General features: G+C 60.6%; 53 protein-coding genes and 5 pseudogenes (1 of these 58 cut by a window edge). 14 read left to right on the top strand and 44 right to left on the bottom strand.

Features of this window, described 5'->3' with window-relative positions; all coding sequences use genetic code 11:
- The 6 genes and pseudogenes from tnpB to ACTJKM_RS32765 form a co-directional block, all read right to left on the bottom strand.
- Positions 1-30, bottom strand: partial view of an IS66 family insertion sequence element accessory protein TnpB gene (gene tnpB, locus ACTJKM_RS32790; RefSeq protein ID WP_047637286.1) — the beginning only. 324 nt of this gene lie to the left of the window's left edge; only the first 30 of its 354 coding nucleotides appear in the window; it begins with the start codon at positions 28-30; its stop codon lies beyond the left edge, outside the window.
- Complete coding sequence (gene tnpA, locus ACTJKM_RS32785; RefSeq protein ID WP_065998904.1) at positions 27-470, bottom strand: IS66-like element accessory protein TnpA; 444 nt, start codon at positions 468-470, stop codon at positions 27-29. Before tnpA ends, tnpB begins: the two co-directional genes overlap by 4 nt.
- 1,315 nt (positions 471-1,785) lie before the next feature.
- Positions 1,786-2,349 carry a ubiquinol-cytochrome c reductase iron-sulfur subunit gene (petA, locus tag ACTJKM_RS32780; RefSeq protein ID WP_113514218.1) on the bottom strand — a complete coding sequence of 188 codons (564 nt, stop codon included), beginning with the start codon at positions 2,347-2,349 and terminating at the stop codon, positions 1,786-1,788.
- Positions 2,350-2,446: 97 nt separating this feature from the next.
- Positions 2,447-2,866, bottom strand: a pseudogene (locus ACTJKM_RS32775) (hypothetical protein).
- Positions 2,867-3,059: 193 nt separating this feature from the next.
- Positions 3,060-4,688: a chaperonin GroEL gene (gene groL / locus ACTJKM_RS32770; RefSeq protein ID WP_113514194.1), complete on the bottom strand. Its 1,629-nt coding sequence runs from the start codon at positions 4,686-4,688 to the stop codon at positions 3,060-3,062.
- 54 nt (positions 4,689-4,742) lie between these two features.
- Complete coding sequence (locus ACTJKM_RS32765; protein ID WP_058328659.1) at positions 4,743-5,057, bottom strand: co-chaperone GroES; 315 nt, start codon at positions 5,055-5,057, stop codon at positions 4,743-4,745.
- Here ACTJKM_RS32765 and ACTJKM_RS32760 point away from each other — a divergent pair.
- From ACTJKM_RS32760 to ACTJKM_RS32750, 3 genes are all read left to right on the top strand, one after another.
- Entirely contained in the window at positions 5,037-5,219 is a 183-nt protein-coding gene (locus tag ACTJKM_RS32760; RefSeq protein ID WP_156436956.1) for a hypothetical protein, read from the top strand. The genes ACTJKM_RS32765 and ACTJKM_RS32760 overlap by 21 nt on opposite strands.
- A 198-nt stretch (positions 5,220-5,417) precedes the next feature.
- The gene (locus ACTJKM_RS32755; RefSeq protein ID WP_058328618.1) at positions 5,418-5,879 is read left to right on the top strand and encodes an Hsp20 family protein; all 462 of its coding nucleotides are present in this window, start codon (positions 5,418-5,420) and stop codon (positions 5,877-5,879) included.
- Positions 5,880-5,978: 99 nt separating this feature from the next.
- On the top strand, positions 5,979-6,488 hold the full coding sequence (locus ACTJKM_RS32750; protein ID WP_440661654.1) for an Hsp20/alpha crystallin family protein: 510 nt from the start codon (positions 5,979-5,981) through the stop codon (positions 6,486-6,488).
- A gap of 246 nt (positions 6,489-6,734) precedes the next feature.
- On the opposite strand, the gene ACTJKM_RS32745 is transcribed toward ACTJKM_RS32750, so the two are convergent.
- Positions 6,735-8,633, bottom strand: coding sequence for an adenylate/guanylate cyclase domain-containing protein (locus ACTJKM_RS32745; RefSeq protein WP_058328620.1), 1,899 nt, complete (start codon positions 8,631-8,633; stop codon positions 6,735-6,737).
- Positions 8,634-8,923: 290 nt separating this feature from the next.
- A complete protein-coding gene (locus ACTJKM_RS32740) occupies positions 8,924-10,249 on the bottom strand; it encodes an NAD(P)/FAD-dependent oxidoreductase (RefSeq protein WP_058328621.1) in 1,326 nt (441 codons plus the stop codon).
- Between the two features lie 233 nt (positions 10,250-10,482).
- Between ACTJKM_RS32740 and ACTJKM_RS32735 the strand changes: the two genes are divergently transcribed.
- The gene (locus ACTJKM_RS32735; protein ID WP_057249969.1) at positions 10,483-10,959 is read left to right on the top strand and encodes an Lrp/AsnC family transcriptional regulator; all 477 of its coding nucleotides are present in this window, start codon (positions 10,483-10,485) and stop codon (positions 10,957-10,959) included.
- Positions 10,960-11,115: 156 nt separating this feature from the next.
- Here the strand turns inward: ACTJKM_RS32735 and ACTJKM_RS32730 are convergent, their stop codons facing one another.
- The 7 genes from ACTJKM_RS32730 to ACTJKM_RS32700 form a co-directional block, all read right to left on the bottom strand.
- Positions 11,116-12,771, bottom strand: coding sequence for an ABC transporter ATP-binding protein (locus ACTJKM_RS32730; protein ID WP_058328622.1), 1,656 nt, complete (start codon positions 12,769-12,771; stop codon positions 11,116-11,118).
- The gene (locus ACTJKM_RS32725; RefSeq protein ID WP_057249972.1) at positions 12,771-13,634 is read right to left on the bottom strand and encodes an ABC transporter permease; all 864 of its coding nucleotides are present in this window, start codon (positions 13,632-13,634) and stop codon (positions 12,771-12,773) included. The genes ACTJKM_RS32730 and ACTJKM_RS32725 overlap by 1 nt, the downstream gene beginning before the upstream one ends.
- Positions 13,631-14,581 carry an ABC transporter permease gene (locus ACTJKM_RS32720; protein ID WP_058328623.1) on the bottom strand — a complete coding sequence of 317 codons (951 nt, stop codon included), beginning with the start codon at positions 14,579-14,581 and terminating at the stop codon, positions 13,631-13,633. The genes ACTJKM_RS32725 and ACTJKM_RS32720 overlap by 4 nt, the downstream gene beginning before the upstream one ends.
- 85 nt (positions 14,582-14,666) lie before the next feature.
- Positions 14,667-16,277 (bottom strand): ABC transporter substrate-binding protein, encoded by a 1,611-nt coding sequence (locus tag ACTJKM_RS32715; RefSeq protein ID WP_113514196.1) that lies wholly within the window; start codon positions 16,275-16,277, stop codon positions 14,667-14,669.
- Between the two features lie 70 nt (positions 16,278-16,347).
- The gene (locus ACTJKM_RS32710) at positions 16,348-17,061 is read right to left on the bottom strand and encodes an HAD-IA family hydrolase (protein ID WP_058328660.1); all 714 of its coding nucleotides are present in this window, start codon (positions 17,059-17,061) and stop codon (positions 16,348-16,350) included.
- 242 nt (positions 17,062-17,303) lie between these two features.
- Positions 17,304-18,680: an aspartate aminotransferase family protein gene (locus tag ACTJKM_RS32705; RefSeq protein ID WP_058328625.1), complete on the bottom strand. Its 1,377-nt coding sequence runs from the start codon at positions 18,678-18,680 to the stop codon at positions 17,304-17,306.
- Between the two features lie 13 nt (positions 18,681-18,693).
- Positions 18,694-19,530 carry a GNAT family N-acetyltransferase gene (locus tag ACTJKM_RS32700; protein ID WP_058328626.1) on the bottom strand — a complete coding sequence of 279 codons (837 nt, stop codon included), beginning with the start codon at positions 19,528-19,530 and terminating at the stop codon, positions 18,694-18,696.
- Between the two features lie 319 nt (positions 19,531-19,849).
- On the opposite strand from ACTJKM_RS32700, the gene ACTJKM_RS32695 reads away from it, so the two are divergent.
- Positions 19,850-20,518: a haloacid dehalogenase type II gene (locus ACTJKM_RS32695; RefSeq protein ID WP_058328661.1), complete on the top strand. Its 669-nt coding sequence runs from the start codon at positions 19,850-19,852 to the stop codon at positions 20,516-20,518.
- A 15-nt stretch (positions 20,519-20,533) separates the two neighbouring features.
- Positions 20,534-21,808, top strand: coding sequence for an NAD(P)/FAD-dependent oxidoreductase (locus ACTJKM_RS32690; RefSeq protein WP_113514198.1), 1,275 nt, complete (start codon positions 20,534-20,536; stop codon positions 21,806-21,808).
- Positions 21,809-22,154: 346 nt separating this feature from the next.
- On the opposite strand, the gene ACTJKM_RS32685 is transcribed toward ACTJKM_RS32690, so the two are convergent.
- The 6 genes from ACTJKM_RS32685 to argE form a co-directional block, all read right to left on the bottom strand.
- Entirely contained in the window at positions 22,155-23,609 is a 1,455-nt protein-coding gene (locus ACTJKM_RS32685; protein WP_113514200.1) for an NAD-dependent succinate-semialdehyde dehydrogenase, read from the bottom strand.
- 19 nt (positions 23,610-23,628) lie between these two features.
- Entirely contained in the window at positions 23,629-24,672 is a 1,044-nt protein-coding gene (locus ACTJKM_RS32680) for a tartrate dehydrogenase (RefSeq protein ID WP_058328629.1), read from the bottom strand.
- A 9-nt stretch (positions 24,673-24,681) separates the two neighbouring features.
- Positions 24,682-26,145, bottom strand: coding sequence for an aldehyde dehydrogenase family protein (locus ACTJKM_RS32675; protein WP_058328630.1), 1,464 nt, complete (start codon positions 26,143-26,145; stop codon positions 24,682-24,684).
- Positions 26,146-26,494: 349 nt separating this feature from the next.
- Entirely contained in the window at positions 26,495-26,848 is a 354-nt protein-coding gene (locus tag ACTJKM_RS32670) for a cupin domain-containing protein (protein ID WP_058328631.1), read from the bottom strand.
- Positions 26,849-26,874: 26 nt separating this feature from the next.
- Positions 26,875-27,798 (bottom strand): 2-hydroxyacid dehydrogenase, encoded by a 924-nt coding sequence (locus tag ACTJKM_RS32665; protein WP_058328632.1) that lies wholly within the window; start codon positions 27,796-27,798, stop codon positions 26,875-26,877.
- 22 nt (positions 27,799-27,820) lie between these two features.
- Entirely contained in the window at positions 27,821-28,945 is a 1,125-nt protein-coding gene (argE, locus tag ACTJKM_RS32660; RefSeq protein ID WP_058328633.1) for an acetylornithine deacetylase, read from the bottom strand.
- Positions 28,946-29,189: 244 nt separating this feature from the next.
- Between argE and ACTJKM_RS32655 the strand changes: the two genes are divergently transcribed.
- Both ACTJKM_RS32655 and ACTJKM_RS32650 read left to right on the top strand, forming a co-directional pair.
- Positions 29,190-30,083 (top strand): GNAT family N-acetyltransferase, encoded by an 894-nt coding sequence (locus ACTJKM_RS32655; protein WP_058328662.1) that lies wholly within the window; start codon positions 29,190-29,192, stop codon positions 30,081-30,083.
- Positions 30,084-30,248: 165 nt separating this feature from the next.
- Positions 30,249-30,926, top strand: coding sequence for a dioxygenase family protein (locus ACTJKM_RS32650; RefSeq protein ID WP_348627363.1), 678 nt, complete (start codon positions 30,249-30,251; stop codon positions 30,924-30,926).
- An 83-nt stretch (positions 30,927-31,009) separates the two neighbouring features.
- On the opposite strand, the gene ACTJKM_RS32645 is transcribed toward ACTJKM_RS32650, so the two are convergent.
- The 4 genes from ACTJKM_RS32645 to ACTJKM_RS32630 form a co-directional block, all read right to left on the bottom strand.
- Entirely contained in the window at positions 31,010-31,420 is a 411-nt protein-coding gene (locus ACTJKM_RS32645) for a hypothetical protein (protein ID WP_058328635.1), read from the bottom strand.
- A 222-nt stretch (positions 31,421-31,642) separates the two neighbouring features.
- Positions 31,643-32,728 carry a YihY/virulence factor BrkB family protein gene (locus ACTJKM_RS32640; protein ID WP_058328636.1) on the bottom strand — a complete coding sequence of 362 codons (1,086 nt, stop codon included), beginning with the start codon at positions 32,726-32,728 and terminating at the stop codon, positions 31,643-31,645.
- Positions 32,729-33,346: 618 nt separating this feature from the next.
- A complete protein-coding gene (locus ACTJKM_RS32635) occupies positions 33,347-34,126 on the bottom strand; it encodes a hypothetical protein (RefSeq protein WP_058328638.1) in 780 nt (259 codons plus the stop codon).
- Positions 34,113-35,420, bottom strand: coding sequence for a hypothetical protein (locus tag ACTJKM_RS32630; protein ID WP_058328639.1), 1,308 nt, complete (start codon positions 35,418-35,420; stop codon positions 34,113-34,115). Before ACTJKM_RS32630 ends, ACTJKM_RS32635 begins: the two co-directional genes overlap by 14 nt.
- 875 nt (positions 35,421-36,295) lie before the next feature.
- Here ACTJKM_RS32630 and ACTJKM_RS32625 point away from each other — a divergent pair.
- Positions 36,296-36,862: a c-type cytochrome gene (locus ACTJKM_RS32625; protein WP_082663644.1), complete on the top strand. Its 567-nt coding sequence runs from the start codon at positions 36,296-36,298 to the stop codon at positions 36,860-36,862.
- Positions 36,814-37,029 (top strand): c-type cytochrome, encoded by a 216-nt coding sequence (locus ACTJKM_RS32620; RefSeq protein WP_082663645.1) that lies wholly within the window; start codon positions 36,814-36,816, stop codon positions 37,027-37,029. The genes ACTJKM_RS32625 and ACTJKM_RS32620 overlap by 49 nt, the downstream gene beginning before the upstream one ends.
- A gap of 111 nt (positions 37,030-37,140) precedes the next feature.
- Here ACTJKM_RS32620 and ACTJKM_RS32615 read toward each other — a convergent pair whose 3' ends face one another.
- Both ACTJKM_RS32615 and ACTJKM_RS32610 read right to left on the bottom strand, forming a co-directional pair.
- The gene (locus ACTJKM_RS32615; protein ID WP_058328642.1) at positions 37,141-37,377 is read right to left on the bottom strand and encodes a hypothetical protein; all 237 of its coding nucleotides are present in this window, start codon (positions 37,375-37,377) and stop codon (positions 37,141-37,143) included.
- A gap of 48 nt (positions 37,378-37,425) precedes the next feature.
- The gene (locus ACTJKM_RS32610) at positions 37,426-38,709 is read right to left on the bottom strand and encodes a GGDEF domain-containing protein (RefSeq protein WP_156436958.1); all 1,284 of its coding nucleotides are present in this window, start codon (positions 38,707-38,709) and stop codon (positions 37,426-37,428) included.
- Positions 38,710-39,634: 925 nt separating this feature from the next.
- Here ACTJKM_RS32610 and ACTJKM_RS32605 point away from each other — a divergent pair.
- Positions 39,635-40,276: a peroxiredoxin-like family protein gene (locus tag ACTJKM_RS32605; RefSeq protein ID WP_058328644.1), complete on the top strand. Its 642-nt coding sequence runs from the start codon at positions 39,635-39,637 to the stop codon at positions 40,274-40,276.
- Between the two features lie 384 nt (positions 40,277-40,660).
- On the opposite strand, the pseudogene ACTJKM_RS32600 reads toward ACTJKM_RS32605, so the two are convergent.
- A pseudogene (locus ACTJKM_RS32600) lies at positions 40,661-41,038 on the bottom strand (type II toxin-antitoxin system VapC family toxin).
- Positions 41,035-41,235 carry a type II toxin-antitoxin system VapB family antitoxin gene (locus ACTJKM_RS32595; protein ID WP_058328645.1) on the bottom strand — a complete coding sequence of 67 codons (201 nt, stop codon included), beginning with the start codon at positions 41,233-41,235 and terminating at the stop codon, positions 41,035-41,037. Before ACTJKM_RS32595 ends, ACTJKM_RS32600 begins: the two are co-directional and overlap by 4 nt.
- A gap of 1,085 nt (positions 41,236-42,320) precedes the next feature.
- Here ACTJKM_RS32595 and ACTJKM_RS32590 point away from each other — a divergent pair.
- Positions 42,321-42,449, top strand: a pseudogene (locus ACTJKM_RS32590) (IS110 family transposase); the annotation flags it as partial.
- Positions 42,450-42,972: 523 nt separating this feature from the next.
- Here ACTJKM_RS32590 and ACTJKM_RS32585 read toward each other — a convergent pair.
- From ACTJKM_RS32585 to ACTJKM_RS32560, 6 genes and pseudogenes are all read right to left on the bottom strand, one after another.
- Complete coding sequence (locus tag ACTJKM_RS32585) at positions 42,973-43,197, bottom strand: hypothetical protein (protein WP_245296200.1); 225 nt, start codon at positions 43,195-43,197, stop codon at positions 42,973-42,975.
- Positions 43,198-44,021: 824 nt separating this feature from the next.
- On the bottom strand, positions 44,022-44,255 hold the full coding sequence (locus ACTJKM_RS32580; protein WP_058328648.1) for a DUF982 domain-containing protein: 234 nt from the start codon (positions 44,253-44,255) through the stop codon (positions 44,022-44,024).
- 82 nt (positions 44,256-44,337) lie between these two features.
- The gene (locus ACTJKM_RS32575; protein ID WP_058328649.1) at positions 44,338-44,517 is read right to left on the bottom strand and encodes a hypothetical protein; all 180 of its coding nucleotides are present in this window, start codon (positions 44,515-44,517) and stop codon (positions 44,338-44,340) included.
- Between the two features lie 87 nt (positions 44,518-44,604).
- Complete coding sequence (locus tag ACTJKM_RS32570; RefSeq protein ID WP_440661657.1) at positions 44,605-44,688, bottom strand: hypothetical protein; 84 nt, start codon at positions 44,686-44,688, stop codon at positions 44,605-44,607.
- Positions 44,685-44,840 (bottom strand): DUF982 domain-containing protein, encoded by a 156-nt coding sequence (locus ACTJKM_RS32565; RefSeq protein ID WP_440661656.1) that lies wholly within the window; start codon positions 44,838-44,840, stop codon positions 44,685-44,687. The genes ACTJKM_RS32570 and ACTJKM_RS32565 overlap by 4 nt, the downstream gene beginning before the upstream one ends.
- Positions 44,841-45,082: 242 nt before the next feature.
- Positions 45,083-45,615 (bottom strand): annotated as a pseudogene (locus ACTJKM_RS32560) (DUF6766 family protein).
- A 515-nt stretch (positions 45,616-46,130) separates the two neighbouring features.
- Here ACTJKM_RS32560 and ACTJKM_RS32555 point away from each other — a divergent pair.
- A complete protein-coding gene (locus tag ACTJKM_RS32555; protein WP_058328650.1) occupies positions 46,131-46,493 on the top strand; it encodes a response regulator in 363 nt (120 codons plus the stop codon).
- A gap of 922 nt (positions 46,494-47,415) precedes the next feature.
- On the opposite strand, the gene ACTJKM_RS32550 is transcribed toward ACTJKM_RS32555, so the two are convergent.
- The 6 genes and pseudogenes from ACTJKM_RS32550 to ACTJKM_RS32525 all read right to left on the bottom strand — a co-directional run.
- Positions 47,416-49,128, bottom strand: coding sequence for a flagellin N-terminal helical domain-containing protein (locus ACTJKM_RS32550; protein WP_058328651.1), 1,713 nt, complete (start codon positions 49,126-49,128; stop codon positions 47,416-47,418).
- Between the two features lie 188 nt (positions 49,129-49,316).
- Entirely contained in the window at positions 49,317-49,607 is a 291-nt protein-coding gene (locus tag ACTJKM_RS32545) for a hypothetical protein (protein WP_058328652.1), read from the bottom strand.
- An 89-nt stretch (positions 49,608-49,696) separates the two neighbouring features.
- On the bottom strand, positions 49,697-49,930 hold the full coding sequence (locus tag ACTJKM_RS32540) for a hypothetical protein (RefSeq protein ID WP_058328653.1): 234 nt from the start codon (positions 49,928-49,930) through the stop codon (positions 49,697-49,699).
- On the bottom strand, positions 49,927-50,193 hold the full coding sequence (locus tag ACTJKM_RS32535) for a hypothetical protein (RefSeq protein ID WP_245296201.1): 267 nt from the start codon (positions 50,191-50,193) through the stop codon (positions 49,927-49,929). Before ACTJKM_RS32535 ends, ACTJKM_RS32540 begins: the two co-directional genes overlap by 4 nt.
- 956 nt (positions 50,194-51,149) lie before the next feature.
- A complete protein-coding gene (locus tag ACTJKM_RS32530; protein ID WP_197423501.1) occupies positions 51,150-52,157 on the bottom strand; it encodes an NAD(P)/FAD-dependent oxidoreductase in 1,008 nt (335 codons plus the stop codon).
- A gap of 61 nt (positions 52,158-52,218) precedes the next feature.
- A pseudogene (locus ACTJKM_RS32525) lies at positions 52,219-52,518 on the bottom strand (FAD-dependent oxidoreductase); the annotation flags it as partial.
- On the opposite strand from ACTJKM_RS32525, the gene ACTJKM_RS32520 reads away from it, so the two are divergent.
- Entirely contained in the window at positions 52,445-53,212 is a 768-nt protein-coding gene (locus ACTJKM_RS32520) for a LysR family transcriptional regulator (RefSeq protein ID WP_440661650.1), read from the top strand. The pseudogene ACTJKM_RS32525 and the gene ACTJKM_RS32520 overlap by 74 nt on opposite strands.
- 276 nt (positions 53,213-53,488) lie before the next feature.
- Here ACTJKM_RS32520 and ACTJKM_RS32515 read toward each other — a convergent pair whose 3' ends face one another.
- From ACTJKM_RS32515 to ACTJKM_RS32505, 3 genes are all read right to left on the bottom strand, one after another.
- Positions 53,489-54,760, bottom strand: coding sequence for an FAD-binding oxidoreductase (locus tag ACTJKM_RS32515; protein WP_245296202.1), 1,272 nt, complete (start codon positions 54,758-54,760; stop codon positions 53,489-53,491).
- Positions 54,761-54,948: 188 nt separating this feature from the next.
- Entirely contained in the window at positions 54,949-55,524 is a 576-nt protein-coding gene (gene gfa / locus ACTJKM_RS32510) for an S-(hydroxymethyl)glutathione synthase (RefSeq protein WP_058328658.1), read from the bottom strand.
- Positions 55,525-55,633: 109 nt separating this feature from the next.
- Positions 55,634-56,617: zinc-binding dehydrogenase (locus tag ACTJKM_RS32505; protein WP_440661649.1), on the bottom strand; the 984-nt coding region annotated here is incomplete at its 5' end.

Raw genomic sequence — 56,617 nt, 5'->3', positions numbered from 1 at the left:
GATCGGCAGTCGTTGGCCCGCGACGATCATGCCGTCCCTCGCATGGCGCGCACCAGAGCGGCCACACGTTCAACTGGCACATCGCCGGGAACCCGCATCACAACGTCCGGGCCGATCTCCAACGTCAAGACCGGACAAACCGCCTCCGACAGCGGCGGCGCCAAAACATTCACAGCCTCGCTCGGCTCTGCCGCAATCGCCAAAGGCACAAATGCTGGCTCGGCATCGCCGCTCTCCGACAGGCCCGGCATAGCCTCAAAAGGCAGCGTCAGAATGCCCTCGCGCACTTGCCGGCGCCACAAGGAAAGCTGGTGCGGAACAACGTCATGACGGCGCGCGACATCAACAACACGAACACCAGGCTCAAGGCTTTCCGCGACGATCCGCGCCTTCACATCATCTGGCCACCGCCGGTTTCCGCGGCGCGGCTCGACAACTTCGTAGCGCCCAACAAATCCATCATCTGCCATGCAAATCTCCAGATAGTCCTGGAAACCTTCTCGCACGCCCGGCCAGCCTCAAAATACAGCCTATCCAATGGGGCGGAGACGGCGCTTACAGGATTATAGGTCTCATAGCGGAGACTGACGTTCACATCGAGGGACTGAGTATACCTCCGGGGTTCTACTCGGCGACGGTGAGAACGTCTCGTTCCTGCCAGCACCGGAAGAAAGCGCCGGAGACCACGTATGAGCTCCATCTGAACGCCCGCGACCTTAAAGCGGTCCGCGGTTTCATCGGAGATGAACGCGGCGCCAGCATGGATGCGACAACAGCCGTCCAAAAGGGATATTTCACCATCGCCTGATGCGAGGTTGCGCCCTTCGGTCAATGCGGATGTTGCCGATCACGCAAGTCAAGTCACTAGCTAGGGAAGTTGCTCTCTTGCTTCCGGTGACGCCCGCTCATCCAGCGCTTTCTCCATCCGAGGTCCCGCTCGCAAGATCGTGGAGGGCTTGGGCCTCCTCTGAGGCATACTCGGCAGACAGAATGATGGTGAGAAACGCAGCTCGGGCAATGTCTTTTTTCGAAGCACTTGGGTGCCTGGCCTTGACGGCCTCAATCAGGGCCTTTGGCTTCATACCCGGGACTGCCAATTCCCTGATCGTTTCGGAAATGGTTTCGGTCTCGCGAAGCTTCGTCTCTCGCATCGGTACCCCATGTGTTGACGTGCAACACTCATATCCCCGGTACATGAGAGATTTGTGATTTCAGCCTGTGGTCGGACATGGCTAAATAAGTGTTGGCCGTCGTCGCGAGATCTCATTGTCGGTGTACGCCGTCCATCTGCCATATCGCTCGTCATCGGTGGTGAACGGAGGCTCGGATGGGCTCCCCGGAAATCGACAAGGACGGACATCTGCTGCCCGTCAAGGTGAGAGCCGACTGTATCGAGCCGTTGACCTCGCAGTCCTAAGCCACGCTTGGTTTTTCAACGTCGATCAATGAGGTACCCCTAAAATTAGATGGAACAAAGATAGTCAGAGTCCAGAACGAAGGCGCAACCATGCCGATAACGACGCCAACTTCGGCCACAACAAAAAGTCGAGTGAACAAGGAAGGAATACCGACGTGAGGCCGGTCGCAAAGGGCAGCCAACCAGCCTTCGTGAAATGGCGTTGCCCTTGGTGGTTCGATCACGTATTAGCCGCCCTTATTGAGTGACCTTCCCGAACCTGTCCGTGATGTGCAGCGATTTCGGGGCAACCGAACCGTCGCGACGTCGCGGATAACCCGATCGGCGACACGGCACGTGGTGCTCGCGATTGTTGCACTTAGCGCGGCTTATCCGATCCGGACAACAGATTCGGATATGAACTCGAAGCGGGGGATCGCGAGGTTCTCCGGTGCGGGCCCCTTGCGGACGCGACCGGCAGTATCATAGTGCGATCCGTGGCACGGGCAGAACCAGCCTCCGAAATCACCCGCCTGCCCTAGAGGCACGCAGCCGAGATGCGTGCAAACCCCGATCATCACGATCCACTTCTCCTTCCCTTCCCCGGCAGAGCGGGCAACATCGGTCGCGTGCTGGTCATCGGCAAGGTTGGCATTCCGAGCCAAGGGGTCCTTGAGATCGTCAAGCGCGGTCGCCCTTGCCGCCTCGATCTCCCTCTGGGTGCGGTTGCGAATGAAAACCGGGCGACCGCGCCATTTGACGGTCAGTGACATACCCTCGACGAGCGAGGATACGTCCACCTCGATAGAGGCCATCGCGCGCGTCGACGCGTCAGGACGCATCTGATCGATGAATGGCCAGGAGGCGGCCCCAACACCCACTACCCCTGCCATGGCTGTCACCAGATAGAGAAAATCGCGTCGGGTGGGTTCTCGCGTCTCATCCATAGTCATCATGCTGCGGCCCTGCCAAGCCTTGCTCGCCCTGGGGGATAGGGGGAGACAAGCGGTTCTCCCGGCAACCTCCGAGGTGCCCAGATGTAAGAATGGCTCACAATTTTACATCGCCATCGTGAGTATTGGAACGTCGGAACTCGTGACCCAGGCGGTCCTTCAAGGTTACCGCAATCTCGCCGGCGTCCGCGACGACGTGATGATTGGTGAGGATATAGCCTCTGTTGGCATCAACAATGAGGCCGGAGCCCGCGCTCAGCCGCTATTGCTGCTCAGGCAGGTCGAAATAGCAACGGAAGAAGGGATCGTTGTAAAGAGGATTGGTTTCGGCGGAAGCGCGAGACCTCACTGCAATGTTGACGACCGCCGGCGTGACGTCCTCCAAGACATCAGCGAGCGAGGGTTGAGTGCCGGTCGACATCGCCGACTGCGGCCGCGCCGCGGGAAGCGGCGCAGGAACCAGTATGAGGACGGAGTGCGGCGAATACGCCAGCATATTCGACGAACGCGTGGTCATTTTTGGGGCCGAACTGTTCCTCCTTCGGTGCACGGGCGAGGCTTGGGTAAAGCCCCCCGGAGTCACGATTTTGGCTCCTGCCAAACCAGCACCAGTTCGACAAACGCCGCGCCGATTCAAGCGCAATGCATCTCTTACTTCGCAAGTTTATCCAACGCCCACGCCCCGTGGGGGCGCGGACCTATCATTGCAGTCAGAAGTCCATGCCGGCTGCCGGCATCGGCGGGAGCGGTACATCCTTCTTCGGCTTCTCGGCGACCATGGCCTCGGTGGTGATCAGCAGGCCGGCGACCGAGGCGGCGTCCTGCAGCGCGGTGCGAACGACCTTGACCGGGTCGATCACGCCCTGATCGTAAAGATCACCGAACTCGTTCGTTTGCGCGTTCCAGCCATAGCCAAATTCGGTCCTCTCGCGCAGCTTGCCGACAATGATCGAGCCTTCGGCACCCGCGTTCTCGGCGATCTGGCGCACCGGCGCCTCGATCGCGCGGCGAACAAGGTCGATGCCGTGCCTCTGGTCGGCATTCTCGGTCTGCGTGTTGTCCAGTGCCTTGACGGCTCTCAGCAAAGCGACGCCTCCGCCGGGCAACACGCCCTCCTCGACGGCCGCCCGCGTGGCATGCATGGCGTCGTCGACGCGGTCCTTGCGTTCCTTCACCTCGACCTCGGTCGAGCCGCCGACGCGGATGACGGCAACGCCGCCAGCAAGCTTGGCCAGCCGCTCCTGCAACTTCTCGCGATCGTAGTCCGATGTGGTTTCCTCGATCTGCGCCTTGATCTGCGAAACGCGGCCCTGAATCTCCGTCTTCGAGCCAGCGCCGTCGACGATCGTCGTATTTTCCTTCTCGACAACAACCTTCTTGGCACGGCCGAGCATATTGAGGGTCACGTTTTCGAGCTTGATGCCCAGATCTTCAGAGACTGCGGTGCCGCCGGTCAGGATTGCGATGTCCTCCAGTATGGCCTTGCGGCGGTCGCCGAAGCCTGGCGCTTTGACAGCAGCGATCTTGAGGCCGCCGCGCAGCTTGTTGACGACGAGGGTTGCGAGCGCCTCGCCTTCGACATCCTCGGCGATAATCAGCAGCGGCTTTCCAGATTGAACACCCGCTTCAAGAACCGGCAGTAATGTCTGCAGGTTCGAGAGCTTCTTCTCGTGGATCAGGATGTAGGGTTCCTCGAGCTCAACCCGCATCTTGTCCGGGTTGGTGATAAAATATGGCGAGAGATAACCGCGGTCGAATTGCATGCCTTCGACGACCTCCAGCTCCGTCACCGCGGTCTTGGCTTCCTCGACGGTGATCACCCCCTCGTTACCGACCTTTTCCATCGCTTCTGCGAGGAAGCGGCCAATCTCGATGTCCCCATTGGCCGAGATGGTGCCAACCTGGGCGATCTCGTCGTTCCTGGTGACTTTGCGGGCGTTCCGCCGCAGTTCCTCGACCACAGCTTCGACAGCTTTGTCGATACCGCGCTTGAGGTCCATCGGGTTCATGCCCGAAGCCACGGCCTTCGCGCCTTCCTTGACGATCGCCTGGGCGAGAACGGTTGCGGTGGTGGTGCCGTCACCAGCGATATCGCTGGTCTTCGACGCCACTTCCCGCACCATCTGTGCACCCATGTTCTCGAACTTGTCCTCAAGCTCGATCTCCTTGGCGACAGTGACGCCGTCCTTGGTGATGCGGGGCGCGCCGTATGACTTGTCGATCACCACGTTACGGCCCTTCGGACCGAGCGTAACCTTGACAGCATTGGCGAGGATGTCGACGCCGCGCAGCATCCTTTCGCGGGCGTCGGAATGGAATTTCACTTCCTTGGCAGCCATTTTTCTACTCCTTCCTCAGTCAGCATTCCTTGTTGGCATAGGTCCGAATTGGCACTACGCCGCATTGCTCGCTGCGGCGTCGACCTCCATTACGCCCATCACCTCAGATTCCTTCATGATCAGGACATCCTCGCCATTGAGCTTGATCTCGGTGCCCGACCATTTGCCGAACAGGACGCAATCACCCACTTTCACTTCGAGTGGTCGCAGCTGCCCGCTTTCATCGCGCGCACCAGAGCCAGCGGCAACGACCTCACCTTCCTGTGGCTTTTCCTTTGCCGTATCTGGGATGATGATACCGCCGGCCGTTTTTTCCTCGGCCCCGATGCGGCGAACCAGGATACGGTCATGCAAGGGACGGAACGTCATTTCGCTCGCCTCATCGACAACCAGATTTTTCAACAAGTGTTCCGCGCCGCATTCGGAGCGAAACCGACGCGGGACGCCGAGCCTTTCGGCATCGCGCGCATTTCGATCTGGTTCCTGTTTTTTGAGTTTCAAGAGAGGGTCAAAAATTTTTTAGCACTCTAGCCTGTTGAGTGCTACCGGCATGAATTCATGAGAGTATTTCACGTCGCTGGCGGTTTGGAGGGTATGGCTGCCTCTTGACGCAAGGCATCATGATCCCCACCTTATTCTTGTCGATGCCCAAGTGGGTTGACACCAGTCAGGGAGCCCAAGCTTCTTGGCGCTCCCTCGTACCTATGTTGCTCTACGGAGGATATAGCTATGAGAACAAACCCCGACTTTTCCCCCTTCTACAGGTCGAGCGTCGGCTTCGATCGCCTCTTCGACCTGCTCGAAAACGCCAGCCTCAACGCTGACAACTGGCCACCCTATAACATCGCCAAACTTGGCGAAGATGCATACCGCATCGCCATCGCGGTGGCGGGTTTTGCAGAGCACGAACTGACGATCACCCATGAATCGAACATGCTAGTGGTCAACGGCGCGAAATCCGAGGATGAGGAGGTACAGTACCTCCACCACGGCCTCGCCCTAAGGCCGTTTGCGCGCAAATTTGAGCTCGCCGATCACGTGATCGTCGAGGGCGCAAGGCTCGAAAATGGCCTACTCGTCATCGATCTCAAGAAGGAAATACCCGAGGAGATGAAGCCGCGTCGGATCGCCATCCACACCGAGATGGCGAAGCCAGCTTCGAAGCAGATCGAAGGCGACGAAGCAGCCTAGCACGGGCGCGCGCTGTTCGACCCTCGCCAGTTGCCGAAACGCTGAAGGAAAGAAGTTGCGCCTAAAAGGAGGCAAAGAAATCGAAGAAAGGATGAAGTCATGAATGTGCGTGACCTGATCCCGTGGAGCCGTGGCAGCAGCCAGCTCCCGAGCAGCTATCGCGGTGATGAGATGGATCCATTTCTGTCGCTGCATCGCAATGTCAATCGTCTGTTCGACGAAGTCTTCCGCGGCTTCGCCCCGCCATCGTCGTTCGGTGGGCCATCGCCCTTCCGTGATTCGTGGCCGCACGTGGAGATTGAGGAGAATGACAACGAGATCCGTGTGCTGGCGGAGGTTCCGGGCATCGATCCAGACGACATCGAAGTGCTGTTGGACGACGGCATGCTGACACTTCGCGGCGAAAGCAAATCAGAAACCGAGGACAAGGATCGCCGGTTCAGCGAACGCTACTACGGGCGCTTCGAACGGCGACTGTCCCTCGGCGGCCAGGTCGAGGAGGGCAGGGTCGCCGCAAACTTCAAGAACGGTCTGCTCACCGTGACACTACCGAAGACAGAAAAGGCGCGAGCCAACGTCAAGCGGATCACCATCGACAGCACCAGATAATCTCGACCGCTATAAAGCCAGCCGGGTGCGGACGTGCCCGGCTGGTTATTCGCGGGGCCGATGACGTCGATGGTGGAACCCGTTGCAGGAGGTAGACGATCCGGGGTGTTGACCGGAAGTTCTTGGAGCAAGTCAGCACCCAGCCAGCCAGAGGTCTACTTTGCGCCACATCTGGGGCCTTCGCGGTCAGTGAAACGGAGGTTGCGTTTCGGCCCGTTCGAGATGTTTGTCATCCGCGGCCGCCATTCAACGCGATTGCGGCGAAGCACACTCCGGCAGACGCAGCGGCTTTTTTATCTCCGCGAGCTCTTCCGCCTTGGCGCAATCAGGAAAGCCGACCAGCCGCATGGTTTCGATCAACCGCTGGCGCTCCGCTTCGTTGAATACGGGAATGTTGACAAATCCCTCGACGGTCAGATTGGGAAACCGCCTGAGTGCGTCCGTTACTGAGACCTTCGCCTCTTCAGTTCGGCCAAGAGCCGCAAGCGCGCCAGAACGCATCACCCAGTGCTTCTTTCCATAGTTTTCAGGCGTCAAGCGGTCCAGCATCCGCAGGGCATCCTCATATCGGCCAGCCATGAAGTAGGCATGAGTGAAAATCCTGGCACTCCACATCGGGAAACCGGGATTGAGACTGACCGCCTTGTCGACTAGTTGCGCGGTGCGCTCAGGCTTGCCGAAGGTCGAGGCCCAATCGATATAGAAAGTCAGAACTTCAAACTGACCGGGCGCGAGGCGCAGTGCGGTATCGAACTCTGCCTTGGCGCGTTCGAATTCGCCTCTGTCACCTAAAATCATGGCGTAAACTGCATGCGCCTCGGCATCGCTCGGGTCGAGTTGGACGGCGCGCTCGGCAGCCTCGGCAGAGAGAGTCCGGTTCTTCTCGGGTTCAACCCCAAAACCGATCAAGACACCATGGGAATGGCTAAGTTCGACCCAGGCGCGGGCAAGGCCGGGGTCCAGTTCGACCGCGCGGGTGAGTAGCCTGACGGCCTCCTCGGCATCCGCCTGATTAACTTGCTCGAGCTTTTCGGTGCCGAGCAGATAAAGTTCGTAGGCATTGAGATTTTCGGGCGGCTTTCGGTGGGCGGTGATGCGGCCCGCCTCCTGGACCAAACCTGCGCCGCCGCCGAGGCGGTTCGCAATCTGCGCGGAAATTTCGATCTGGATTGCGAACAAGTCCTCGTCCGGCCGGTCCCAGCGCTGCGACCAAAGATGTTTGCCCGTTTTGGCGTCGATGAGCTGCGCCGTAATTCTTACGCGGTCAGTCTGACGCTGAATGGAGCCCTCGACCACAAATCCTGCGCCAAGCGCCTTACCCACTTCACTCGGCCCGGCTGGCTTGTCTCGGTATTGTTCAGTCGAGTTACGAGCGATTACCTGAAATTCAGGGAACCCCGCCAGATCGGTGATTATGTCCTCGGTGAGGCCATCGGCGAGGCGTTCGGTCGCCTCGTCGCCGCCGTAGTCGTCGAACGGCAGCACCGCTACCGACGGTTTGCCGCTTCCTGTCGCGGTTGGCCAGAATTGCCAGATCGTCCCCGCCAAAACCAGAATAAGGACTGGCACGGCTGCTGCTGCCCAAACCCAGCGCGGAGGCGATGACCGCGCTGGTTGGCGTGGGGCTTGTCCCTCAAGGATGACCCGGAAAGCCTGCACCGGTTCGGCCATATTCTTCACCCTCTGCTCGCCCATCGGCTCGAGGCCGAAAGCCAGCTTCTTCTCAACCTCTCTGACGACCTTTCCCGAGACACAGATGCCGCCCGGTTCAGCCAGTTGCTGCAGCCTGGCCGCGACATTGACGTCCTTGCCATACCGGTCCTCGCCCTCGACAATCACCTCGCCGAGATTGATCCCAATCCTGACGTGGATCCACTGGTCCTCGGGAACGGCGGCATTCCGTTCCGCCAGCCCGCGCTGCAGCGAGACGGCGCATTCCACGGCGTCCACCACGCTGCCAAATTCGGCGAGCATCCCGTCGCCCATTAGCTTGAAAATCTGGCCGTGATGGCGGGCAATCTCCGGTTCAAACAGTTCCTTGCGTCCGGCCCGAAGGCGCTCGAATGTGCCAGCCTCGTCGCGTTCCATCAGCGCGGAATAGCCCACGACATCAGCGGCGAGGATGGCGGAAAGCTTGCGGTCCATTGGTTCGGCCTAAACCCACAGGATTATAGGACGGGTCGCCCTCAAATGAAACGATAGACCTCAACAGCTTCAGGGGAACCCGCGTTTCATGCAACACTGCTACTCAACGCCGCAAGGCAGTCTCCCGGTGCAGCATGCCCATGTGAACCCAATTGTGGATCGCATAATGTATCGAAGGGAACCACTGGCCGTGGTCTCTGGAGCGCACTCGAGAAATCGAGCTGCTCTAGATGACCGCCAGGCGAAAGTCATCCATGATCGCAGGCCACAGCACCTCGGGCCCCGCCTCCCTAGAAATCGGCGACCTTACCCCAGGCAGATTTTCGGAAGCGGTCCGGATGGTACGCGCTTGGGTCGACGATTGGCTCGTCACCAGTGACGATGTCGGCGATCAGGTGACCGGCGCCAGGACCAATGCCGAAGCCGTGCCCGCTGAAGCCGGCGGCGAGGATGAACCCCGGTATGGCGGCGATTTCGCCGATGCCAGGCACACCGTCCGGCGTGCTGTCGATATAACCCGCCCATGCGGCGGTGATGCTGGTGTTCTTAAGGTCGGGCAGGAGGTCGAGCGCGCGCGAATGGGTGAGGCGAATAGTGTCTTTATCGAATGCAGGATCAAGGATGCGCATGCGCTCCATTGGCGTCGGGGCATCGAGGCGCCAGCGAGTCAGGCTCTCATGACCGGAACGGAAGCCTTCAATGCCGCCGGGTGCAAGGCTGCGCCAGCGCCGGGCGAACATCGGCAGAAACTGCGGCGCGAAACGCAGTTGCTGCGGCGTCGGATCGACACGGCCGCGGCCACTGATGGCGAGCGTGTAGCCGCCGTCCCCGCGGCGCGTCACCGAAACGGCGGCCGTATGCAGCGCATCTGGAAGGCGGATGGCGCCTGGCGAGACGGCCAGGATTGATGATCGGATTGCGGCTTGGGGAAAGCGGATGCCGAGCTGTCGGCAGAAGGAGGAGGCCCAGGCGCCGCCGGCAAGGATCGCCGTCTTCGTGCGGATGGTGCCATGCTCGGTAACGACACCAGAAAGGCGACCGCCTTCTGTCTCTATGCCGCGGGCGGCGCAGGACTGATGCACGGTGCCGCCGAGCTTGAGGATCGCACGTGCGACCGCGGGTGCTGCACTTGCCGGATCGGCGGTGCCGTCGGTCGGCGAAAAGACGCCCCCCTGCCACGGCTTTCCGGTGGCGCGGCCGCGTTCGGTCGCCTCGGCCCTGTCGAGCATATGCGTCGTGACGCCGAGCGTACGGGCAAAGTCGCGCCAGCGGGCCCAGCCGGCCAGTTCCTCTTCGTTGTTGCTGAGGTAGAACAACCCGCAGCGTCGGAAGCCGGTATCCTCGCCGCTCTCGGCGGCGAAACGCTCCCAAAGATCGAGGCTCTTCGTCGCCATCGGCAATTCGCGGGCGTCCCGATTCTGCTGGCGGCACCAGCCCCAGTTGCGGCTCGACTGCTCCGCGCCGATCCGGCCCTTCTCGACGACGGCTACCTTTAATCCGCGGCGGGCAAGATAGTAGGCAGCAAACACACCGACAATGCCGCCGCCGATTACCACGGCATCGGCGTCTTCGGGCAACTGCGGCGTTGTGTCGATGAGTTTCAGCGGTGCGGGCATGGCGTGACCTCGATTACCAGCACAGTCTAATGGCTATTGCGCAATGGCGTTGCCGGACTGCGGCCGGCGCGCAGCAGAAGATTCCGTATTGCGGGGGGAATGCCGCCCTTTCTGCTTTGGCCTATTGTGCCAAACGAAATCGACACGTCTGTCCAGTGTGTTAAGGTCCTAGCTGGGAACGTCGCAGCACAATCTGCTGTCCCGTTGGCCACATAGCAAGGGGAAGGCGCGCCATGAAACTCGACCGGATCGACATCAAGATTCTGTACGAACTGCAGAAGAATGGCCGCATCACCAATGTGGAACTCGCCGAGTTGGTTAACCTGTCGCCGAGCCCCTGTCTGATGCGGGTCAAGAAGCTGCAGTCGGAGGGTTACATTGAGGGCTATTCGGCGCAGATCAACGTCAGCAAGCTCGGGCAGACCCTGACGGTATTCACCGAAATCACGCTGAAGAACCATCGGCAGATCGACTTTGCCCGGTTCCTGGCGGCGATAGACAAGGTCGACAACGTTATGGAATGCCATCTAGTGTCAGGAGGCTACGACTACCTTCTAAAATTCGTCACGGCCGGGATCGGCGAATACCAGACGATCATGGAGCGCCTCACCGACATGGATGTCGGCATCGACAAGTATTTCAGTTTCGTCGTCTTGAAGTCGCCGATAGTCAAGGTGCACATGCCACTGACCAGCCTGTTTCGGATGTAGGATCTTCGGATCGGTTTGCGCCGGCTTGCGCGGCCGACGCTTGCGATTTCGCCCGCTCCTCTGGAGCCTCACCCGACAAAGCATGATGTCGTCCGCGTCTCCTTCTGTCCGCCTTCGGGCTGAGGCGATGACAGTAGATTGGGATGAGCCGGCGCCTCAGCGCCGGCAATAGGCTCGCACGAGCTCCGGATCCTGTTCGAGCCCATCGAGCCACGTGGGATCGAGCCTCGGCACCGACGAGAAGAGCAGTTGCGAATAGGGGTGTTGCGGTGTCTTGACCTTTGCCGGCGTGATTTCCTCTACCTTTCTGCCGCCATACATCACGACGATCTCGTCGCAGATCGCCTCCACCACGGAGAGGTCATGGCTGATGAAGATGTAGGAAAGACCGAGCTCGCGCTGCAATTCCTTGAGGAGATCGATGACGGCGGCCGCGACCACGGTGTCCAGTGCAGAGGTGATCTCGTCGCACAGAATCAGCTTCGGCTCGGCGGCGAGTGCGCGGGCGAAGTTGACACGCTGCTTCTGGCCGCCCGAGAGCTCCCCCGGGCGGCGATGACGCAGGTTGCGCGGCAGGCGCACCATGTCGAGCAGCTCGTCGATGCGTGCGCTGCGCGCCTTGGCATTCATGCCGTGATAGAAGGCAAGCGGCCGGGCTAAGATTTCCTCGACGGATTTCGCCGGATTAAGCGCCGTATCGGCATATTGGAAGACGATCTGCATTTCGCGCAGTTCATCGCGCGAGCGCGCGCGGGCGCTGCGGCCGAGTTCCTTGCCGTTGAAGACGATCTTGCCGACAGCGGCCGGCAATATGCCGGCGATGGTGCGCGCGAGCGTCGACTTGCCGCAACCGGACTCGCCAATGATACCGAGGTTGCGTCCCTTCTCCACCTTGAGACTGACATGCTCGACGGCGCGCACCAGGGGCAGGCCGTCGGCCTGGGCCTGGCCGTAGCCTGCGACGAGATTTTCGATTTCGAGCAACGGGGCCGGACCACTCTCTGCCGCGCCCGCAGCGCCACGGGATTTCGGCTCGAAGGCGGCGAGCAGCTCCCGCGTGTAGGGGTGCTTCGCGCCGTCGAGGATCTCTTTGGTGGTGCCGATCTCCTTGGTTTCTCCGCCCTTCAAGACGACGATGCGGTCGGCGATCTGGGCGACCACGGCGAGGTCGTGCGAGACGTAAACGCCGGCGATGCCGCCTTTCTTCATGACCGACTTGAAGGCGCGCAGCACTTCGATCTGCGTCGTCACGTCGAGCGCCGTCGTCGGCTCGTCGAAGATGACGAGCTTCGGGTCGCCGATCAGCGCCATGGCCGCAGAAAGCCGCTGCAACTGGCCGCCGGAGACCTGGTGCGGATAGCGGCTGCCAATCGTTTCTGGCTCAGGTAACGACAACGCCCTGAAAAGCTCGACGGCGCGGAGGCGCGCCTCGTCGGGCGACATAAGCCCATGAATTCGGGTGACCTCGATTACCTGGTCCATGATCGTGGCGGCCGGGTTGAATGCGGCGGCGGCTGATTGCGGAACATAGGTGACCTCGGTGCCGCGCACCCTCGCGCGCTGCTTTTCGCTCAGCGTCACCATGTCCTTTCCGGCGACGGAGACGCTGCCGCCGGAGATGCGACAGCCGGGGCGGGCATGGCCCATCAGCGTGAGCGCGATCGTCGTCTTGCCGGAGCCGCTTTCGCCGATCAGCGCCACGATCTCGCCCTCGCCAATGTCGAAGCTGATGCCGTTGATGATCTCGACGCGTCGGCCGGAATCGGTGGTGGCTTCGACCTTCAGGTCACGGATTTCTACGAGATTAACCATCATTCGCTCCGATCGCGGATCTTCTTTGGCAGGTTGTCGATCAGCAGGTTGACGCTGATGGTGAGGCTGGCGATCGCAAAGGAGGGAGCCATCACCGCCGGTGCGCCAAAGGGCAGGCCGCCGATGTTCTCGCGCACGAGAGCCCCCCAGTCAGCATAGGGCGGCTGGACGCCAAGGCCGAGGAAGGAGAGGCCGGAGAGCAGGAGAACGATGAAGACGAAGCGGATGCCGAGGTCGGCAAGTACCGGTCCGACGATGTTCGGCAGGATTTCCGAGCGGATCAGATAAAGGGTACTTTCGCCTCGGATGCGGGCGACGGTGATGAAATCCATCGCGTTGATGTTGACGGCAAGCGCGCGGGCGAAACGGTACGCGCCGGGGATATAGATCACCGACAGCGTGAGGATCAGCACGGGGATGGAGGAGCCGACGGCAGCGACGATCACAAGGCCGAACAGCTTGCTCGGGATCGAGCTGAGGGCGTCGAGGAAGCGGCTCAGGACCGTGTCGAGCCAGCCGCCGGCGACCGCTGCGATCATGCCGAGCATCACGCCGCTGAAGCAAGCGATCGTAACTGCCGCAAGCGAGATGCCGACCGTGTAGCGGGCGCCCATCAGGATTCGCGAGAGCATGTCGCGGCCCAGATAATCGGAGCCGAGCCAGAAGTCGCGGCTCATCGGGCCGAAGTAATCGAGGTCGACAATCTCGCCGACAGGGTAGGGGATGATCAGCGGCGCGAAGATCGCGATCAACACCCATAAAAGGATGACCGAGAGACCGACCATGCCGATGATGTTGAAGCGATAGCCGAGCCGGGTTCCGGAAATCCGGTCAGACTTGGTCTCAGAACTGGTCATTGTCATCGGAGCCTCGGATTGGAAAGGATGGCTATGATATCGGCGGCCGTGATCAGGAGCAGGTAGCCGAGGCAAAAGATCATCGCGCAACTCTGGATCAGCGGCAGGTCGCGAGTGGCGACGGCGTCGACCATCAGCTTGGCAATACCTGGATAGTTGAAGATCGTCTCGACAATGATGACGCCGCCGAGCAGGTATGAGAGCGAAAGCGCGACCGCGTTGACAATCGGGCCTAGAGCGTTCGGCAGCGCATGCCGAAACACGATGCGCGGCCGCGAGGCGCCCTTGAGCAACGCCATCTCCACATAGGGCGTGTTGAGCGTCTCGATCACCGCTGCCCGGGTCATGCGGATCATTTGCGCCGAGATGACGAAGGTAAGGGTGATCACCGGCATGGCATAGATGCGCAGGAGGTCCGTCAGCGAGGTGACTTCGTTCGCGAAGGAGAGCGCCGGTAGCCATTTCAGGTAGACGGCGAAGATTAACACCGCGGAGGTCGCTATCATGAATTCCGGCACTGAGATGACGCCGATCGTCAAAACGGTGACGGCGCGGTCGTACAGCGAGCCACGTAGCATCGCCGCGGTGATGCCGAGCGTCAGCGCGATCGGCACGGAAAAGAGCGCGGTGACGCCCGCGAGCTGCAGGGTGTTGATGAAACGCCCCGCAATCAGATCCGCTACCGGCATCTCATTGGCATAGGAGGTGCCGAGGTCGCCCTGCAGCAAACCAACGATCCAGCGCAGGAAACGGAAGATCGCCGGGTCGTCGAGATGCATGGCCTTGCGCAGACCTTCGACTGCCTCCGGCGTGGCGGCCTGGCCAAGCAGGATCGTCGCTGTGTCTCCCGGCAGGAGCGTCGTCGCGAAGAACACGGCGAAGGAGACGATCACCAGCGTGATCAAGGCGATGAGCAATCTGCTCAGCACGAGTGATAGGACACGGTTGTTCACGCGCGTTCCCTTTCGGCATTCGAGATTTCAAACCAAAAGAGTCGGAGCTGCATCCGCGCGGCTGCAGCCCCGACCGTTCGCCTCATCAGGCTTCGAGCCAGACATATTCCGCGAAAGCATAACCCATCTGGCCGCCAAGCGGGTTGGCTTCCAAGCCCTTGAGCTTGGCGGTGATCGCGTCGACGTTGGAGATATAGGCTGGAATGATGGTGCCGGCTTCGCTGGCGACCATCACCTGCATCTCGTTGTAGATCGCCTTGCGCTTCTCCTGGTCGAGCGAGCCGCGCGCCTCGATCAGCATCTTATCGAATTTCTCCGACTTGTATTGGCTTTCGTTCCACGGCGCTTCTGTAGTGTAGAGCAGCGAAAACAGGATGTCCGGTGTCGGGCGCGGGTTGATGTTGCCGAAATGGATCGGCGCCTTGAGCCAATAATTGTCCCAATAGCCGTCGGCCGGGACGCGCTGAACGTCGAGCTTCAGTCCGATCTCGGCAGCGGAAGCCTGGATGATCATTGCCATATCGATCGACGAGTTCGCTGCCTCGGATGCGATCACGGGGATCGACTGACCGAGAACGCCGGCCTTCTCGAAATGGAATTTCGCCTTTTCCGGATCGAATGCCCGCGGCTTCAGGTCGGCATTGTGGTAGAAGTTTGCCGGGGAAACCGGCTGGTCGTTGCCGACTTCTCCGAGGCCCCGGAGCGCCGACTTGACGATCTGCTCGCGGTTGACGAGATACTTCATTCCCTCGACGAAGTCCCGTTTGCTGCCGGGCTCCAAGTCCATGCGTATGTTGAGATTGGTGTAGTTGCCCGAGGTGGTTTTCGAGAGCACGAAGCCGTCGCCTTGGGCTTCGACCAGGCGCATCGAGCGCGGATTGATTGTAGCGGCGAGATGGATGTCGCCCGAGAGCAGTGCGTTGACGCGGGAGCTATCGTCGCTGATCGCGAAGTACTCGAAGGATTCGACGTTCGGGCCGGACTTCCAATAGTTCTTGTTCTTGATGCCGACCGAGCGCACACCGGGCTCGAAGACTTCTCTCACGAATGCGCCGGTGCCGTTGCCCTTGGAAAAATCCGTCGTGCCATCGGCGACGATCATGAAGTGGTGCATCGACAGGATGGTCGGCAGGTCTGCGTTCGGATTTGCGAGCGTGACTTCGACCGTCTGCTTGTCCACGGCCTTGAAGCCTGTCATCTGCGCGGCGATCTTCGCGACCTTCGAACCGACGGATGGATCGAGATGGCGTTTCAACGAGAAGACCACGTCGTCGGCGGTCAACGGCTTGCCGTCGTGGAAGGTGACGCCGCTCCTCAGTTTGACCGTCCAGGTCTTCGCATCCTTGGACTCGATCGCCTCGGCGAGCTCCATCTGCGGGGTGCCGCTCTTATCGAGGAAGGTGAGACGGTTGTAGAAGGAGCAGCAGCGGACATAGTCGGTGGAGAGCGATGCCTTGGCCGGGTCGAGCGTGTCGGCGGTCGAGGACGACCAGCCGGCGGCCTTGAGCGCCCCGCCGGAGACCGGCGTTGCGGCAACCGCGTTGGAGGCGCGGCCGAGCACTAGACTGCTGGCGGAGAGGGCAACGCCACCGGCGAGCATCATCTGCAGCAGTTCACGGCGCGTTGCTCCGCGGCGGATGGCGTTTTCTACCATGGTGTCGTCGGATCTGGTCCAATTGGTGATCTTGTCGTTCATGTCATTCCCCTTTTCGTCTGTTGGCGGGCTGCCCGTCTTCCGTGGGCTTAGACCCAATCCGGTGAACTGGTCAGCTACGTGCGACGGCCACGGCATCGGCAAGGTCGGCCATGGAGGTGAAGTGGTAGTCGGGCTCGGTGAACTCGGCCGGCTCTATGGTGCCGCCGTAACCTTTCTGCGCGTGGCGCCGCTCGATCCAGCAATTGGTCAGCCCAAGCTTCCGCGAAATGCCGATGTCGTGGTACTGGCTCTGGGCGACGTGCAGGACGTCGTCCTTCGAATTGCCTTCCGAGCCGATGAAGTCGAAAACCCTCTGAAAGAAGGCGGGGTCAGGTTTTTCGGTACTGGTATCGTCTGCGGTGAAGGCGGCGTAGAAGGGATCACCCAGTTCTTTGGCGAAGAAATCGAAGGCCCAGCGGCGCGCATTGGTCATAGCGACAAGCCGGTAATTCTTCGCAAGGCGCGCCAGCGCTTCCGTGCTGTCTTCGAACGCCCTCCAGTTCCCGGCGGAGTCCCTGAGACGCTCGCCATATTTCCGCTCAGTCGGAAGGCCGAGCTTCGGCGCGATTTCAAGATAGACACGCACCAGATCGTCCGGGAAGAGGTCGGCGTCCTTGGAGTAGCGCGCCGCGCGGTAGAGGCTCAGCGCCTCCTCGCCATCGATGGCGACACTGGCCTCGGCGGCGATGCCGGCGAGGCAATCCTTGAGGCCGCCCTCGAAGTCGATCAGCGTGCCGACGACGTCGAAGGTCATGTATTTGAATTCGGGCAGGCTCTTGTGCACATCGATTCCCCAGTTTTTTCGCGTCCCAGGTCGGAACGCCGACTTCATGAAGAAGAATATTCTGTTCCCGTCGGCGGGATGTTTTCCCCGCTCTTGCTGGAAAGGCCGCATATGTTGGGATCCGGCCCCTTCCTTGATTTGAGTTTGGCAGGTGTGCCGCGCCGGAGTCTCCGAAAGGGCGCCGTGGCGCGGCACAAAATTTCGAATATGGCGGTTCCGCGATATATCGCGTCAGTCGTCCATCAGGCCCTCAAAGCCTGGCGAACATCCGGGTCTTCCAAGGTCTCGTCCAATGTTTGGCGGGTGCGCTCGACAATCGCGTCGATCTCCGCCGCAGTGCAGCAGAGCGGCGGCGCATAGCCGAGCACGCCATTGGCGAAGGCGCGGATGACGAGGCCGTTTTCCCAGGCCCGGTCGAAGATGCGGCGCGCCGGTTCCGCGGTCGCCGGCAAAGGGGTCTTCCTTGACTTGTCGACGACGAGCTCGACGGCGGCAAGCATGCCGCGACCGCGCACGTCACCGACAAGGGGATGGTCCCTCAGGCTTTTGAGACCTTCCATCAGCCGTGCACCGGCCGTGACGCCGTTTTCCAAAAGGCCGTTCTCGTAGAGCCTCAGCACTTCGAGGCCGACAGCGGCGCTGACCGGATGCGCCGAATAGGTGTAACCGTGGCCGACGGCGGAAGCACCGGCGCCGTCGGCAATCGTCTGATAGACGTGATCGGCCATGAACACGGCCCCCATCGGCACATAGCCGGAGGTGAGACCTTTGGCCGTGGTGATGAAGTCCGGCACGATCTCGTCCTCGGTTGAGGCAAAGAGCGGTCCGGTGCGACCGAAGCCAGTGATCACCTCGTCTGCAACGAAGAGGATGCCGAGCTCACGGCAGAGTTCGCGCATCGCCTTCATCCAGCCCTTGGGTGGCACCAGCACGCCGCCCGAACCCTGGATCGGCTCTGCATAGAAGGCGGCAACACGCTCGGGGCCGATTTCCCCGACCTTGCGCCGGAGAGCAGCCAGCGACGCCTCGATGATCGCCTGCGGGTTCTCTCCCACCGGATTGCGGTAGGCATAGTGAGACGGAATTTTGTGTTGCCAGTCGAAGGGAACGCCGAAGCCGGCGTGGAAGGCCGGCAGCGCCGTTAGGCCGGCGCCGACCGTCGATGAGCCGTGATAGCCTTGCTCTACCGAAATGAACCGATCGCGTTGCGGTTCGCCGCGGGCATTCCAATAATAGCGGATGAAGCGGATCGTGCTGTCGACGGCGTCGGAGCCGCCGAGCGTGAAATAGACGTGGTTGAGATCTCCCGGCGCGCGCTCGGCGAGTTCCGAGGCGAGGCGGATCGCGGGCTCGGAGCCAAGCCCAAAATAGGCCGTCGCATAGGGAAGCTCGCGCATCTGCCGGGCGGCCGCTTCGACGATTGATTCGTGGCCATAGCCGGCATTGACGCACCAAAGGCCGGCAAAGCCGTCGATCAGTTGCTTGCCCGAAGCGTCGGTGACCGTCGCGCCTTTTGCCGAGGCGAGTACGCGCACGCCGAGTTTTTCATGGCCGCGATAGGAGGCGACCGGATGGATGAGGTGGGCGCGATCGAGTTCGATGAGGGAATTGCTGTACATGATGATCTCCGGATCAGCCGAGCGCCTGATTGGCGAGGGCGAAGGTGGTAGCGGCCGGGTCGGCGGCGCGGTGGATCGGGGGCTTCATCATGGCGATACCCCCGCCAACATGGGCGAGTCCTTGCTCGGCAAGCCAGAGAGAAAGGCCGGTATCGGCAGTGGTATCGAGCCTGATGAACCGGCCGGTTCGCGTGGACATGAAGTGGGCCACGAGCGCCTTGGCGTCTTCGAGATCTTCGGCGACGACGGGCCCGATGGCCTCGCCGCGGCCAAAGGGGCGGATGGCGCCGAACCCGCAAACGCGCCCGTCCCGGCGGATCACCGCGAAGTTGCCGACCTTCCCGAGATAGGCAATCATCCCTTCACGGTCGGCGCCGAAGGCGAGGCGGTCGAGCGCGACGATCGCTTCGATGTCGGCCGCGGTCGCCTGTTCCGTTTGCCCAGGCTCGGCGATTGCTCCGACGATGCCCTGATGCTGCAACACGCGACCCGTCTCGCGGAAGCCGAGCCTTTCGTATAGCGGCAGGCCCTCAGTCGTTGCCACGAGTCTGAGCGGACGATCGGCCGCTAGCCGCAACGCGGCGTCCATCAGCTTGCGACCGAGGCCGCGGCCGCGCATCGCCTCGTCGACGATGACCATGTTGATCGTCGCACAGCCCGACCTGTAAGGGGTGACGAGCACAGTGCCGACGACCCGGTCGCCCTCTATCGCGACGACGCCTTCGCTCAGGGTCAGCGCCATCTGCCAATCTTCAAAGCGATGTGGCCAGCCGGCCTGCCGGGAGAGCTTGACGGCGGCTTCAAGATGCTCAGGCCCGAAGGCGGCAATACCGATCTGACTTGTCTGCATGGCATTTCCTTCATTTTCTGCCCGCAAGTCTGAAGGAGTGCCGGCCGGCAGATCGTCTGAAGGCTTGGGCTCGCGCGGTATCTTATAGCTTTGCACCTACCGGTCGCCGCATCTTATGCTGGCAGGGAAGAGCGCTGGGAGGGCGCCGGGGCGGAAGACGCCGCTGACCACCAGCAGGCCACACAACCTTCTGCCAAAGCCGGCGCTCGATACGATAGATTCTGCTTCGAACGCCGCCAAATCAGGCGAGGCGATGGGAGGCGCAGCGCCTATGATCCTTACAGAATACCTGGTCCCGTCTTCTTTCAAGGATACGCACATGACGACCTTCCGTCCGAAATACATCACCTTCGACTGCTACGGCACGCTGACGAACTTCCAGATGGCAGAAGCCGCGCGCGACCTTTACAGCGAACAACTCGACGAACCGCGCATGGCGGAATTCATCAAGAATTTCGCGGCCTATCGCCTGGACGAAATCCTGGGCGCCTGGAAGCCCTATGCCGAGGTGGTGCACAATTCGCTGGAACGGACCTGCAAGCGCAACGGCATTAAATTCCGCGAGGAAGCTGCGAAGATGGTCTACGAGCGCGTGCCGACGTGGGGGCCGCATGCGGACGTGCCGGCGGGGCTTGCCAAGGTCGCCAAGGAGATCCCACTGGTGATCCTGTCGAATGCCATGAATTCGCAGATCATGTCGAATGTCGAAAAGCTTGGTGCACCCTTCCATGCGGTCTACACCGCCGAGCAGGCGCAGTCCTACAAACCGCGCTTTAAGGGCTTCGAATACATGCTCGATATGCTCGGCTGTGGTCCGCAGGACATTCTTCACTGCTCGTCCTCGTTCCGCTACGACCTGATGTCGGCGCACGACCTCGGCATCAAGAACAAAGTCTGGGTCAATCGCGGTCACGAGCCGGCCAATCCCTACTACGGCTATGTCGAGATCGCCGACATCTCCGGCCTGCCGGGCGTCGTCGGTCTTTAGAAAAGGCGGTGCGCCATGAAGTTCCTGTCCTACTGGCATGATACGACCCCGGCCTTTGCCGGAGCTGCGCAAGGCCCGGTCGATGGCCATTACGACGTCGCCGTGATAGGCGGCGGCTTCACCGGCCTCAGTGCGGCCCGGCAGCTCGCCAGGGCCGGGGCGAAGGTCGTCGTGCTGGAGGCCGAGAAGGTCGGCTGGGGCGCCTCCGGCCGCAATGGCGGACACTTGAACAACGGGCTCGCCCATAGCTATCTCGCCGCCAAGGCGGAACTCGGCAGGGAGCGGGCGATTGCGCTCTACAAGGCGTTCGACGATTCAGTCGACGCGATCGAGGCACTGATCACCGAAGAAGGTATCGACTGCAACTTCCGCCGCGCCGGCAAAGTGAAGCTTGCCTCGAAGCCCCAGCATTTCGAGGCGATCGCCCGCAACTTCGAGGCGGTCAACGCTGAGGTCGATCCCGATACGGCGCTTCTCAGCGCCGAGGATCTGAAGCAGGAGGTCGGCTCGCCCTTCTTCGGGGCAATGCTCTCGAAGAAGAGCGCGATGATGCATATGGGGCGGTATGTCGTCGGCCTCGCCGAAGCGGCCACGCGCCATGGCGCCGTGGTTTTCGAGAGCACGGCGGTCACCGAGCATCGGCAGGCGGGCGGCCGGCATACATTGAAGACCTCCCTCGGCAGCGTCACCGCGGATGCGGTTCTTGTCGCCACTGGCGCCTACACGCCTTCGATCTTCGGTTACTTCCGCCGCCGAATCATCGCCGTCGGCAGCTTCATCATCGCCACCCGATCGCTGACAGTGGCGGAAATCGCGGCGACAATGCCGGGCAACCGCACCTGCGTCACGTCGATGAACATCGGCAATTATTTCAGACTCTCGCCCGACAACCGGCTGATTTTCGGCGGCCGCGCACGTTTCTCGGCAACCTCCGATCAGAATTCGGACGCCAAGAGCGGCGCGATCCTCAAAGCAAGCCTTGCCGAGATCTTCCCGCAGCTTGCCAATGTCGAGATCGACTATTGCTGGGGCGGTCTTGTCGACATGACCAAGGACCGATTCCCCCGCGCCGGCTATCAAGACGGCGTTTGGTACGCCATGGGCTATTCCGGCCACGGGGCGCAGCTTTCGACGCATCTCGGCATGATTATGGCGGACGCGATTCTCGACCGGCCGGATCGCAACCCGCTGAAGGGGCTCGAATGGCCGGCCGTGCCGGGACATTTCGGCAAGCCCTGGTTCCTGCCGCTCGTCGGCATGTACTACAATATGCTGGACAGGATCCAGTAGACAACGCGGTGGTAGGAAGAAGGGCGCGGATCGGACAGATCCGCGCCCTTCTTTGTTTGGATGATCTAGCCTAGCGCGTCGCGTCAACCGCGCAGCGGTTTTGCGAAAGAGCTGAAGCGCCTCTCGCGCTTGAGAGCGGGATGAAGAAACACGGGCGGCTTCCCGCGCGCATCCCGCTCTACACCTGGAACCGATCACGTTTTAGGTTTCGGTTCAATTCGACCCAAAGTCGTCGTGACCAACCTACAGCGCGTCGCGTTCAATCGAATCACGCGACGCGCTGCAGATCCCTTGTTTATGCATGTCGTTGTTCCAAAAGCCGGGGCACACTTTTGGGCAACATGCATTAATCCAGTCCGCCGATGTGGAAGCTCTTCATCTCGAGATATTCCTCGATGCCGACCTGGGCGCCCTCGCGGCCCAGGCCGGATTGCTTGACGCCGCCGAAGGGGGCGACTTCGGTGGAGATGGCGCCGGTGTTGAGACCGACCATGCCGAATTCGAGCGCTTCCGCCGCGCGCCACGAGCGTTTCAGGCTCTCAGTGTAGAAATAGGCAGCCAAGCCGAAGGGCGTGCCGTTGGCGATGGCGATTGCCTCCTGCTCCGTCTCGAAGCGAAAGAGCGGTGCGACGGGACCGAAGGTCTCTTCGCTGGCAAGCAGCATCTCGGTGGTGGCGCCCGTGAGCACGATCGGGGCCTTATATTGCCTCCCCTCCGGCAGCGACCTGCCGCGCGCCACAAGCTTCGCGCCCTTGGCAAGCGCGTCCTCGACATGGCGGTCGATCTTGTCGATCGCCGCGTCATTGATCATCGGTCCGATCGCGATGCCGGGTTCCGTACCGGGGCCGACCTTCATTGCGTTAACGCGTGCGCCGAGCTTTTCTGCAAAGGCGTCATAGACGCCGGACTGCACCAGGATGCGGTTCGCACAGACGCAGGTCTGGCCGCCATTGCGGAACTTGGACACGATCGCGCCCTCGACCGCCAAATCAAGATCGGCGTCGTCGAAGACGATGAAGGGGGCATTGCCGCCGAGTTCGAGTGAGAGGCGCTTGACGCTGTCGGCCGCGCCCCTCATCAACAGAGAGCCGACGCGTGTCGAGCCCGTAAAGGAGATCTTGCGCACGGTTTCGTTCGCCATGAACTCGTTGCCGATTGCGGTCGGCATGCCGGTGACGATGTTGATCACGCCTGCGGGAATGCCGGCGCGCTCTGCCAGAACTCCGAGGGCGAGCGCTGAAAAGGGCGTGAACTCCGAGGGCTTGATCACCACCGTGCAGCCGGCCGCCAAGGCAGGTGCCACTTTGCGGGTAATCATTGCGTTCGGGAAGTTCCACGGCGTCACGATTGCGCAGACGCCGACCGCCTCTTTCAGAACGACGATGCGCCGATCGGCCGTCGGAGAGGGAATGGTGTGGCCGCCGATGCGCCGAGCCTCCTCGGCGAACCATTTGACGAACGAAGCGCCGTATCGGATCTCGACGCGCGCCTCGTCGAGCGGCTTGCCCTGTTCCATCGTCAAGAGCAGAGCCAAGTCCTCGAGGTTTTCGATTACCAGCGCATACCAGCGCTCAAGTAATGCGGCCCGTTCGGCATGCGTCTTCTTCTTCCACGATCCGAAGGCGGCATTGGCGGCTTCGATGGCGGCGCGCGTTTCCTCTTCGCCCATGTCCGGAATGGTGCCGAGGCGCGTCCGGCTAGCGGGGTCGAAAACGTCGACGGTCTTGCCCGAGGCTGCGGCCAGCCAGGCTCCGTCGATGAGGCCCTCTTGCCGGAAAAGTTCTCTATCGTTCAACTTCATGATTTCTCTCCTCTAAAGATCAGTTGAGCTCGGCAAGCACCGCTGCCTTAATCGTTTCGGTTTTGTCTTTGCCCGGCACGGTGCCGATCCCGCGGGCGGTCGTTTCTTCGAGCGCGGTCATGACAATGCGCGCGGCTTCACTTTCTCCGAGGTGGTCCAGCATCATCGCGCCGGACCATATGGCGGCGACGGGGTTGGCGATCCCGAGATGGGCGATGTCGGGTGCGGAGCCGTGTACCGGCTCGAACATCGACGGGGCGCTTCGATCGGGGTTGATGTTGGCGGAAGCCGCAAAGCCGAGCCCGCCCTGAATGGCGGCACCGAGATCAGTCAGGATGTCGCCGAAGAGGTTCGAGGCGACCACGACGTCGAGGCTCTCGGGCGCCATCACCATGCGGGCGGCCATGGCATCGATGTGGTAGCTCGTCACCTCGACATCGGCGTATTCCGCAGCGAGCTCTCGCGTAATCTCGTCCCAGAACACCATGGAGTGTCTCTGGGCGTTGGATTTGGTCACCGAAGCGAGTTTACCGCGGCGTTGGCGGGCCTGCTCAAAGCCGAAGCGCAGGATCCGTTCGACGCCCGTGCGCGTGAAAATCGAGGTCTCGACCGCGACCTCATCGCCCGTTCCCTGATGCACGCGGCCGCCGGCGCCGGAATATTCGCCTTCGGTATTCTCGCGGATGCAGAGGATGTCAAAATTTTCCGCCTTCAACGGACCTTGGACACCCGGCAAAAGCCGGTGCGGGCGGATATTGGCATATTGCACGAAAGCCTTGCGGATCGGCAGCAGCAAGCCGTGCAGTGAGACGGAATCTGGCACTTCCGCGGGCCACCCGACGGCGCCGAGCAGGATTGCATCGAAGCGGCGCAAGATGTCGATGCCGTCCGTCGGCATCATCGCGCCCGTTTCCTTGTAAAAGGCGCAGGACCAGGGAAAGGGCGTGCCGGTCAGCGAGAAGCCGGAATGCCTGGCGACAGTCGAAAGGACCTGCCAGGCGGCATCCGTTACGTCCTGGCCAATGCCGTCGCCGGGAATGAGTGCGATCGAATAGGATTTCATGGAGGGCTCCTACAGACAGATGAGAACGCTCTTGCTCTTGCGGTTGGCCTGGTACGCCTCGCGTCCGAGGTCCTTGCCGACGCCAGAGCGCTTGTAGCCGCCGGTCGGCAGGATGTGGTCGCGCGAGCGGCTATAGCGGTTGACCCAAATCGTGCCGGCCTGCAGCAGTCGCGTCAGCCGTAGCGCGCGAGACAGGTCGCGGGTGAAGAGGCCAGCGGCCAGGCCGTAGGTCGGGTGGTCGGCGAGAGCCAGTGCCTCCTCTTCGTCGGCGAAGGTCTGCATGGTCAGGACCGGACCGAAGATTTCTTCGGTAATCGCTGGCGAGGAACTGTCGCGCACGGCCATCAACGTTGGCTGATAGAAATAGCCCGGCGCATCCATTGGGGCGCCCCCGAACAGGCATTCGCCGCCCGCTCCAACCGCAGCCTCGACGATGCCGTGGATGCGGTTCAACTGGCGCTTCGAGATGATCGGCGAGTACTCGCTCGCCTCATCCCAGGTCGGACCCGGCTTCGCAGCCTTCATGCGCGTGACGATCGCCTCGGCCAGCGGCGCAGCAACGCTTTCCTCCACGATCAGGCGGGAGCCGGCGATGCAGGCTTGGCCAGCGTTAGACATCATGCTCTGGGCGATCGCTGCCGCCGCCTTGGTGAGATCGGCATCGGCGAAGACGAGTTGCGGGCTCTTCCCGCCGAGTTCAAGCGTCATGGGCTTGACCCCGGTGCGGGCGATATTGGCCATGATGGCCGAACCGGCGCCGGTCGAGCCGGTGAAGCTTACCTTGGCGATGTCTGAATGGCCGGTGAGGGCAGTGCCGGTCACCGGACCGTCGCCCAGCACGATATTAATGAGGCCGGCCGGCAGGCCAGCGCGGATTGCAAGCTCGGCAAGGTAGACGGTCGAAAACGGCGTCATTTCGGAGGGCTTCAAGACGACGGCGTTGCCGGCGGCAAGCGCAGGGCCGAGCTTCCAGGCGGCCATCGAAACGGGGAAATTCCACGGTGTGATGGCGCCGACGACGCCATAGGGCTCGGTCATGATCAGGCCGAGATTGTTGTCGTCAGTCGGCACGAGGTCGCTGCCTTCCTTGTCGGCGAATTCCGCAAAAAAGCGGATCTGCTCGGCGCTGACGGCGATATCGCCGGCGATGAGGTGTCCGACCGGGCGGGTCGAGGAAAGCGCCTCGAGCTTGGCGAGGGTTTCCGCCTCCCTTTCGATCAGGTCGGCCCAGCGCTGCAGCACGACTGTGCGCTCGCGCGGACGCACGCCGCCCCAGTTGCTCGTCTTCAGCGCATTCTTGGCGGTTTCGACGGCGCGGTCGACGAGAGTTTCGTCTGCAAGAGGGCAGCCGGCATAGGCCTTGCCGTCGGAGGGACGATGCATGTCGATAACGCCCTCGGCAGGGATCAGCCGGTCGCCGATGAAGTGCCCGACGGGCAGGGGAAGAGTGTCGGGGTCAAAGCTGAGAGTCATAGCGGGTCCTCGGATAAGCTCATGCGAGGCTACCGGAAGAACCCGAGCAGCATGCATCGAGTGGCGATGCGGCGACGGTGGAAAATTACGTTTTCGGTGACGGAACAGCGAAATCTTCGGAGGCTGAGATGGGCCGGTCGGTGACGTATCGGCGATGCGCGGGCAATCCGACAGGGGCACCAGAAAGCGATTGACAGGCTGGAGAAGAGACGACACGCCTGAAAGCCGCGAGCGTGCCGTGGTGGGCGAGGATGCCAGTTGCCAGCAAGTTTTCGCCGAAACCAGTTCGAGCGCGATCCGTGGCCGATAGGCCTGTATCAAGGGCCTCGATCGGACCGCGCGGCGGGCACTACATGACCGTCACGTAGATCTTGCGTACGGTCTCGATCGTCTTCCAGACACCGACAAACCCCGGCTTCATGACAAAGCTGTCACCGGCTTTGTAGACGACCGGCCCGCCACCTTCCGGCGTGAGTTCGACGACACCGGAGAGGATATGGCAGAATTCGAATGTCTCGCCCTTAATCGAGCGCGTCTCTCCGGGGGTTGCCTCCCAGACGCCTGTATGGATCATCTCGCCCCGTGCGACGTCTTGAGCCCAGGTCCTAAAGGAGGGACTGCCGGAGATCAGGCGTTCCGGAAGGGGACCGGACTCGCGCGGCGGGAAAGAGGGATTGGTGTCGATGTTCTTCAAGAGGGACATGATTTTCCTTTCCTAGGATTGAGAGCTTAATAGCCGCGGCCGCGATCGATGAGGCCGCTGGGATCAAGTCCGGCCCGATGACGCTTGATGTTCTCGATCACGGCCTCGGCGGCTGTTTCGGGTTGGGTGACGCTTGCTATGTGCGGCGTCAGCAGGATTTTCGGGTGACTCCAGAAGGGATGACCCGTTAGCAGCGGTTCGGGATCGGTGACGTCGATGACAGCACCAGAGAGATGGCCGCTATCGAGCGCCCCGATCAACGCTTCATGATCGAGCTGCGGCCCGCGGCCGACATGAACAAGTGCCGCGCCGGCCGGGAGCTTGGCGAAGAGGGCGGCATTGAGAAAGCCGCGCGTCTCGTCGGTTAAAGGCAGTAGACAGATGAGGATGTCGGTATAGCCCAACAGACTGTCGAGACCGTCAGTACCGTGCAGGCATCTGACACCCTCGAGTTGGCGCGCGCTGCGGCTCCAGCCGGATAGCGGAAAGCCGAAGGGCTTCAATCGTTCGAGCACCGCGGTGCCGAGCATGCCGAGGCCGAGCACGCCGATGCGGCGTTCCGAAGCCTGGACCGGTGAAATGGCCCGCCAATGTTCGCTGCGCTGCTGGGCCAGATAGGCCGGCAGGTTGCGATGGAGCGCGAGCACGGCAAGTGTCACATATTCCTGCATCATCCGGACGATGCCGTCCTCGATCATGCGCACGACCTTCACATGCGGCGGCACGGCCTCGATGCGGAACTGGTCGACGCCGGCGCCGATCGAGAAAAGGATTTCAAGGTTGCGATAGCGCGAGAGATCTTCGGGAACCGTCCAGGTGATCAGGTAGCGCACCGCATCCGGATCGACCGCCGCCGCATCCGTGGCGAAGGGAACGTCCGCAAGCTCACGCGAAAAAGCTTTGGCGAAAATCGCACCGCGTTTTGCGTCGGAATTGAAGAGGAACGTCATCGCGCGTCTCCTTCTTGATGCCTCAGGCGCGGCAACATTCGCCGAGCCGCTCGATCATCGCCTGGCAGGCCAAGAGCTCGTCGACGAGGATGAATTCGTCGGGCTTGTGGGCGCGGCCGATGTCGCCGGGACCGCAAATGATCGCGTCGATGCCAGCTCGTTGGAAAAGTCCCGCCTCGGTGCCGTAGCTCACGGCCGGGAGAGACTCGAGACCGGTCAGTTCTTCCAGCAGCCGCGCAAGCGGCGCATCGGGGCCGAGCGAAAGTGCCGGATAGGCGCTGAGCTCTTGCCATTCGACGGCGAAGCCACGTTCCCTCAGCTTTTCTGCGGTCCGTCGCACGGGGCTCAGCAGTTCCGCCGGATCGACGCCGGAAATCGCCCGTGCCTCGAATTCGGCCTCGCAGGTGTCTGGGACGATGTTGACCGCCTGGCCGCCCTTCACCGTGCCGATCTGCAGAGAGGAGTACGGCGGCTCGAAAACATGCTCGAAAGGACCACGGGCCAGTCGGTCGGCTTCGGCGACCGCCCGTGCGAAGACGCTCGCAATGGCATGGATGGCATTCAGTCCCATGTCGGGCCTAGAAGAATGGCCCGAACGACCCTTGACCGTGAGTCTGGCGGCGGCCTTGCCCTTGTGGGCACGGATCGCGCGCAAGCTGCTCGGCTCGCCAATGATCGCGCCGAGCGGCGTTGCGCAGAGTTCCGGCAGGCGCGCGATCATATGCGGTGCACCACGGCAACCTGCCTCCTCGTCATAGGAGAAGGCGAAGTGGATGGGCCGGCGCAAGTGCATCTCGGCGAGCTTTGGCGCGACGGCGAGGGCGGCGGCCAAGAAACCCTTCATGTCGGTGGCGCCCCGCCCGTAGAGTCGGCCCGCCTCTTGACGCAGATGGAAGGGATCGCCGGTCCAGCCGCTTTCGGCCGCCGGAACGACGTCCATGTGACCCGAAAGAAGATAGCCCGGCACCTCTTTCGGACCGATCGTGGCGAACAGGTTAGACCGATCGCCCTCCGGGCCGGGAAGCAGGGTGACGGCGATGCCGTGGCTTTGCAGATAGCCGCGGATCCAGGCAACGATGTCAGTATTGGGGGTACTGACGACGGAGGGGAAGCCGACGAGCTTTTCGAGGATATCCACTGCCTGCATACTTGTCCTCACAGCATCCCGGTTCGCTGGGGTCGGCGCCGTCGATCATGACCCGTACTTTAGAAGCCTATCCAGGCTTTACATGCCGAAAGCGCGTCGGATTTGGAGGATTGTTGTGCGACAGGTGGCCTCTCAAGTGAATTGTATCGAGCGCACCGTTCTAGTCTAAGGGATAAAAGTTTTCGCCGCGGGCCAGTTGGAAATCGGGCGAGAGCAAGACGACGGCAGGGACGGGAGGCAAGGAGTGGACGCACCGACATCTGAATCCAAGGTCATCGACAGTTTCGAAATGCGCATAGCCGGCATCGAGAGCGCCGATCTCGGGCAACTGCACGCCCTGTCGGTTTCCGTCGGTTGGCCGCTTCGCGCCGAGGACTTGCAATTCCTGCGCGAGGTCGGCCGCGGCTATGTGGCGCTTGATGAAATCGGCAGGCTTACAGGTTCGGCCATGTGGTTTCCGCACGGTGATGATTTCGCGACCATAGGCATGGTGATTACGTCGCCGCGGCTGCAGACAAACGGCGCTGGGCGTTGGCTCATGGACCACGTGCTTTCGGATTGCCAGGGACGCGATCTGAGGCTCAATGCGACGAGGGCCTCCCGCCGCCTCTACCATTCGCTCGGTTTTGAGCCTATACGGACCATATACCAATGCCAGGGCATTGCCCGCCGGCCGACCGACTCTGTTACGCCAACGGAGCAGCCGGTAGTCCGGCGACTAGAAGGGGAGGACCTCGCCGCGGTCGTTGAGCTGGATGCAGGGGCATTCGGTGTTTCGAGGGCGACGCTGATCGGCAAGCTCTTTGCACAATCCATAGGCTACGGCTTGGTTCGCGGCGGTCGGCTGTGCGCTTTCGCACTTTGCCGTCCTTTCGGCAGGGGGCATGTCATTGGCCCGGTCGTGGCAGAAACTGATGCGGACGCCGTCGCAGTGATCCGGCAACATGTCTCCACCCACGAGGGTCATTTTTTGCGGCTCGACACACCAGTCGAGACCGGCACTTTCGCAACATCCCTCTCGCAATCCGGCCTGACCGTCTTCGACACAGTGCTCGCAATGTCCCGGCGGGGCCAATGCGCAGCGGTCGTAGTACCTGGACCGAACCTATACGGGCTGGCAAGCCACGCGCTGGGCTGACTTGCGGCGCGTCTTCTCCAGACGGCGCGGAAGCAGGCTCCCTCTGATTGAAGATAACGGGGTGGTATCGAACCGTATCCACGTCGACCCGGCGACAGACCTCGGCACGAAGCAACGGACATGGGGATGGTGGTTCATCGCTTGGCCCCAGGTTGCCCTCGACTGATGAAGTTGTCGGTCGCGAATTCTGGTAATATCCGCCCCACTTCTGCCCAATGGAGCCGCAACGATCTTGGCTTCCATGTTTGGAGATACAACGCCATGCCGACCCGGCGACATTTCCTTATCAGCTTCGTCGCCACGCCGATTGTGCTGCCGAGACTAGGCCATGCAGCCGGCACTCCCCTGGAGCTGCCGCTTACGGCCAGTTGCGGTGATGACTACGAGCTGACGCCGGCACAGACCGAAGGCCCGTATTTTACGCCGGAGAGCCCTGAAAAAAAGGACTTCGCGAGCGATGCACCGGGCGGTGAAAGGATGACGCTTGCTGGTTACGTACTAACCAAGGACTGCCAGCCCGTAGCAAAAGCGTTGATCGAGTTATGGCACGCCGATGAGACCGGCACCTATGACAATAGCGGATACAAGCTCCGCGGACATCAATTCACAGATGCAGAAGGCAAATGGTGGTTCGAGACGATCGTGCCAGGGACCTATCCTGGTCGCACCCGGCATTACCACGTGAAAGTCCAAAGGCCTGGCGGGAAGGTGCTGACGACGCAGCTGTATTTTGCCGATGAGCCGGACAATGAGCGTGACCGCATATTCAATGCTGACCTGGTGCTCGACATCAGAACGACGAGCGACGGAAAATTCGGCCGCTACAATTTCATAGTGGCGTAACCAGCGCTTTGCATCCAGCCCTACCGGGGGCTACGCAGTGGCAGAGCGTGTCTGGAGCGTTCGCACGTGGGACTGCAGCTCAGTTATGATCCATTGGCATGGCGTTCGAGAAATGCCATCGCTGAGGATACGAAGAGGTCGGCGCGCTCTACGTTGATTGCGAGTCCGCCTGGCAGATCGACGACCTCGAGACTTGGTAGCAGGCGCAATGCAAGGTCGCGCACCGGCTGGAAGCGACCTCCCAGCCGGCCGTTGATCAGAAACGTTGGAACGCCCGTGTCGCGAAACTGATCCCGGACGGATAGCGCCGGAAGGGAGTGCCGGAGGATGCCGATCACGGCGGGAATGTCGCGTGCGTCCGCCTCGGCGCCGAGGAGGTCGCGAATGGCCGGTCGAAGCGACGGGCCATGGCAGGGATGAAATGTCTCCCGACGCAGCGCTGCTACGCCGTCCGCTGCTAGATGGGTGCAACGTGTATCATCTTCGGCAAGCATTTCGGGGCTCGGCTTTTCAGCGAGCACACGATTGCCGTTTGTCCATATCGGGGTGGCAACGGCATGTGGATGCAGGCAACGTTTTCCGCGGGGCGACGGATGAAGCCTGGGCAAATGTGGGCCACTCGCGTCGTTTTTGCAAACCCACGGCCCGTCCACCGTCCCGAGCCTCAGGACTCGTTCCCGAAGTTCGAAGGACGGAGCCATCCGCAGCGCACGCCATCATCTTGCCGCTTTGCCGATAGTGTCGGCCATATGGGCTCCACGAAGGCCGATGGGAAGCGGCCTGCCGGTAGTCGAGTCCTTTGCGGTTTGATGCTCAAGTTCAGCATTAAGTTCTGCACCCACGATCAGCAGGATCACGGAAAACCAGAGCCATATGAGGAACCCGACAAGGCCTGCCAACGCACCGTAACTGGCAGTGTAGTCAGCGAGATTGTTGAGATACCAGGCATAGATCAGAGACATCACAATCCACGCGGACGTTGCGAAGACCGATCCCCACGTTAACCAGCGGAGTTTCGCCGGCTCGCGACTGGGGCCGACACGATACACCACCGCCGCTCCCGTCAATGCGGCGACGACCACAAGGGACCAGCCCGCCAGGAGGACCACGGTTTCGTTCGTTGGATCAAGGAACGCAACTCGAAGGAATGTGGGTAGCGCGGCGGTGATGACTATCATTATGATGAGAGCAATCATGGCGCAAAGCGTAAAGACGATGGCAATGAGGTTGAGTCTGATAAATCCTCGCTTTTCGACTTCCTGGTACGCAACATTCATTGCGTCGAACAGCGCGAGCGTACCGTTTCGTGCACTCCAAAGGGCAATGGCGAAGCCGATGAAGAAAGCAAGACTCAAGGTCGCGTCACGCATCTGCACGAGTGCGCGAACCTGGGTGGCGAGAATGTCGAAGGCCCCCGGGGGGAGGACGTAAGCGAGCGTTCTCAAGTGCTCCGCAATATCGACGGGATCGGCGAGCAGTCCGTAAAGGGCCACGATCGCACCCAATGCTGGAAACAGCGCAAGAATCAGATAAAACGTGACCCCAGCCGCGACGAACGCGACCCGGTCACCGGACACTTCGTGTACGACACGCCAAAGCACGTCATAAAGTCCCTTTGGAGGGATGTCCTCGGGAACCTCGGCGCTACGGCCGCGGCTTTGGTCTGTATCTTCACTCAAATAGAGAGGGTCGTCCTGCCTGGCGTGCAGAGTTCGCCCGCTTGACCGGTTGAGGCAAAGTGCGATCACCGCGATCGCACAAATGCTGACGGCGATTTGACGATCGGTAGACTTCAGGACCATCGAAAAGTTCCTCTCGCTTTTCCTTTCTAACCCGTGCCACGCGAAGTGGATGCGACGAAAACGTCGTGGCCAGTGCGGTCGGACCCCAAGGGCTCAGCGAGGCCGCGCGAGCGCGGTCCAGAGGTATCCCACGACGCCAGCCACAACGATTGCCGGAACGATGTGGCGTCTGATCTTGTTTTCTACCGCTTGGACGACGACGTTCGCCTCAAGCACGGCCAGCCTCGAGGTTCCGGCCGCGATGGCTGCGAGTTCCGTGCGAAGCCGGATCACGTCTGTTCGCAAAGCCTCTAGCTGCGCCTCTCGAGTAGGATGGTAGGATCGGACGTCAGCGCTGCCTGATGTCGCACGTTCACTCTCGTCACTTGGCGTGTCGGCTAACTGCGATGCTTGGCCAACACTTTCATCATGTGTCTGATCCGTCATGGCCTGGTCCTCCTCTGGTTCCATTCAACCGAGGAGGATGACCGTTGTTCCACCATCGCGCTCCTGAGCCGCACCAGGCGCGCCGAAACCTGGTGTTTTTGAGAGCCACTTTGGCCTCCAAAGATCGGACGAGAGAACCCGTCGTTGCTGGCGGAGCTTGGACGAACGCCCTCTTGGATCGCTTGCGTCGACCTAGGTCTTTTTCTTGGCGCGAGCCGCGGCCTTTGTCGTGAGCCGAAAATCGGCCATTTCCTGCGCCGTCAAATAATAGAGATGATCCGGAGGGGTTTCCAAAGCGTGGAACCAGAGGCCGGCAGAAATACCCATCGCGTCGAGATGGCGCGCGATCCGGGCAGTCGCAGACTGGGCTGCCGACATGGCTTCCTCTGGCGTCGGCCGATCATTGCTACCGCCGAAGAGCTGATGCACGCCGACGACCGCATCGGATTCCGCAAGGCGCTCGACTCCGCCTGACAGGATAATCGGACATGAGGATGCGCACAGTGCTCTCGATGCCACTTTGGTGTTCAGCCGCTTTTCTCGGATCAGCCGGGAGATCGCCAATGCGTCGTCTACCGAGCCCCCCGGCGAGTTGAGCTCTACGGTTTTGATATATTCGCCGCGTTGTTCGACCTCACGGGCAAATCGCAAGGCTGCTCCTGGGTCGAGCGTTCCTTCAGCAAGCAAGGAGCCCCCTGGGCCCAGATCGAACGTCATGGGCTTGGCTAGATCTTCGATTGGGCTTGCCGGATTTGCCGTAGGCCTGTCCGGATCCGCCTTGGTTCCGGCAGGTGGCAAGAAAGGCAGCGGGTGGGATGGATCGAAGGTTGGCAGCTGTCTCTTCGTTGCGATTTCGCGAACATCGATAAGGAGAAAGATCGCCGTCAACGCCAATAGCAGCAGGAAGGCCCCCCGCATTAAGGCGCCATCGTCCAGGCGGCTCAGCATCCTGATCGGTTCATCGATCCTCATTCGATCGATCCTTCGGACGTGTTCGTGGATCGAGACTGGTGATGTTGTTTGGTTCCTCCGGCCCCTTCTCCGGTTCCGGCTCCGCAACGGCCTGTTCGAGGTTTACCCCGTTCTTCGTTAAGGCATGCCGCACTTCCAAAGCCTGCAAGAGTTCGGCTGCCGTGATGCGCTCCGCAAACGGCATGCTTTCCTCCTGTTTGCGGATTGCGCCATGGACGACGGCCAGAATGAAGACCAAGACGCCGGGGAGGAGATCGATGGAGATGGCGCCGGCCCAGGCGGGAATGAAGTCGGCGGCGTAACGCAACACCGCTTCTGCAGATGACAATGGCACGAACCGGTGTTCCTTAACCGGTGTGCGCGCAAGGATCTCGTCGGCAGCCTCAGAAAGCACTTTCGACTGAGCCGCCACTGAAGCGCGCACGGTTGCCATTACTCTGTCCTGACGGTCGACAAGGTCCGCATCACCTCCGTCAGCAACCGGAGCAATAAAGCCGAGAGAAAGATCGTCGGCCGCGCGACGGATCGAAGGTGCGATGGACGTCTGCCCGAGCGAGGCTATGACGCCTGTGAGCGCTACGACTTCCGAGGAGAATTGATCGGCGCGCGGCTCGATTGCACCGGGCGCCGAGACCAGGGTGCGCATGGCCTCCAGCCGCTTTTGTCCTTGATTGAACAAGGTCGTCACCTGTTCGCGTGAGGCGTTGATCCCGCTTTCGAGATCTATCATCTGTGCTGACATTTGAGACAGCAACTGCACGACGCTTCCTGAACCTGTCGTGCCGGTGAGGGCGCCCGATTGCCGTTCAGATTGAGCAAGCTGAGCAAACCGTTCGGATGCGCGCTGGATGTCGGGCAAAAGGCTTTGGGCGGCCAGCGCGTTCTGGTGGGCCTGGTCAAGGTCTGCCGTATAGTCTTCAACGGTTTCTGCAAGATGCTGCTCGAGCGCGGCAGAACCCGCGAGCGCCGCCGCATTCAGCCAGCTAGACATAGCCACGATCATGGCGGCGCCAAGCGCCATGACGCCGAGCATGGAGGCGCGGCCCGTATGGGTGGTGATATGCGGATAGAAGCGGGCCATATAGGACCAAAAGGCGTAGATTCCGACCGAGACAGAAGCCGAGTAGATGACCGCAGCAAAGAACACCGCAGTCGGCGAGCCATCTAGGATGCTGCGTACACCGAGGTATGTGTAGACGCCTGAGGCAAGGGCAAGAACCGCTACGGCAAACCGCGTCATCGTCTCGACGGCAGCAACCCCGTCGTGCAAACGTTGGGATGCGCCGGTCGCCATGGTCAGCTCTCCGCAAAAGGAATGTATTCCTTAAAAGAGTATGAAGAAACCGGCGGAATAAAGGCCGGATTCTTCGCCGTGACGTCGGGTTTGGAGCCGGGCGTTGGGCACAGCTCCTCTTGTTGATGCTCGGCCGTTCCATTGACTGGACGAACCGAAGCGCGGAGGGCGGGTAGTTGGGGAGCGGGAAAAACGCGCAAGACGTTCACAAATCGCCGGAACAATGCCGAGGAACTATCCAGCTCTCCCGCTGTTGGTGGTGCGAAAGGAGAACGCCGATGATTCCGGATGTTAGAAACTCCACATTCTATGTGTTGACGCAGGACGATCCCTCCGTTCCGACTGACGCGGTTCCGGTTGGCTTCGAAGAGGCCTATGAGGAAGCGCGGAGGCGCACGGAAGGCGGCCTGGCCGTTCATGTCCTTTACACCGAAGACGCAACTCAAATGCAGTTGACGCGGTTTGCTGAGGCCGGGATCAGAACGAGCTTGGCTCCGCAAGGTTAAGACGGAAGGTAGGTCGACGAGGAAGCAGTCTTCGAGAGGAGAGATGGCATGCGGCTGTTTCGCGATAACCGGTTAACAATCATTTGGAGCGACAGTTCTAACGATAGCGGCTGCTGCCGGATGGAACGCATATTCCGAGAAACTGGCGCAGAATTGCGGCCTGTTGAGGAACATTCCCAGTCAAGCCCGATCTAAAAGGACGTTGGCGACAGGAAAAGAATGATGGCTGGCAGCTCCGATGAAAGCGATCCCTCCATGGCGCCTCAACCGCGCACGGGATCGCCTAGCCCCAAACTTACGGAAGTCGAGTATCCGCCGAGAGCCTCGATTGTTTCCTGTGCGATTTTGACCAGCCGATAGGTCTTTGACATCACATGGCAGGATGCAGAACTATTCCGCATCGTAAAGCATGGCGTTCGTTTTACCGGCATGCCGGCCTGGCCGACTCGGGCGCGTGATGACGAGGTCTGGGCCATGGTCGCGTTTTTGCGTAACCTTCCCGCGATGGAACCGGCGGCCTACCGCATGCTCGCGTATGGCGACAATCCTTCGCTCCGGGCACAGGCAGCCGGGTTCGAAGAGGCATTGGCGGAATGCGGCCGCTGCCACGGCGTAGATGGCAAGGGCCGTAGTCCCCTGACGCCGATCCTTGCCGGACAAAGTGAGGTCTACCTCCTGGAGAGCCTGCGCGCCTATCTCGATGGCCGCCGGTCGAGCGGTGTCATGCGGCTTGCTGCGCAGACCGCGGAGCCGGAGTACCTGCCTGTGCTTGCTCGCTATTTCGCGATGCTGCCTCGCAAAGCTGCGACGGGAGTTGAAGGTGACCGAGCTCGTCGCGGCGAACTGGTTGCTCGGACCGGTCGCTCCGGCGACAAGATACCGCGTGTGTGGGTTGCCACGCTAAAGGCAATCGCAACCCGGTCTTTCCGAATTTGACGGGCCAGCCCGCGCCTTACATCGCGATACAATTGCGCCTGTTTCGGGAAAACAAGCGGGGAGGGAGCAGGTTCAGTCACCTGATGAACAGCGCCGCCAAGAACCTCTCTGAGGCAGATATCGACGATGTTGCAGCCTATTTTGCAGATGCACCGGCAGAAAATTGACCATCTTCCGGTCTTGGCGATGACGAAATAGCGGCCGCCGGCATCGCCCTTACCACCGCGACCGCATCGGGGCCACAACAAGCTCGAAGCTTCGCGCTGAATTGTTCCGCGCTACGAACATGGGCCGTGTCGGCCGATGACGAACTCTTTGCGTCGACCGCCAGGAAGCGGCATTTCGAGTTGATGCCGCTCCTCCATCTTCCTTGTCGCAAGCCGTTCTTCATTTGCAACCTGGTCGTCGATCCGCTCGCCGACCCTCATGGTACGCTTGCGCACGGTCACATGCGTCTCGGTTGGCTCAACAGCAAGAAACTTGGCGAGTATATTCGCTACCTGCCTGTAGGACATAACGCTTCCCAAGCTCCCGCGCGAGAACGGGCAAGAGCTTCCAAGCGCTCAAATTGAGTCCGCTTCGGACGGCGCGTAGAGGGCCACTTGGTTGCGTCCTCTTTTCTTTGCCTCATACAGCGCTTCGTCCGCTTGCCGCTGCAACGCCTCTGAAGAACCCGCGTCGCTGCCGTGTTCCAATACGGCCAGTCCAATGCTAACCGTGACACAGGCACCCACGTTCGATCTCGGGTTCGGCAAGGACGCAGCCTCGACGCGCCGTCTTATACGTTCGGCAACCGATACGCCGTCCTCCTCATTGGCGTCCTGCAGGAGGACGAGAAATTCTTCGCCGCCATACCGCGCGACCTGATCGCGTTCGTCCCGCATGCTGCTCTGGATGATGCCGGCGACCTTGACCAGACACCGGTCGCCTTCCGAGTGTCCGAGACTGTCATTGAGCTGCTTGAAGTGGTCGATATCGCACATGAGTATCGCAGCACCCCGAGTTTGCGCGATCCCGTTGCTCCACACACGATTGAGCGTTTCCATCATCCAGCGCCGATTTGCGATGCCGGTGAGCGGGTCAGTTCGTGCAAGCAGTTCAAGGCGTGAGTTGGCGTCCGTCAGATCGGCAAGGCGAGACCGATCGCGCAGTTCGAGGAGGAAAGACTTGTGCGCCAGGATGCCTGCGGTGCGGCGCGCAACGACGGTCGCAACCACCCCGCTTGCGAAAAAAAGAGCACCTGCCAGCGCATTCTCGGCGGCGATATCCGGGTTTTGAATCTGAAAGACCAGATAGAGACCGAGCGCGTAAGCGGCGATTGCCATCGACCACTCGAGCAGCACGGGGAATATGATGATCGCAGTCACGGCCACAAAAAGCATGATCGTCAAGTGTCGTTCATAGTACTCGCCGCCCGAGTTGACGCCGACCAGCGCGACCGAAAGTAGGATGAGGAAGACGCCAAGGTGAAGTGCTATGGCCTCCATCAACAGCCCACGCGGCTTCAGGAAAACGACCGCCGTGACGATTGCTGCAGGTGGTAGGATCGATGCCGGCAGGAGCATCCTCATAACGGCTTCAGACGGGAGCAAGGCTGTGTTGACAACCAGCGTCAGGACATCGAGGACGACCACCCAGACCATCCAGGCGCGAATGATCTTCGACGTCTGTGGCCACGACCGTATCCGGAAGAGGCGAGCAAGTTCCGCATTCAGACGGATGTCGCGCGTTCGTCCGGCAAGCAGGCGGTCGACTTCGTTGACGACCGTTGGCGGCAATCGCTGAGGGCCTGTTTGTGCTGAAACCTCGTTCGCGCGTGAAACGCCTGATACTCGATGCGTATTCATGCTCTGGCAATCTAGGGGCAGACGGGACGATGGCAAGAGTGAGCAGCCGGTCTGCGGAGAGCCTTACCGTTCTGGTTTAACGAGTTGTGTCGATGCGCTCATCCCACGACCTCGTGCCTCAGATCGGGACATGAGGGTCGGCCCGATTGCTATCGGCCTTGCGTTGATAGCGCGCTAGCAATGAACGAGCCACGCGTGCGCCGGTGTTAGGCGTTCACGAAAGTTTCCGGTCTCATGTTTCCTCCAAGCACGGAAACTGCGACTCCATTGACAAGCCAGGCGCTAAACCAGCTCTGCGCCATTCAGGGGGATTATGAGTAATCCCTTGATGCGGTTCTGGAACGCGAACAGTCGTTGTGATCGCTCATTTGCGGGAGGGCAACCTCTTCGAACTGATCGGCCGCAAGTTCGTATCCCTTCAAGGCGAGGGATAAGAGTCGACATCCCCGACTGGGCGGCATGTTGCGGGTGGTTTTCTGCCTTCCGATCGGAACATGCAGGCCGCGCCATCGTCCGACATTGCGAGTGTGGCGATCCGACCCCCGTTGACGACCTTGGTCTCGGGCGTGGCTTGTCTGGAGTTATTCACCACATTTCGTGTCCGGTCACATCGGACCGCCCAAGTTTCAAGACGTTGAACACCGCTCTAGGGCGTGCGTATGTGGAAGATTCAAGTCAGTCTCGCCGTTGTATCGTCCCATGGCACGGATGAGATGACGCGGCGCGCGAGACGGCTAGCGGGCGATCCGCGGATGCTTTCTTCGTGTTATGATGGGCTTGCAGCGCGTAATCACGACCTTCGACAATATGGCAAAGGCCAAACGCTATTTTTGCTCTGGCGCAGGAAGTTTTGCGTCCCCAGTATAGGACGCCGAAGCTGGATGTGCTGCCTTTTCCTGACTGATCCGGGGCGAGGAGGTAGTCCATGTCCACGAGTAGTGTCGACCGCCCGCTGCAGCCGGGCGACCAGGCCCCGAATATAGTGCTCGATGCGATATCGCGCGACGGCCAGATCGCGCTCGATGATTTTCGAGGCCGTAGCCCGTTGTTGATCGGTATGTTTCGCGGCCTACACTGTCCGTTCTGCCGGCGCCATGTCGCGGCGATGGCGCAACTTAAGCCGGCTCTGCGTGAGAGTGGCGTCGAATGCCTAGCGGTCGTCATTACGCCGGTCGAGCGGGCGCGGCTCTATTTCCGTTACCACCCGGCGCCCGATCTTCTCACCGCATCCGACCCGGAGCGGGCCTCGCACCGTGCTTTCGGCTTGCGCGAGGTCGGGATGGGCACGGTCATGGCGATACGGGTCCATCTCCCGGGCGAGTTGCCCGAGCCTATGGATGTCATGGCAATGGACGAGTTTCTCAACAAGAAGGAAGGATATGAGATTACGGAAGCCGATGAGCAGGCGATGGCTTCCAGCCAGGGGCAGCTTGTCGGTCAGTTCCTGATCGACCGAGGGGGCATCGTACGCTGGAGCTTCACTGAAGTTCTGGAGGCTGGCCTCAATACGTTCAGGGCACCGAATCCTGAGGAATTGATGTCGGCAGCTTCCCAAGTTACTCATTAACAGGCACTGAAAACTCGCTCGACGACCACCGTCCTGTGGTGATTCTGTAAATTTAGATGATGCTCAGGCGCGGAGGACTAAAGTCTGCCGTTGGGTTTCGTAGCGATTTCCATTCAACGGCCGCGGCGCGATCAGACGCTGGAGCGAGCAGGCCTCGCGCACGGGCGGGGCGACGTCCCCTCCTTGCCGCAATCACGCCAGTCCGACGGGGGCGGCATATGGCAAGTTTCCACGCCCTTTCCTGATTTTCCTTGGCGAAGTGGGAGGTCAGGATGGGGCGCTTCTTCACCTCCCTCATCGCGCCCAGCGCGTCAAGGACGAGACGGCTCTAGGCGGCGAGAACCAGCCGGATGTTCCTTTTAGGGAGATCCTAACCGAAGTGCATCACGCCGGTTTTTGGGTAGGGGTGTGCAGTGATGCACCCGCCCTTTCGGCCGCTGCCCGCAAACGCTTGTCTCTGGTCCACAAAACCGCGCGCTGATCGAGGAGGACCGAGGCCAGCAAATGGGCATCCGTGTAGCCTATGCCCATGCTAACAATGGCGTGGCGATCAATCATCAACATGACTTCGTCGTGCGTTGCGACGAATGCTTCGCGCTGAGCGGCTAGGAATGCAATCATGCTCCTGCGATCGCTGCCAAGTGCGAGATCTTATATTACGGCGGGATGGCAGAGGAGACGATCGTCGTCAATTATCCTACGCAGCTCTGCATCGGCATGTCGGAAATGTTCAATCCAGATTGAAGTGTCGGCCAGTATCACTTGGCAGCGACGCTCCTGCGGCGCGGAGCCGCTTCCGCATCCGGCATGGTTCTCCCGAGCGCTATGAGGCGTTTTCCCGATTCCACCCGAACAAGCGTCTCCAACGCTTGGCGGACCAGAGCGGCGGTTTCTTTCGTACCGGTCAGGGACTTAGCCCTTTCCACGAGAGCGTCGTCGAGATTGATTGTTGAACGCACTGCTCGATTCCCGATTTTGGTGCTCAAAATAGCACCAGTTGGTGGATATACGCGTGAATTCCATTCTGATACGTCCCCCGTGCGCCTATGCAAATTCGGGAACGTAGGCGTACCACGGTCGCGGTCGGTACATGCGTAGGCGAGTGCGGCTTCGCCAACGGCATGCGACCACATTGATACAAAAATGCTCAGGGTCGAAGGTCGTATCCGATCAACGCGAGGGATCAACACTCACCTTGTGACCGAGAACCCTTGCAAACGGCAAAGCTCCCATCCGCCGAGCGGAGGCTTATGAATGATCTTAACCAATCCCGAAAAAGGCTAGGATTGCGACCACAACAACGATAAGGCCGACGAGATAGATAATCTGGTTCATGTCAACCTCCTTTCATCGAAACCAACCGTTGCCAAGCCGATAGGTTCCTCACCCAGTCAACAAGGTCGAGGGGTGTCAGCGAATCTGAGAGCGAGGACTCGTTCCAAAAGGCGGAAGCCAACTCGAGCGCCGGCCAGCAACGAAGCTGGAGCTTGGCGCGGCCTGCAGCCTCAGAGGGCAATCCGCCTCATTCGCGCCCGACTATCGCGCACGAAGGTCACTTGCGGCGGAAAGCCCCAGGTATAGCCCGAGGCAGAATCCGAGAAGGCCGGCGGTACTCACGATTGCCGTTGCCGTGCCGGGATTGTTTCGTGCGGCCTCTATAGCGCCTTGTCCCTGTTCACGGACCGTTTGGACTGCATTTCTGGCACGTTCGGATGCGTCATCAGCCGCTGAACTGACCCGGTCACGGAAAGCTTGACTCAACTCCTCGATCTGGGAACGCAATTCCGCGATTTGATCTTCTATCGATTGCTGAGTGGTAGTAACCATCGTCCACCTATTGGTTGGGAACGCAAAACGGCTGAAGGGCAGAATTGTTCCTGCACCGGCTCCATCTGGGCTGGAACCGATCATTACTCCGGACTGGTACCGATTATCACGTTGTGGGCAACGGCTCCCGCGCCTCATTTGCGAGCCAGGGCGGAACCCAAACGCGAGCTCGAGGGTGGGAGCAACGCTATTATGTGCCAGATTTGGGAGGATAGGAATCAAAGGCTCCGATCTCAAGGGCTGGGCACTGGCGGTCGCCAGACGTGCCGGTCCCAGAAAGGCGCGCGTCGCGCGGGCCCGCAAGCTGGCGTTGCATCGCATGCTCACGGACCGAACCAACTTCATTGCTTCGCAAGGTAGACCCAGCCCTGGCGGCTTGAGGGAGGAGACGACAAGACAGGCTTTCGGACGGGCACAGCGATCAGCCCTTCGCAGCAAGGTCCCTTCGCCGGGACCATGGATGGGTTAGACCCCTATGCGATCAGCAGCACACGGTGACTGCGCCTTCTAATAGATTGGCCAACCGGTCCTCAGCAAACCCCATCGAGCAGCGACTGAGCGTCGACCGATGCCGGGCCCGATATCGAGCCCCGGGCCGCCGGAGATGGTTTTCGAACCAATTCCGTTCCAGACTTGTCCGGAGTAGATGCCGACAAACCGCCGGCCGAGGGCCGGGTGCCGCCCGTTCCGAGCCGCGATGAGGCCCTGCCGGAAGACACTGAGGACGAGATCCTCGACGACGACCCGGGACGCGAAAAGACCCGCTTTGACGAGGTTCCGAAAAGCAGCCCATAGGCGGTTTGTGGGACCGGATAAGTGCATAGAGCGGTCGGTCATGCTAACCTGCCTTTGCCTTGGCGATCATGCGTTCAAGTGGGGATAGTGGTCGTCGACGCCTTTGCCTTGAGTGGCGGCAGGCCGAACTTTTCGAGATATTTGCGCGAGTGCTTTGCCCAGACCTTCTTGCCCCAGTTCGTCGAGGCGAATTCCCATGGACAGCGGCGCGCAATGCCTTCTTGCGGGCGGCATCCGATTAGGTCGTCGAGAAAGTCGAGAACGGCAACCTTACTCTGTTGGAATTCCTGCTTGTCCATCGGGCAGCGCGATTCTTCCGCTTTGCTCGAGCAGACCATCGTTGAGGCGTCGCAATAGCCGGTGCGGATTAGTGCATCTCCGCCTGTCGGTGACGAGCGAAAGCGTCGCTGTCGGCAGCTTCAACGACATTTGGTCGGTTGCCAGCATCGCCTGTTCGATCAGATCCGCTTGGCGCGGTTTCTCGATCGACTTCCCGACGTGCCTCGAAATCGGCTTCCTTCGCCTGAGCCCGGTCACGTGAACGTCGCACTCGTCGAGCTCGGCGATTGCCTCCATGAGATTCGTTTCGCCCTCGATGGTGTCGGCGACGAGCTCGGCGTCTCATCGGCGCCCTGGTTGCGAAGATCGACGAGGAGGGTCTTTGCCCGCCTCGGTCTGCCGACGCTTGCTGTGTTCGATTGCGGGAGCGGTCACTAGACGGTCCTCTCGGCTGCGATCTTTCGGTGGATCTCCTCGATGTTCGCGAAGCCGATCGCCATGAAGGTGAGGAGGATGATGAAGGTTGCGAACGAGTAAGCTGCGGCGTTGAATTCCTGCAGCGCGTCCGGGTCGATGTTTCGGGCCGGCGGGAGGGCACAGTGTCCGCATTCGCAATAGCGGGCCTTCCGGGTCGCATGCGTGGATCGGGCGGGTCATGCCGTTCCCCTCGCAGGGAGGCGATAGGCAGCAGCACGCAGCTTCCGGCGGTTCTCGGCAGGTTCGGAGCTCTGGGGCCGGTGTCGCCGTCGATGGCTGCGGGTTGTCGAAAGAGGCGAACTGCGTTCAAGAGCAAGGCGCTTGCGCGGCGAGCGCAGGCAGCATGATTAAGTTCCTCACCTCGGGACTATCGCAGGAGGCCGGCTTCTTTCGCGGCAGCTTCGAATGCCGCCCTGGCCTCCGCACTTGGGACTTCTCCATTGGCTGCATCCAGGCAGATCTTTCGAGCTGTTGCGTAACTCTCGCTCTTCGTCTCGGGCCAGGATTTCATCAGGAATGCGACCGCCTCTCGGGCGTTCCTGATGACGTGAAAACGATCGTCAATCTTCAACTCGACGTTTGCATCCCAGATGCTGGCCATGGTGTCCTCCGCGGGTTAGGCTTCCCAGAAACGTATATTAGAGGCAACTGTTCCAAGGGGGGCTGGGTGGGGGGTGGCAGGCTCAAGCGGCCATCTTTGGGATTTCAGCGCCTGGCACCGGCGTGATGTCTGGCGCCTCTTCCGGGACGTCGTCCGGTCCGGGCTCCTCGACGGGGCGATCCGGATTGTCTGGCATAGGATCGGGTGTCTCGCCTGGGGGAACCTCCACGGGCTTTCTCGGCTCTTTGGGGTCGTCGGTCATATCGGTCTCCTTCTCCCGGGCCAAAATCGAGCCGCGTCAGCTTTGTTCCGCGAATGGGGCGGTGCAGCAGCATGAGACAAATCAATTTCAGCGCAGTCTTGTGACCTTGGCCTCGGCAACGGCCGCGACGAACGCTACTCGGGCTTGTTTCCATGGGTAGGTCCCATCTATTGCGTCCCTGCATTTATCGACGGCGTCCAGATAAGGGAGTCGACAGGCCAGCTTTTGCTAAGCAGGACCGTGGCCTTGTTGGGGGTCCATACTATCTGCGCTCCGTCGAGCTCCGGAAGCTCGATGATCACGCACTTGTTCCAACTCTCCATCATAGCCCGCTCCCTGTTTTTGTGTTTGCTCCACAGGCGTCACGCCTTCAGCTTCGGTGGCTTGTTCTTCTCATCCGGGCTCGGATCGTCGCCGCGTGTACAGAGCTAACGAAGGCTCGAGCTCGATAAACCGCCAGGAGGGTCACAAAAACGCACTAATACCGCGCCAGCCGATCAGACGCGTTGATCGGCCATTCAGCCCGCTAGCAGTCACGGATGGGGTCCGTCAGTTTCTAACCTGTCTATGAACCTGTTTTGGAGTGAGGATCGGATACCGGCTTTGACTCGGGGGAGCCTCGGAACCGCAGGAATATCGACAGGACGACGAGAACTGCAGTCGACAGGAATTCCGATTGCCAATTCTGGAAAGACTCAAACCACAACTTGGCACCCACCGAGGGAATAGGAATAAAGTGACCTCGCCATCCCGCCCATCCTTACGGCCAGCGGTGCTGCGGGACCGTCTTGCTCGAGCGCAGGGCCTTGGTCCTTGGACGACGGTTCGTCGGGGTCATTTTCCGCTGAGCCGCGTTGAAAGAGAAAGGCTGTAAGTACCAGATAAGCACTCATCTGCAAGAACTCGGACTCCCAGTTCTCAATAGGGCGGAAAGGAAGTGACCGCTAAGAAGGTACGGTGCTAGCGTTACCGTTTGCCCGCCATGTTCCTCCAGTTCGTCGTTATAGACTTGAAGACCCGTAAAAAGCATGCCTACGAGTGTGCCGAGCGTGGCCAGCAGCAAAACGATCGTCAGGCGTTGTCGCGCAGTACCTTCATTAAGACCTCCACAAAGACACCCTAGGGTCGGGTAGCCATACGCCGGGAATCACACAGCGCCCGTCTTGTTAAGCGTCGCTTCGCCTTCAAGGCTCATCCAATTCGTTTCTGACGGAGGACACCTCAGGCACGGATTGGATTGTTTGCCGTTTTGCGCCCCTTTTGACGTGCAGCAACTTCGCGAGCTCTCGAATCCAAACCTGCTCGCCCGGTTCGCACTCGCCAAGGCGCGGTTCACTAAAAGCCGCGCCGGATTACGAAGAAGCAACAGATCTAGGGCATTTGAATCTGAGCGCGATCTTTGGAGTCCGCTCGCAGCTTTTTTGGTAAGCGAGAAAGTGGTGGCCCCCGGTTGTCGGGCCAACGCGCAAGGGTTTTGGCTCGCGCCTGATTGAACGGGCACTGGTGTCGGAACTTCGAGGTGAGGTCCGTGTTGGATACCCGTCCTCCGGCGTTGAGTGCACCATCATCGCACCAATATCCGCTGGCGAAGAGTTCGTTCCTGGGAGGACAAAGTGGCCAGAGCGGAGTCGAAGCGGATACTGATCATCGAGGATGAAGTTCTCCTTGCGATGAGCCTCGAAGACCTCCTCACAGACATGGGGCATTGTGTGGTGGCGTGTATCGCACGGCTCGAGGATGCGAGCCGCTTCGCCGTTCGAGCGGATATTGATTTTGCGTTTCTCGACATCAACCTCGGGGGAGAAACCTCTTTTCCTGCCGCCCGGATCTTGCGCTGCCGCAAAATACCTTTCGTGTTCGCCACCGGATACGGAATAGAGGGCCTTTCAGATGAGTTCCGCGACACGCCGACTCTGCAAAAACCATATGACCCTCGCGATATAGAGCGGGTGATCGAAGAGGCTTGCGCGGGATGAGCGGTTAACGCGCAGCATGCCTGCGCTTCGAAAACGGTGAAACGGTCTGGCTAATGCCGGCCGCAGACACGGCGGACCAGCGTTGTTCGCCCGGCGCCATCCGCTTGCGGTAGGCGCTGTCAACGGCCCGCGCAAAGGGCGAAGCGAGCCGCGCGACTTCATGCAACACTCAGGCTGAAGGAAGCGGGTTGGATGACGCGCACCCAATCGAGACTGTAGTGCGGCAGGACGACGTCACGAAGCCGTGTCCACATCGGTTTCGACAGGGACAAAAGTGCGCACCGGATATCGGGGGGCCAGACGAATGGCCCCGACGGGGCGTCGGGGCCAACGAGGCTTGCATCATGGGCATTGATGGGCTCCGACGCGGGGAAAAGGGATTACCCCATGAAGCCCGGCTGGATCCTTTTGGGGAGGGTCATCGCGGGTCCTCAAACCACAGTCCCTCAAAAATGGTTCCCATGCGGAAAATGAAACGGCCCCGTCCGGGAAGATCGGGGCCCGGGCACGGAGTAGTGCCAATGGGCTCCATTCTGGGCATAGTGGACGGAGCCTCAGTCTCGATCCGGGGGTGGTGGATCGTAGGCATGCAATGAACGCGCATCGCCTCGAAAGGTTCCGACCATGAAAAGAAATGGCCCCGCCGGGGTGACGAGGCCAGAGGCTACCTTTCGGACTTCACTCCGGGGATTTGGTGAAGCCTGCCATGATCGCGAGCGGGGGTGTCGAGACCACGACACGCCAAAAACGCACATACGGCGGAAAGGTTCCCAGGCAGGAAGCGCCAAAAAGAATGGCCCCGAAAGGCGACGACGGGGCCAAGAGTGTGCGGTGTAACGGGCTCCGGGGGGAAGGGAGCGGAGCCCGGTCGAATAACGCTCGGTTTGGAAAGTCGTTCCGCAGCTTGAGGCTAAACCCGCCCCTATCGAAACAGCGACAGCACGTTGGCGGCGCTTGAGTTGGCTATCTGCAGCGACTGTATCGCCAATTGCTCCTGTGCTTGAGTAGCTTTCAGGCGCGCCGATGCTTCGTTCATGTCAGCGTCGACAAGGCGCCCGATGCCTTTATCGATGCTCTCCATCAGAGCGCTGGTGAAGTCGGATTGCAGGTCGATGCGCATTTGCAGGGAGCCGAGCAGGCTCGCACTCGAAATCGCGCCCTTCAGCATGTATTCGATACCTTCGATGTACTCGTCGACAGTAAAGTCCGTGCCCGTCACATCAACCTCGACCAAGTCGAAGTCGAGCGTCCAGCGCGGCGTCGAGCGTACGTTTTCGACGGTAACTCTTGCAGCGCGATTGCCCGCCTCCGGGTAGATAGCCTGATCGGCTGAGAAGGTGAGTGTGGTACCGGCTGCAGTCACCGCCAAGCCGCTGCCCGCGGAAGCGAATTCTATCACCGTCGCTAGGTCGGCCGCGTTACCGACCGTGCCGTCAGTTGTGCCAAGCGCGGCATCCACCGTTGTGCGGTCTATGGTGTAGGTCTGCAATGCGCCAGGGCCGACTTGGACGTCAAAGTAGATCGCAGCGGTGGGCGAGACCGTAAACGGTTTGGTAAAACCGATACTCGCCTGGGGATACATATTGTCGTGGTTGCTTATTGGTGCGTTCTCCAGACCCAAAGCAAAGCCTGCGGGGTGAACGCCGTTGAAGTCGGACACCACGTTTGAAATATCGATGCTAGACCCTGGTTCCCCGGAGGTCTCAAGCGACCCGATCTCGAATTGACTTGATGTGGATGATCCACTGAACAACGTTTCATATGCGGTTGCGGGAACCGCGTTGTCCTGAAAGACCCGCTGCAGGACAGCACGCATTTGGGACGCAGTATTAATTTTACCATCGGTCGTGCCGAGCGCGATGTCGATAACCGTCTTATCGATCCGCAAGCCGGTGAAACCCACGCCGGCGGAATGTGTGCCCGCATCGACTGTAAGGTCAAACTCGATATAGTCCATCGATCCGAAGGTCGCCGGTCCCGTGAAGGCATGGTTCTCGTGACCCTGATGGGCAACCGAGTTGATCCCCGTCCGCCGGAAGCCGCCAATGTCACCCACGCCGCCAATTTCCTTCTGCAGGATGCCGCCGCCTCCCGCATTGAGCATGCTCGTCAGTTTGAGATTTAGGTCCGTGGTGTTCAATTCGATGGATCCATCCGCTGCCCTGACGAAAGACGAGACCAAGGACGTGGTCAGTTCGGCGGTTTGCATGAGATGGGTCGCGGCGTCCGTACGCAGCCAGTTCACTCCGTTGAAGCTGGACGAGGCAATGACGCTCTCGGCTTGAGCGTTGAGTTGGTCGAGTTCCTTCTGGATCTTAGCTTTGTCAACGCCCGGTTCCGCTGCAGCGACTAGTCTTGCCTTGAACGCAGTCAAGATTTCGACGATGGAGTCGGTTCCCTCATAGGCGACGCCTACCTTTGCGGCTCCCAGGCCGAGTGCATCGGCAACGGCTGAGATAGCCTTGTGATCGGAACGCATTGTCGTGGCAATCGACCAATATGCGGCGTTGTCGGCCGCGGTTTGGATCCGGAGGCCGGAACTCACTTCATCCTGGGTGGAAGCAAGTGTTGCAGCGGTGTTTCTTAAAATTTGGACGGCAGACATCGCTGCCGCGTTCGTATGAATGCTGGACATTATAGAGCCGTCGATTAGGGATTTCCGCCCGTCATGGGCGAGTCGATGCCTTTACTCAACCACAAATTTGGTTAACAGACTACTAATTAGTGTGCTCTAGCGGCGGCGCAGACCAACTATGACGTCAATCAACCGTGGCATATCGCCGATAATAGTTCTTGGGGGTGACCGATCTGCGGGGATGAATTTCACTCCTTCTCATCCAGAATAATCCGCAAAATCCGGATCATATCGGCCGCGTCGAGGAGCGCGGCCATTACTTGGTCGTGCGTCCGCCTTTCGATCCCCACCGAAGCAGTTTGCAGGTCAATCACCGGATCCGCTTCGGTCTTGCTTTCAGGGATGCCAACTTGTTTGCGCATTTCTCGGATCGTGACGACCGCGCGCTCCAGCAGTCGGCGCTTTTCGAAGTGGGTCAGATGTTCGACCTGGTTGGCTGCCCAGACAAGCTCAGAGATGAAGGCGGTGGTGAGGGACATGACGGGCAGCGTACATCGCTGGGGCGAGGCGTCAATATTCGCTAGGCAGCCCCTAGTGCCCCCGTGCCTTCAGAGGCGATCTCTACGTATCAGCCGATCGACCATAGGTAATTTACAATCTCCCGGCGGATTGAGTCTCGGTCGCCGTACTTCTGGCAGATGCGGTTGAGCTCTTCGATCACAACCTCTTGCTCCTCGTCGTCGCAAATGACGTACATATTGTGCCCCACAGCGTTGACGTGGCACCCAGCCTCGATCACGTCTGCCACGAATGCAGGAATTTCTTCTTCGTTCATCAGGTGCAACTGGGCCGCAGTGCTCATGCTGAGGTTCCTTCTGCTTTCGGACCGCTAGTAAGGTTTGGGGCAACGACGGAGAAGTCAGCCAAAATGGCAAGAGAGCAAAGGTGCTCGTCAGCGATCTGGATCAATGCGACGGCGACCTCATCGTCGGACCAGCCCGCCGCCGTACAATAAGCGGCGAACACGCCGAATGCCTGTTTGAGAGCTTCTTGGCATTCATCACTGCTGTGCTCGTATCTAGTTTGGCGGGTGGGAGGGGTAATTTTCGGTAAGTCTACCTGCATCGTAGTTTCCCCGAGCGGCCTCATTGTTCTTTTTGAGCCCCAGCCGAGCTATGTGACCGTGGCGCTGAGGCGGTAACGCCTTGGTTGAAAACAGAATATGCAGCGATCGGTTTCTGTCGCAATTGGCCTCAGACCATTGGCGGGCCACCTAGGACTTGAGCCCTACAGCGAATGGGTACTCCCCCCAGCAGCTTCCTACCTCAACTTAGCTATTTGTAATTCAAAAGGCATTACCTACCGCGCCGGGCCGATCACGGGGTCGAAAATGAAGAGGTTCTCTTAGGCTCCGAGACTGATCCAGTCGCAGGCTGACCCCAGAGCGCTACGTCGCTTGGGGCTGGGGCGCGCTCTGGGGTCATTAGCGCCAAAGGTGCGGTTGACGCTCAACTAGGAATGGCAGCGCCAATCGGATTCGGCAACGTAGATAGGACCTTTGCCGGAGCGCATCAGACCTAGGTCGGGTACTTCTCGGTCTTCATGCAGCCGTTGGCACGTGCGATCTGGGGGAGAAGGCCCGGCATGCACTAGTCGCCGACCCGATCGAAGAGGGCATTTGTGTCGTATTACTTCTTGAGGTCGCATTCGCACGGCACGCGGATCTTGAGTACAAATTCCGATAGCCATCAAGCGTCTTCGCGATGGGAATAACTACACTCGAGACGGCCCTTTGCCGCTCGCAAAGCCCCAACCGCCCCAGTCGCATCCTGGATGCTCGCAGAGATGGACCCACGGGCCCGGATGATGAGCGCTTTCGCAAAGGCAATCTTTTCAAAGCCGCACCGCTTTAGAGAGCGGTACGCTGGTCGCTCGTCTAGATGTTGGCTCGATCGGACAGCACGCCCGACCGGCAATGTGGCGGCACCTGGCAGAAAGGTGCCGCCGCTTATACCGCCACGATGACAGGACGAGCGCGGGGTAAACGCTGAGTACACGCGCGGTGAAGGCGCTGAACTCCTTCATGCAATTAGCCTGAAACTTCTCTGTCGATGACCTCTCTCTTTTTGGCTCGACCCAGGTGTTGATTTACCCATATGCGAGGTGCACGAAACGCCATTGATGGAGCTGGTATGCCGGCTTCTCAGAAAAGCGAATGCGGTGGTTTGACATCGCGCTCGGCATAACGCGACAGGCGCAGGTCGTGCAGGTTCATCCCCGGTTTGCCAGTGGCAAGCGAGTTCGCCAAGGTCTTCCCGACGATCGGACCCAGCGCAAAACCGTGACCGCAACCCGGTTGCGATCATCAGACCGTTCGGCGTCGTTGGGGCGTCTAGCACCGGGATACCGTCCGGCAGGACATCTATGCCGCCAGCCCACCGCTCCACGATCTGTACGTTCGCCTGAGAGGGCAGGGCCTTCATCAGACGGGCAAGACAAACGCGGATGTCGGCATCGTTGGCCGGAAGCAGTGCGTCACGAACACCGATAAGATTGCCATTCCTTCGCGTTTCCGACGTCGGCAAGCGTTGCCTGATATCGTCGATGAATGCTCCGTTCAGCTTGAAATTGAACGACCGGTAGTGCTGCAGCAGCGGACCTATGTACCACTCGAGCGCACGCAGGTGGCCTGCGGTGACATCGACGTCCACGCGGGCGTCGTTGGCCAGGTTGAAGCTTCCGTCGCTGCGCTGGCGCCAGCCGATGCCCCCGCCGATACAGGCGACAGCGCTGACCGCCGGCCCCGAAGAGGTCCGAGCAACTGTCCCGCGCACCTGATGCTGCGGCAGAGCGATGCCGAGCGAACGCAACACGCGCCAGCTCGCGGCACCTGCGGTGCACATGATGTAATCGCTTCGGATTTCCCCCTGCTCGGTTCGCGCCGCGGCGATCTTGCCACCGGCCACCTCTATACCGGTCAGGCCGCACCCTTCGATAAACCGTGCCCCGAGCTCGGCAGCTCTGCGGGCAAAGGCCGGCGCGGCCAAACGAGGCTCGGCCTGGCCGTCGCTTGGTGACTTGTTTTGCATTGAAGCCGGGCAACAGGGCGCGCACCTCATCGGGCGACAGAAGACGCGTATCCACGCCGTACTGTCTGGACGTTTTTAGGCAGGCTTCGTAGTGCGCCATTTGCCTGGCATCGTTCCCGACGTAGAGACAGCCTCCCTGCCTCCAACCCAGATCCGTCTGAAGTTCTTCTTCCAGGCCCAGCCACAAGCGGTTGCTGGCGATCGCAAGCGGCATCTCCCATGGATCGCGCCCCTGCTGGCGCACGAAACCCCAGGCGCGGGTCGATTGCTGCCCGGCGATGCGCGACTTGTCGAGAACGACGGCCTTGATACCCTGCCGCGAGATAATAGGCAGCGGCGCAACCCATGATTCCCGCGCCAACGATCACGACAGGCGATTTCCCCCTCTTGGCGGCTTGCAGGCATTCCTGGCGGTGGCGCGAACTTCATCCTTCTGTCAGGCCTCCGAGATCCTTCACATCAGCCAGAGTTCGATCAGCCGGCAGATCCTGCAATTGGAAAATCACTTTCGCAGCACGCTTTTCCTGCGCAGCACACGGCGTGTTGTCTTGACGGATGCCGGGCAACGGCTGCTGCCTTATATCGAGCAACTGGTCGCCTTGTTGATCGAGGCGGATCAGGCCGTAACGCAGCCGCCGCAGACCGTCACACTGCGCGTCCATCCGTCGCCCGCCATCCGTTGGCTGATGCCGCGCCTTCCGGAGTTCTATCGTGAGCATGCGCATGTGCGCGTTGATATCGATACGGCCTGGGCTCGAAGGCCCGACTTCGAAATGGAGGGGATCCACGGGATGATAGAATATGGCGTAGGCCCCTGGCCCGGCCTTACGGAGGACCGTTTGTGGGAAGAGCAGTTGACGCCGGTTTGCCGGCCCGGGCTGGTCGACGACTTCAAAGACAGGAAGAGTTTCGAAGGCCTTGTGCTTCTGCACATGGACCGTAACTACGAGACCTGGGAGCGCTGGGCCGCGCAAACGCAGATGTCCCTCTTGGGTGCGCGACATCTGGTATTTGACACGCTGGATCTTGCCGTTACGGCCGCTCAGCAAGGCTAGGGGCTTGCACTCGCCGACCTCGCGCTTGTCGGTGCCGCTGTCGACGATGGATTGCTGGTGCAGGCCCATCCGGCGCAGCTTGCCGTCGGCATGGGCTACAGTCTCATTGCGCCCAAAACCTCAACCCGGCTGGACGGGTTTGCTCGGCTGCGCAAGTGGCTCAGGCAGCAAGCGGAAGCGACGCGCCACGAGCTGTCGACAAGAGTGAGCCCTTGATGGCAATCGGGCCATTTAGATTGGTTCGGTGGCGCCCGTCCCGGCGCACCTAGCCAAACCTTAGCCTGCGCCAAGCACCTTTCCGGGATTAAGAAGCGCTGCTGCGTCAAGCGCATCCTTGACCCGATGCATCAGAGCCATCTTCACCGGGTTGGACATGGCCGACAGCGAGCCCACTCTTTTGAGACCGATCCCATGCTCGGCGGAGAACGATCCTCCGATCGAAAAAATGTCCCGGTAGAGAACCTCTTCGACAGCTCTTGCCTTGTCACCTGACACTTCGCTAGCCGCCGCGTTGAGGACGATGTGGAGGTTGCCGTCGGCAAGATGGCCAAAGACATACGGATCAAACGAGGCATCAATCGCCTTAAGGCCGGCAACACTGTGATCTAGGTAGGTTTCGACTTCCGAAAGGGGAACTGAGACGTCGTAGGATGGCGCGCCCGGGTGCTTCCGGTAGATAAGGTCTGTGTCTTCGCGCAACCTCCACAAATCGGCCTCCTGCGCGACAGAGGAGGCAATCACGGCCGACGCGTCGGGGTGTTCCTCGATAACGCCTTCGTAGATACGCCCGAGTTCCGAGAGCAGTTCGTCCTCTTCGGCGCCGCTTAGCGAGACCAGGAGATTGACGGGGTGGCCGGCATCGTAGTCCGTGGCGGACCAGCGATGATGGCCTGATGTCAGGCGGAAATAGGCGTTCCAGATTGCTTCCGCGGCGCGGAGATGACCGTACCGCGCGTTTAACCCCCAGCGGACCGTGCCAAGCGCTGCATCCACTGACGGCAGGCCGAAGAGGACCGTGGCGGTCGCCAGAGGCAGGGGTTCAAGCTTCACGGCAATGCGCGTGATGACGCCGAGCGTGCCTTCGGCTCCGACAAAGAGATGTTTCAGATCATAGCCAGCGGCGTTTTTCACCACCCGTGTCAGGTCAGAGTAGACCGAGCCATCTGCGAGCACCACCTCCAGTCCGAGAATGCGGTGCCGCATGACCCCGAACCGAAAGGCTGCAATGCCCCCGGCATTCGTCGACGCCATGCCTCCGAGGGTTGCCGACCCGCGCGACGGCAAATCAATCCCTGTTTCAAGTCGATGTTCGGCAGCCGCCCCTTGCAGCGCCTGCAATGTCACGCCGGCCTCTACTACGGCAACGCGCTCGACTGGTGAAATATGTAGAATTCGATCGAGACGTGCGGTCGAAAGCACCAGTTCGCCCGGCCTGGATATGGCGCCGCCGACGAGCCCGGTTCGCCCGCCGTGGGTGACGAGCGGAACCCCGTTGGCGCGGCAACATTTGACGACCGCCGCAACCTCGTCGGTTGTACTGGGGAACACGACGGCGCGTGCCCCCAGATTTTCTGGCGCGACTCCGTGGTCGATCGTCGAGATGGCGTCTCCGTCCTTGAAGTTTCCGTCACCGACAATTTTGCGAATTTTGGCCTTGAACTCGGGCTTTAGGCAATCCATACGATGCGACCTGCTAATGGATGTCGGAAGATGTTGAGATGCTTGCGGCAGAGCGTTCAGGTTGACTTGAGCGCACCACTCTTCTTCGCGGTCCAGGTGGCGATGACATCCATCAGAACGGGATTGAGGCAGTCGTAAGGCTCGATGTCCAGTTCGCGTAACCGGGCGCGCATGCCGTCCATTCCAGCAGGGTCATAGCCACTCTCGATGATGGAAGAGACGAAGGCGGCAAAGCCCGGCTTTGCCCAGCCCGTTTCCTGGAAGCGTTCAGGATGAACGAAGGAAAGCCCCGTGAAGGCGTGGTCGCGCTCGACAGGGCCGTACATGTGCACGCCGCAGTCCTTGCAGGCGTGGCGCAGAATAAGCGCGGCGGGGTCCACGACGGCGAGCTTGTCGCCATTTTCGAGCACCTCGACGTTGGCGGTCGGTGCCACGGCGACGACTGAGAAGACAGCTCCGTCGGGCTTCCAGCATTTGGTGCAGCCGCAGGCGTGGTTGTGAGCGATGTCACCCTTGACACGGACCTTCACCGGATTGTTCGTGCAGTTGCAGACGAGCGTACCGCCTGAAAAGGCCGCGTCCGTCGCCTTGAACCCGCTGTCGACCGATGGATGTATTGCAATGCTCGGCATAGGCTTCTCCTCCTTCATAGCCGGTGCGAGATGCCCGGCCGATCTCAAACACCGTCAATCTCGCGTGCGATCAATGCATTGCCGTCTGAAAGCGATATTGAACTCGCGCTCAGTATACCACCACGCTGCGGATGCTTTCGCCGGAATGCATCAGCTCGAAGCCCTTGTTGATGTCTTCGAGCGGCATCGTGTGGGTGATCATCGGGTCGATCTCGATCTTGCCTTCCATGTACCAGTCGACAATCTTCGGCACGTCGGTGCGGCCGCGCGCGCCGCCGAAGGCGGTGCCCATCCAGCTGCGGCCGGTGACGAGCTGGAACGGCCGGGTGGAGATCTCCTGGCCGGCGCCGGCGACGCCGATGACGACCGACTTGCCCCAGCCGCGATGCGAGGCCTCGAGCGCCTGGCGCATCACCTTGGTGTTGCCGGTGCAGTCGAAGGTGTAGTCGGCGCCGCCGATCTGGTCGGCACCACGCTTGGTCATGTTGACGAGGTAGGGAACGATGTCGTCGCCGACCTCCTTCGGATTGACGAAGTGGGTCATGCCGAAGCGTTCGCCCCAGGCCTTCTTGTCGTTGTTGAGGTCGACGCCGATGATCATGTCGGCGCCGGCAAGACGCAGGCCCTGGATGACGTTGAGGCCGATGCCGCCGAGACCGAAGACGATCGCGGTCGCGCCCATCTCGACCTTGGCCGTGTTGATGACCGCACCGATGCCGGTGGTGACGCCGCAGCCGATGTAGCAGATCTTGTCGAACGGCGCGTCCGGGTTGACCTTGGCAACGGCGATCTCCGGCAGCACCGTGTAGTTGGCGAAGGTCGAGCAGCCCATGTAGTGATGGATCTTGTCCTTGCCGATCGAGAAGCGCGAGGTGCCGTCGGGCATCAGGCCCTGGCCCTGGGTCGAGCGGATCGCGGTGCAGAGATTGGTCTTGCGCGACAGGCACGACGGGCAGGAGCGGCACTCGGGCGTGTAGAGCGGAATGACGTGATCGCCCTTCTTCACCGAGGTGACGCCCGGGCCGACGTCGACGACGATGCCGGCGCCCTCATGGCCGAGGATGGCCGGGAACAGGCCTTCCGGATCGGCGCC

It is taken from the genome of Ensifer sp. 22460 (assembly GCF_052044935.1).
Taxonomy (GTDB): Bacteria; Pseudomonadota; Alphaproteobacteria; order Rhizobiales; family Rhizobiaceae; genus Ensifer.
The sequence above is the reverse complement of the archived record's forward strand: the minus strand, read 5'-3'. Positions and strand labels throughout refer to the sequence as shown.

Excerpts from the sequence above, each read along its gene's own strand:
- ACTJKM_RS32640 (WP_058328636.1), bottom strand. The coding sequence starts at position 32,728 with ATGGTCCTGAAGTCTACCGATCGTCAAATCGCCGTCAGCATTTGTGCG.
- argE (WP_058328633.1), bottom strand. The coding sequence starts at position 28,945 with ATGCAGGCAGTGGATATCCTCGAAAAGCTCGTCGGCTTCCCCTCCGTC.
- ACTJKM_RS32665 (WP_058328632.1), bottom strand. The coding sequence starts at position 27,798 with ATGACGTTCCTCTTCAATTCCGACGCAAAACGCGGTGCGATTTTCGCC.
- ACTJKM_RS32605 (WP_058328644.1), top strand. The coding sequence starts at position 39,635 with ATGTCCACGAGTAGTGTCGACCGCCCGCTGCAGCCGGGCGACCAGGCC.
- ACTJKM_RS32700 (WP_058328626.1), bottom strand. The coding sequence starts at position 19,530 with ATGCAGACAAGTCAGATCGGTATTGCCGCCTTCGGGCCTGAGCATCTT.
- ACTJKM_RS32755 (WP_058328618.1), top strand. The coding sequence starts at position 5,418 with ATGAGAACAAACCCCGACTTTTCCCCCTTCTACAGGTCGAGCGTCGGC.
- ACTJKM_RS32565 (WP_440661656.1), bottom strand. The coding sequence starts at position 44,840 with ATGGAGAGTTGGAACAAGTGCGTGATCATCGAGCTTCCGGAGCTCGAC.
- ACTJKM_RS32750 (WP_440661654.1), top strand. The coding sequence starts at position 5,979 with ATGAATGTGCGTGACCTGATCCCGTGGAGCCGTGGCAGCAGCCAGCTC.
- ACTJKM_RS32730 (WP_058328622.1), bottom strand. The coding sequence starts at position 12,771 with ATGGTTAATCTCGTAGAAATCCGTGACCTGAAGGTCGAAGCCACCACC.
- ACTJKM_RS32535 (WP_245296201.1), bottom strand. The coding sequence starts at position 50,193 with ATGCAGGTAGACTTACCGAAAATTACCCCTCCCACCCGCCAAACTAGA.
- ACTJKM_RS32585 (WP_245296200.1), bottom strand. The coding sequence starts at position 43,197 with ATGGACAAGCAGGAATTCCAACAGAGTAAGGTTGCCGTTCTCGACTTT.
- ACTJKM_RS32690 (WP_113514198.1), top strand. The coding sequence starts at position 20,534 with ATGAAGTTCCTGTCCTACTGGCATGATACGACCCCGGCCTTTGCCGGA.
- ACTJKM_RS32695 (WP_058328661.1), top strand. The coding sequence starts at position 19,850 with ATGACGACCTTCCGTCCGAAATACATCACCTTCGACTGCTACGGCACG.
- ACTJKM_RS32580 (WP_058328648.1), bottom strand. The coding sequence starts at position 44,255 with ATGGCCAGCATCTGGGATGCAAACGTCGAGTTGAAGATTGACGATCGT.
- ACTJKM_RS32615 (WP_058328642.1), bottom strand. The coding sequence starts at position 37,377 with ATGTCCTACAGGCAGGTAGCGAATATACTCGCCAAGTTTCTTGCTGTT.
- ACTJKM_RS32550 (WP_058328651.1), bottom strand. The coding sequence starts at position 49,128 with ATGTCCAGCATTCATACGAACGCGGCAGCGATGTCTGCCGTCCAAATT.
- ACTJKM_RS32545 (WP_058328652.1), bottom strand. The coding sequence starts at position 49,607 with ATGTCCCTCACCACCGCCTTCATCTCTGAGCTTGTCTGGGCAGCCAAC.
- ACTJKM_RS32765 (WP_058328659.1), bottom strand. The coding sequence starts at position 5,057 with ATGACGTTCCGTCCCTTGCATGACCGTATCCTGGTTCGCCGCATCGGG.
- ACTJKM_RS32675 (WP_058328630.1), bottom strand. The coding sequence starts at position 26,145 with ATGACTCTCAGCTTTGACCCCGACACTCTTCCCCTGCCCGTCGGGCAC.
- ACTJKM_RS32705 (WP_058328625.1), bottom strand. The coding sequence starts at position 18,680 with ATGTACAGCAATTCCCTCATCGAACTCGATCGCGCCCACCTCATCCAT.
- ACTJKM_RS32680 (WP_058328629.1), bottom strand. The coding sequence starts at position 24,672 with ATGAAATCCTATTCGATCGCACTCATTCCCGGCGACGGCATTGGCCAG.
- gfa (WP_058328658.1), bottom strand. The coding sequence starts at position 55,524 with ATGCCGAGCATTGCAATACATCCATCGGTCGACAGCGGGTTCAAGGCG.
- ACTJKM_RS32725 (WP_057249972.1), bottom strand. The coding sequence starts at position 13,634 with ATGACAATGACCAGTTCTGAGACCAAGTCTGACCGGATTTCCGGAACC.
- ACTJKM_RS32575 (WP_058328649.1), bottom strand. The coding sequence starts at position 44,517 with ATGACCGACGACCCCAAAGAGCCGAGAAAGCCCGTGGAGGTTCCCCCA.
- ACTJKM_RS32735 (WP_057249969.1), top strand. The coding sequence starts at position 10,483 with ATGAAACTCGACCGGATCGACATCAAGATTCTGTACGAACTGCAGAAG.
- ACTJKM_RS32540 (WP_058328653.1), bottom strand. The coding sequence starts at position 49,930 with ATGAGCACTGCGGCCCAGTTGCACCTGATGAACGAAGAAGAAATTCCT.
- ACTJKM_RS32715 (WP_113514196.1), bottom strand. The coding sequence starts at position 16,277 with ATGAACGACAAGATCACCAATTGGACCAGATCCGACGACACCATGGTA.
- ACTJKM_RS32530 (WP_197423501.1), bottom strand. The coding sequence starts at position 52,157 with ATGCAAAACAAGTCACCAAGCGACGGCCAGGCCGAGCCTCGTTTGGCC.
- groL (WP_113514194.1), bottom strand. The coding sequence starts at position 4,688 with ATGGCTGCCAAGGAAGTGAAATTCCATTCCGACGCCCGCGAAAGGATG.
- ACTJKM_RS32635 (WP_058328638.1), bottom strand. The coding sequence starts at position 34,126 with ATGAGGATCGATGAACCGATCAGGATGCTGAGCCGCCTGGACGATGGC.
- ACTJKM_RS32745 (WP_058328620.1), bottom strand. The coding sequence starts at position 8,633 with ATGGACCGCAAGCTTTCCGCCATCCTCGCCGCTGATGTCGTGGGCTAT.
- ACTJKM_RS32760 (WP_156436956.1), top strand. The coding sequence starts at position 5,037 with ATGCAAGGGACGGAACGTCATTTCGCTCGCCTCATCGACAACCAGATT.
- ACTJKM_RS32650 (WP_348627363.1), top strand. The coding sequence starts at position 30,249 with ATGAAGTTGTCGGTCGCGAATTCTGGTAATATCCGCCCCACTTCTGCC.
- ACTJKM_RS32670 (WP_058328631.1), bottom strand. The coding sequence starts at position 26,848 with ATGTCCCTCTTGAAGAACATCGACACCAATCCCTCTTTCCCGCCGCGC.
- ACTJKM_RS32630 (WP_058328639.1), bottom strand. The coding sequence starts at position 35,420 with ATGGCGACCGGCGCATCCCAACGTTTGCACGACGGGGTTGCTGCCGTC.
- ACTJKM_RS32685 (WP_113514200.1), bottom strand. The coding sequence starts at position 23,609 with ATGAAGTTGAACGATAGAGAACTTTTCCGGCAAGAGGGCCTCATCGAC.
- tnpA (WP_065998904.1), bottom strand. The coding sequence starts at position 470 with ATGGCAGATGATGGATTTGTTGGGCGCTACGAAGTTGTCGAGCCGCGC.
- ACTJKM_RS32610 (WP_156436958.1), bottom strand. The coding sequence starts at position 38,709 with ATGAATACGCATCGAGTATCAGGCGTTTCACGCGCGAACGAGGTTTCA.
- petA (WP_113514218.1), bottom strand. The coding sequence starts at position 2,349 with ATGACTATGGATGAGACGCGAGAACCCACCCGACGCGATTTTCTCTAT.
- ACTJKM_RS32645 (WP_058328635.1), bottom strand. The coding sequence starts at position 31,420 with ATGCTTGCCGAAGATGATACACGTTGCACCCATCTAGCAGCGGACGGC.
- ACTJKM_RS32740 (WP_058328621.1), bottom strand. The coding sequence starts at position 10,249 with ATGCCCGCACCGCTGAAACTCATCGACACAACGCCGCAGTTGCCCGAA.